This is a genomic window from Pseudonocardia sp., assembly GCF_050250275.1.
GTDB lineage: Bacteria > Actinomycetota > Actinomycetes > Mycobacteriales > Pseudonocardiaceae > Pseudonocardia.
In genome coordinates this window covers 112,639-168,500 of sequence record NZ_JBFWOY010000001.1, presented here as the reverse complement: position 1 = coordinate 168,500, position 55,862 = coordinate 112,639, and the positions used below count along the sequence as shown (strand labels likewise).

The window sequence follows — 55,862 nt, the reverse complement described above, 5'->3', positions numbered from 1 at the left end:
CGGCCGGTGCAGCAGCCGCACCCGCCGATCTGGGTGGCCGGCAAGCGCGCTGTGTCCCTGCGCCGCGCCGTCCGGCTCGGCGACGCCTGGGTGATGGCGCCGTGGGCGGTGACGCGCGACGAGGCCGCAGGGCTGCTCGCCCGGGTCCGCGACGGGACGGACTGGGCCGCGCGGACCACACCGATGCGGGTCGTGGCATCGATCGCGCCGCTCGGCGGACGCGCGCCGCGCGGCCTTGCTCCGACTCCGATCGACCGGCCGGACGACCTGGCGACCGAGCGGGCGCTCGTGGAGATCGACCGCTGGCGGGAGATCGGTGCGACCGACTTCGTCGTCGACCTGCCGGCCGGCAGCGCGGGGATGCTGCTCGACGCCGTCGAGTGGTTCGGCACGCGGGTGGCTGCGGCGCTGCGCGACCCAGTGGTCCCGAGCCGGAGTACGACGCCGGGTTGCGCCGCTGGTCCTGCCTAATAGTATAATCAATATCATCAGACAGTGCGCCCAGCGGTGGCTGCCGTGAGCGGCTGCACCGCGGCGATGGCGAACAGCCGGGACGAGAGCGGTGGCGTCGGGTTCGACAGCCGCGCGCGACATCGCGGTCCGCACCGAGGAGGATCATGCTTCGCTCCGACCAGAACGACCGGCTCACCCGGGTCGGCCCGGGGACGCCGATGGGAGACCTGCTCCGCCGCTACTGGATGCCTGTTGCCACCGGACACGACCTGGCGGAGAGCCCCGTGCGACGGGTGCGCATCCTCGGCGAGGATCTCGTCGTGTTTCGCGCCGAGGACGGCGGCCTGGGTCTGGTGGGCGAGCGGTGCCCGCACCGCGGGGCGTCGCTCGGTTACGGCTTCCCCGACGGCGACGGGCTGCGCTGCCCCTACCACGGATGGAAGTTCTCGACCGGCGGTGAGTGCCTCGACCAGCCGAACCAGATCCCGCCGTCGGACAGTCTGAAGCGGAGGTCCGGGGTCCCCGCCTACCCGGTGCAGGAGATGGGCGGCCTGCTCTGGGCCTACCTCGGACCGGGCGATGCGCCCGCGCTGCCGCGCTACGACCTGTTCACCTGGCCCGAGGGTCCCACCCGGTTCCGCGACATCGGGTACGCCGTGATCCCGTGCAACTGGCTGCAGATCATGGAGAACTCGTTCGACCCCACGCACGTGGAGTGGTTGCACGGGAGGCTGTTCAACTACCATCTGGAGCGTGCGGGCGAACCGCCGACCGTCCTGGGCGGTCATCATGTGAAGATCGCGTTCGACCTCGTCGAGTACGGCATCATCAAGCGCCGGCTACGGGAGGGGCAGAGCGAGGACAGCGAGGACTGGCGCACGGGGCACCCGGCCGTCTTCCCGAACATCCTCAAGGTCGGTGGGTCCGGTCTGAGCCAGTTCCAGATCCGGGTCCCGGTCGACGACGAGAACACCCTGCACTTCTGGTACTCGACCTTCGAGATTCCCGACGCCTACGCCGCCACGGCCGAGGGCGTTCACGAGCTGCCCGACAGCTACCAGGTCCGGCTCACCGAGCCCGACGGCTCCTTCATCATGGACACGATCGACGCCCAGGACGCCATGGCCTGGGTGACCCAGGGTGTGCGGACCGACCGGGAGGACGAGCACCTGAGCTCGTCCGACCAGGGCATCGCGCTCTATCGCAACCTGCTGCGCACCCAGCTCGCGGCTGCCGAGTCCGGAGGGCCGCTGATGAACGTTCTGGACCCTGCGACGGCACCCGACGTCGTGGAGCTGCCGCAGGAGAACAAGGCGCTGGGCGTCGGCGGCGGCGAGCGGAACCCGTTCGCGGAGTTCCTCCGCCTGCAGTCCCGCGACGGCCGGAGGATCCCCGAGATGGTCCGGCGCATCGACGCCGCGCTCCGACCTCGCGAGACGGCGTGAGCACACGGAGAGCGTCGGCATCCCCCACCCCGGCACGGCGAGCGGAGACGGCATGAGCGACCAGCGAACGGGCTTCTTCATCGACGGCGAGTTCGTCGAGTCGTCCTCGACCGGCCGGATGGTGGACGTCGTGGCCCCGGCGACCGAGGAGGTCGCCCACCGGGTGCCGGAGGCGGGCGAACCCGAGCTCGACCGGGCGGTGGCGGCCGCCCGCCGGGCGTTCGACGAGGGCCCGTGGCCGCGGCTGTCGCCGGCCGAACGGGCGGCCGTCCTGCTGCGCGCCTGCGACCTGCTCGACAAGCGGGTCGACGACGCGGCGCACCTGCAGGCCGACGAGATGGGCGCGCCCCTGAGCCTCGGCCGCTTCACCGGACGCACCTCGATCGACGTCACCCGCGAGCTGTGCGCGGCCGTCGTCGGCTGGAGCGAGGTCGACGCACGCGACGGTCAGTGGGAGTACGAGGTACGCACTGAGCCCTACGGTGTCGTCGCGGCGATCTCGCCGTGGAACGGCCCCTTCGCGGCGACCCTGATGAAGGGCACCATGGCGCTGCTGGCCGGCTGCACCGTCGTCGACAAACCGCCCATCGAGGCGCCGCTCAGCAGCCTGCTCATCGCCGAGGCTCTGGCCGACGCCGGCCTGCCCGCGGGCGCGTTCAACCTCGTGCCCGGCGACGGGCGGCTCGGCGAGCGGCTGGTCTCCAGCCCCGGGGTCGACATGGTGTCGTTCACCGGCGGCACGGTGGTCGGCAAGCAGGTCGGCCGGATCTGCGGTGAGCAGCTCAAGCGGGTCGTCCTGGAGCTGGGCGGCAAGTCGGCCGGCGTGGTGCTGCCCGACGGCGACATGGCGGCAGCCGTGCGCGGCGTCGCGTCCGGGGTGTTCTTCAACACCGGACAGGTGTGCAGCAGCCTCACCCGGCTGCTGGTGCCGCGCGACCGCGAGGAGGAGGCCGTCGCCGGCCTGGTCGAGTTCGCCTCGCGGCTTCGGCTGGGCGACCCGCACGACGGGAGCACGCAGGTCGGCCCGCTCGCGACCCGGCGGCACCGGGACCGCGTGGAGTCCTACGTCCGGCTCGGGGTCGCCGAGGGCGCGGAGCTCGTCACCGGCGGCGCTCGGCCCGCACATCTGTCCCGCGGCTGGTTCTTCGAGCCCACGGTGTTCCGGGGCGTCACGAACACCATGCGACTCGGGCGCGAGGAGGTGTTCGGGCCGGTCGCGTCCGTCCTGACCTATGGCGACGTCGACGAGGCGGTGGCCATCGCGAACGACTCGCCGTACGGGCTCAACGCATCGGTGTTCTCGGGCGACGAGGAACATGCGCTCCGCGTCGCGGCGCGGCTGCGCACAGGAGCCGTGACGATCAACGACTACGCCCAGAACTTCAGCGCCCCGCGGTACCACATCAAGGACTCGGGGATCGGGGTCCGGACCGGTCGCGAAGGATACGAGCAGCACCGGCTGGCGAAGCTGTACAACCTGCGGCCGTCCGCGCGCGCGAACCGCAACGTCACGGTCGTCGGTGAGTAGCCACCTCGCGACCGACGGCGGACGGGCGGCGACAGTGTTCCCGACCTTCGTGGACGAGCTCGAGGCGCGGACCCGGATCCAGGACGTGCTCTACCGGCACAGCCGTGGCATCGACCGCAACGACCAGCTCGGCGATCGGGCGGCGGCCTATCATCCCGACGCCTGGGTCGACAGCGGAGCCGGCCGCCAGCCCGTTGCCGACCTGCTCACGCTGCGCCGCCGCGAGCACGACCGGACACGCCACACCATGCACTCGGTGACGAACGTCCTGATCGAGTTCGCGTCACCGGACGTCGCTGCGGTCGAGAGTCACGTCACCGCCGTCGAGTGGGAGGAGGCCGGCTACGACTTCGCCTCCCGCGGGATCACCGACGCGGGACCCTGCGGGGCCCGGATCCTCTCGTGGTGCCGGTACCTGGACATCTTCGAGCGTCGCTCGGGCGAATGGCGGATCCTGGACCGCACGGTGGTGTTCGGCGACACCACGCATGAGCCGTTACCGGTCGATCCCGTTCTCCCGCAGCGCTTCCAGGTCCAGCAGCACGGTGCCGGCGACCCGGTCTACGTGCTGGCCGAACGGGCGCGCGCACTGGTCGAGCACCGATGGACCCCGGCTGACGCGCACCCGGCGGAATGACGGCGCCGGGCTGAATGCCCGGTCCGAGCAGGATGCGGCGGAGATGGGTTGACATGGTTGATCTAATGATTATCCTATAAGTGGTCGTAGCGGAGCGGAGGCTCGGTCGTGGACGACAGCCGATCCCGGAATTCGGGGGTCCCCTGTGTGGCCTGTCGGAACGGCGGGCACCGCGATGTCGGGGGAGTGTGCGCGGTCTGCGGAGAGTGGCTCCCGGTCGCCCGGTGTCGTGCCCCGGGCTGTCGGTGGAGTCTCGCCGCGGGCGAGCAGACGCTCGCCGAGGCCGTTCAGCACCAGCAGGAAGCCCGACATCGCGTCCGCGTCGTCATCGGCTGACCGTCGCATCGACCACACACCGCCAGACCGGACCCGCCGGTCGAGCACAGCGCAGAACCGAGGAGCGAAGGATGCCCCGCAAGGTCGTCGACGTCCACGGGCACATCGTTGCCCCCGCCGAGCTGTACAGCTACCGGGAGTTCCTCATCGGGACCCGTGGGCACTACGGACGTCGGCTCAAGGGCTTCTCCGAGAAGCGCGAGGGGATGAGCCACGGCCGGACCGGCGTCATCCCGCCGGAGGAGCTGAAGCACTTCGCCGACGAGCACATCGCCTGGCTCGACCGCGTCGGCACCGACGTCCAGCTGGTGTCCGCCCGGCCCTACAGCCTGATGCACTCGGAGAAGCCGGCCCGGATCGTGCACTGGTGGGCCCAGACCGTCAACGATGCGATCGCGACGCAGTCCCGGTTCTATCCGCATCGGCTGCAGGGGATCGCGAACCTGCCGATCGTGTGGGGCGAACCGGTCGAGAACGCGTTCGAGGAGCTCGATCGGTGCGTCGAGGAGCTGGGCTTCGTCGGCGTCCTGGTCAACCCTGACCCGAGCGAGGGCCGGGCCACCCTCGAGGTTCCCGGGTTGGGCGACGAGTACTGGTATCCGCTCTACGAGCGGCTGGTCGCCTACGACCTCCCGATGCTCGTCCACTCCTGCGGCTGCGTGTCGCTGCGGGAGAACCAGAGCCTGCACTTCATCACCGAGGAGAGCGTCGCGGTCATGTCGCTCGTCCAGTCGGATGTCTTCACCACGTTCCCCGACCTCAAGGTAATCGTCCCGCACGGCGGCGGCGCGATCCCCTACCAGGTCGGCCGCTTCCGCGGCACGTACTGGGAGGGCCTCGGCAAGGGCGGCACCTTCGACGAGGCGATCCGCAAGATCTACTACGACACCTGCCTCTACACGACCGAGGCGCTCGCGCTGCTCGTCGACGTCATCGGCAGTGACCGGGTCGTGCTGGGCACCGAGCGTCCCGGCGACGGCTCGCACAAGAAGACACCCACCGAGGGCTGGGCCGACGACATCGCTGCGGTCCTGCGGTCGCTGCCGCAGAACTCCGAGAAGGACCTCGACCTGATGCTCGGCGACACGGCGCTCGACCTCTTCCCGCGCCTGCGCCGCAACCTCGAGCTCGCCGAGGGCCGGGCATGACGGCCCAGCTCGACGGCACGTCCGCCGACGTCGACCGGGCCGGGCTGGTCCGGTTCGTCCGCGAGTTCGCGCGCGAACGGGTGGCGCCTCGGGTCGCGGAGTACGACGCGGCCGAACAACTTCCGCGCGACATGCTCGACGAGATGGCCGAGCTCGGCTTCTTCGGCGGCACCGTCCCGGAGGAGTGGGGCGGCCTCGGCCTCGACCACGTCACCTACGCCGAGGTCATCGAGGAGATCTCGCGCGTCGACCACTGCCTCGGCGTGCTGATGAGCATGCCGTCCGCGCTGGTCGGCGGCGGGATCCGGGCGTTCGGCACCGACGAACAGAAGGAGCGTTGGTTGCGGCCGCTGGCCGCGGGCCGCATCTTCGGCGGCGCCGGCGTGACCGAGCCCCGGTCCGGCAGCGACGTGGCGGGCACCCGGACGCGCTACCGCCGCACGCCGTCGGGGTTCGTGCTCACCGGCGCGAAGGCGTGGATCACCAATCTCGATCTCGCCTCGTTCTTCGTCACGTTCGCGACGTCGGACCCCGCGCTGGGCCGGGACGGGATCTCCGCGTTCATAGTCCCGGCCGATGCCCCTGGCGTCCAGGTCAGGCCCGAGCGCAACAAGATGGGTTTCCGCCCCCTGTGCAGCGGCGAGCTGGTGTTCGACGACGTCGAGCTCGGCCCCGACGCGCTCCTCGGCGAGGAGGGCCAGGGGTTCGCCGTTGCGATGACGGCCGTCGAGCGGGGCCGGCTGTCCGTCGCGGCCCGCGCCGTCGGGCTGGCACAGGCCTGCCTGGACGCGTCCGTCCGCTACGCCAGGGAACGGATCGTGTTCGACCAGCCCCTCGCAGACTTCCAGATGGTGCAGCAGAAGATCAGCTCGATGGTCGTCAACGTGTCGGCCGCCCGGCTGCTGACCAGGGAGTGCGCGCGGGCCATGGAGCGCGGCGAGCGGGCCCGGCACGAGGCGAGCGTCGCGAAGTTCTTCGCCAGCGAGACGGCCCAGGCGGCGGCGACCGACGCGGTACAGATCCACGGCGCCGCCGGCGTCTCGGCGGAGTACGGCGTCTCCCGCCACTACCGCGACGCGAAGGTCTTCCAGATCGTCGAGGGCGCCAACGACATCCACCGCATCCTCATCGCCAAGCATGCGCTGAAGGCGGCGTCGTGACCATCGGGCCTGCCGACGCCGGCGACGTGGACGAGCTGCGGGTGCTGCTCGCCCTGTCGTGCCGCATCCTCGCCCTGACCGGATGCGTCCGGGAGATCACCGGGCACGTCAGCGCCCGCATCCCGGGGACGGACGAGTTCCTCGTCCGGTGCCGGCCGCCGCAGGACCCGGGCGTGGAGTTCACCGTCGCCGACGACATCCACCGCGTCGGCCTCGACGCGACCAACGCCGACCTGGCGGGCGGCTACGCGCTACCGGGGGAGTGGGCGATCCACACCGAGCTCTACCGGGCCCGGCCCGAGATCGGCTCGGTCGTCCACGGCCATCCGCGCTCGTCACTGCTGTGCGGGATTCTCGGGCTCCCGATGCGGCCGATCGTCGGTGCCTACGACCCGGGAGCGATGGACATCGCGGTCGACGGGCTGCCGATCTACCCGCGCGCGGTCCTGATCAGCGACGTCGCGCTCGGCAAGGAGCTGGCGGCGACGATGGGGGAGTCGCGGGCGTGCCTGCTGCGCGGGCACGGAGTCGTCACCGTCGGCGACGACGTCCGTGACGCCACGGTGCGTGCGGTCAAGGTCGAGACCCTCGCCGACCTGACGCTGCGGCTGCACGCGGTGTCCCCGGAGCCACCTGCGCCGCTGCCCGCCGCCGACGTCGACGAGGTCGCCGGGTTCGTCAGCAGCCGCGGCGCCGCGGCGACCTACGCCCGCTGGACCTGGGACTACTACACGCACGCGCTCGGCCCCCGGGCCGACGTCGACAGGAGGTCGTGACATGGCGGTACTCGTCGGCGGCGCAGGCGTGTCGCACAGTCCACAGCTGTCGATCCCCCCGGACGGCTGGCGCGCCCACGGCGACCTCGAGCAACCCCGCCTCGCGGAGCTGGGGCTGCGGCCGTCGGCCCGGACGCCGGACGACCTGCGCTCGGAGCTGGGCGGCGACCTGATGGCGGCCCGGCACGAGGCCTGCCAGCGGGCGCTGGAGGCCACTCGCGACGAGCTGCTCGCGCTTCGGCCCGACGTGCTCGTCGTCGTCGGTGACGACCAGCACGAGCTGTTCCTCGACGACATCATGCCGGCCGTCGCGGTCTACTGGGGCACGAGCCTGGAGGATCGACCGCCCGGCGCGGCGGAGTACCCCGCGTCGATGGAGATGGCTTACCGCTACTACCACGGCGACGACACGGACACCTACGTCACCGACGCGGGACTCGGGCTGCACGTCGTCGAGCAGCTCATGGACGCCGGGATCGACGTCGGCCAGTTCTCCGTGCAACCGGAGGGCCGCTCGCTCGGTCACGCCTTCACCTTCGTGTACCGACGGCTGCTCGAGGGGCTCCCGCGACTCCCGCTCGTGCCGATCATGCTGAACACGTACTTCCCGCCCAACCAGCCGTCGCCGGCGCGCTGCGTGACGCTCGGCCGGGCCCTGCGCGCCGCGATCGAGAGCTGGCCGCAGCAGCGACGGGTCGCGCTGATCGCATCCGGCGGACTGACGCATCCGATCATCGACGAGGAGCTCGACCGCAGGCTGCTCGACGCACTCGAACGGCAGGACGACGAGGAACTCGCCCGGCTGCCGGTACCCGAGCTCGTCGAGGGGACCTCCGAGATCCGGAACTGGATCACGGTCGGGGCCGCGATGCACGGGCTCCACGGGAAGACGGTCGACTACGTGCCCGCCTACCGGTCCACGGCCGGCTCTGGCTGCGGGATGGGCTTCTTCACCTGGTCGGACGGGGTGGCCTGATGCGCTACGCAGACCGCCTCGCGGAGCTCGACAGCTGCATGCTCTCCGACGCCCTCGACAACCTGGGGCTGCCGGGCGCCGTCGCCGGGATCACCCCGATCTGGCAGGGCGCCCGGATGGCCGGCCGGGCCGTCACGATGCGCACGGTGCCGTTCGACGGGCGCCGCAGCACCCGGCACCTCGGTGCCGCGGCGCTCGAACGGGCCGTCGACGGCGAGATCATCGTCGTCGAGCAGGTCCGGCCCGAGGGCGCCCCGCCTGCGGCAGCGACCTGGGGCGGTCTGCTCGCCCGGGCCGCCGTGCACCGCGGCGTCGGTGGCGTGGTCGTCGACGGCGCCTGCCGCGACGTCGACGAGATCCGCGAGCTCAGGCTGCCCCTCTCGGCCAGAGCGGTCGTCCCTTTCACCGCCCGCGGCCGGTTCGTCGAGGCCGCGGTCGGCGAGCCCGTGACGATCGGTGGCGTCACCGTCGAGGAGGGCGACTTCGTGCTCGCCGACGGGTCCGGGGTCGTGTTCATCCCGGCCGAGAGGGTCGACGAGGTCCTCGCGGTAGCCGATCGGCTGGCCGCGAAGGAAGCAGTGATGGCCGTTGCCCTGGAGGAGGGCGCCCAGCCGTCCGAGGTCCTCGGACGGACGTACGAGGAGATGCTGCATGACCGATGACGACATCAGGGCCCTGCTCGCCACGATGACCACGGCGGGTGTGTCGGACGCGCTCGACCGGCTCGGCCGTGGGGGAGCGGTGCCCGGGCTGGTGCCCTTCGATCCCACGTTCCGCATCGTCGGGCGGGCTTTCACCGGCCGCTACGAGCCGGTCGACGAGGCCGGTGGGACGGTCGGCGACTTCATCGACGACGTCCCCGAGGGCGACGTCGTCGTGCTGGACAACCAGGGCCGCCTCGACTGCACGGTGTGGGGCGACATCCTCACCTCGGTCGCAGGCCGCCGTGGGATGGCCGGCACTGTGATCGACGGCGTGTGCCGCGACGTCGCCGCGAGCCTGCGGATCGGCTACCCCGTATTCACCCGGGGCCGCAGCATGCGGACCGGGAAGGACCGGGTGCGGCTGGCTGCCACCGGTGTCCCGGTGATGCTGGGCGACGTGCGCGTCGAGCCGGGGGACTGGTTGCTCGGCGACGCCGACGGGGTCGTGGTGATCGCGGCGGCGCAGGCCGCCGAAGTGCTGGAGACCGCGGCCGCGATCGAGGCGGCCGAAGCCCGGATCCGGGACCGTGCGGCCGCCGGCGAGCGCCTCGACGAGGTCCGCGCCGACATCGGCTACCACGCGCTGCAGGCCTCCGCCGGGGCCCCGAGATGACCTCTGTCGCCGCGCCCGCGAGCAAGCGATGACCGCGGAGGTCGGCGTAGGCGTTGCGGGCTGGGGCGCCGCCGGCCGGCTGATGGCCGCGGCCCTGGGGCGGTCTGACCGGTTCCGCCTCGCGGGTATCGCCGACCGCGACCCGGCGTCGCGGGATGCAGCCCGGCGGGACGCCGAGGTGCCGGCCTACCAGCGGGTCGAGGACCTCGTCGCGGCCCCGGGGGTCGATGTCCTCTACGTCGCGACGCCGACGGCGCACCACGCGGAGGCCATCGTCGCCGCGGCCGCAGCGGGGGTGGACGTCGTCTGCGAGAAGCCCGCTGCGCGTACGGTCGCCGAGGCGATGTTCGCCGTGCAGACCGCTGCCGATGCCGGCGTGCAGTTGCTGGTGGGTGCGTCGCACAGCTACGACGCGCCCGTCCGGGCGCTGCGCGAGGTCGTCGAGTGCGGCCGGCTCGGCGCGCTGACGTCGGTGGAGTCCAGCTGTCACACCGACTGGCACCGCCGGCCGCGCACGAGCGCCGACCTGGACGCGACGATGGGCAACGGCCTCGTGCTGCGCCAGGGCGCCCATCAGTTCGACGTCCTCCGCCTGGTCTGCGGCGGCGCGGCACGCTCGGTGAGCGGACTGACGTTCGGCGGGGCCGGTGGCGCCGAGCGCGGTTTCGCGGCACACCTGCGGTTCGCCGACGGCATCGTCGCCAGCGCCTACTACCACGGCGGCGGCGGCTTCGACTCCCGCCTCACGACCTGGGGTGTGGGCGAGCTCGGGACGGTGGAGCTCGAGCCGGCGCCGCCGCTGGCAGACTTCTTCGCACTGCCCGGCTCGGCCGCGGCACCACCGGTGACTCCGACCTTCGGCCGGACGACGGCCACGTTCGACTCCGGCGGCGCGGTGGTGACGGCGACCGGCCTGCTGGTCTTCGACGAGCGCGGCGTCGACGTCGTCGACGTGACGGACCGCCCGTCGGGCTGGGACGCGGTGCTCGTCGAGCTGGCCGACGTGCTCGACGGCGCGGCGCCCGTGCACGACGGCGCCTGGGCCGTCGCGACGCTCGAGGTCTGCATCGCCATCCACCGGTCCGCCGCAACCGGGGCCCCGGTGGAGCTCCGGCACCAGATCGCCCTGTCGCACGAGTGAGGACGAACATGATCATCGACGCGCACGCGCACCTGAACGCGCCTGCCGAGCTGTACGCGTACCAGGCGGCACTGCTGTGCTCCGGGGGCGCCCATGGCGCGGGCGGGGCCGGGGTCACCGACGCGCAGCTGAAGGACTACGGCGAGCAGACGCTGACCGTCATGGACAGCGTCGGGACCGACGTCCAGCTGATCTCGCCGCGGCCGTTCCACACCGGACACTCGGCCTCGCCGAGCCGGATCGTGCGGTGGTGGACGAGCGCGGTCAACGATGCGATCGCCCGCCAGGCCGCGCAGTTCCCGAACCGTCTGCTCGGGGTCGCCGCGATGCCGCAGTCGATGGAGCTCACCCCGGCCGAGTGGGCGGCCGACCTGGAGCGGTCGGTCACCGAGCTGGGCATGGTGGGCTGCGTGCTCAACCCGGACCCGGCCGAGGGCGCGGGCCACGTGCCGACGCTGGGCGACCCGTGGTGGTACCCGGTCTACGAGAAGCTCGTCGAGCTCGACGTGCCCGCGCTCGTCCACTCCGGAGCCTGCCGCAACGGCCGGGAGACCTACAGCGAGCACTTCGTCACCGAGGAGAGCATCGCGATCCTGTCCCTCCTCAACTCCGAGGTGTTCCTCCGCTTCCCCGATCTGAAGATCATCATCTCGCACGGCGGCGGGTCGGTCCCCTACCAGATCGGCCGGTGGCGAGCGGCGCGCGCACACCCGAAGCTGCGTCGCGGCCAGGCGTTGCAGGAGTCCTTCGACGAGAGCCTGCGGCGGCTGTGGTTCGACACGGTGCTGCACAGCCCGCTGTCGCTGGAGCTGCTCGTGCGGACGGTGGGGGCGGACCGGTGCCTGTTCGGCACCGAGAAGCCGGGCAGCGGCAGCGCGCCCGACCCGGTCACCGGCCGCGACTACGACGACATCCGCCCGGTCATCGAGGGGTTCGACTTCCTCACCGACGCGGAGAAGGCGGCGATCCTCGCGGGCAACGCGCAGTCGTTGTTCAGGGTCCCGTGACCGCGTCGGCCGCCGACTTCGGCGTGGGCGAGTCGGATGTGGATGCGGGGATCGACGACGTGCGGGCGGCATGGGTCGCCGGGCACAGCCGCGTCGGCGCGGCGGGGGAGTGGACGACACGAGCACTGCTTGCGCCGCTGGCGCTGCCGTTCGTGCCGGCGACCAGGGTGGGATCCGCCGAGCAGGCGTGCGCCGCCGCGCGGGCGTTCGGCGGTCCGGTCGTGCTCAAGGTCCTGTCCGACGCGGCGCTGCACAAGACCGAGCTCGGCCTCGTCGAGCTGGGGCTGGCGGACCCTGCCGCGGTGGCGGCCTGCTACACCCGGCTGTCGGAGCGGGTCGCGGAGCTGGGGCTGACCGAGGCGGTCGTCGTCGTCCAGCCGATGGCCCCGCCAGGGGTCGACCTGTTCCTCGGGATCGATCGCGATCCGGCGTTCGGCCCCGTGCTCGTCGTCGGGCTGGGTGGGACGACCGTGGAGCTGTTCCGCGACGTGGCGCGCCGGGTACTGCCCGCGTCGACCTCGGACGTCACGGAGATGCTGAGCTCTCTGCGCAGCGCGGCGCTCCTCACCGGGTTCCGGGGCGCGCCTGTGGTGGACACCGCGGCGTTCAGCGTGCTCGCCGCGACGGTCGCCCGGCTCGTCGAACGCTTCCCGGCGATCGGCGAGATCGACCTCAACCCGGTACGGGTCCTGCCGAACGGTGAGTGCGTGGTCCTCGACGCCGCGGCGGTCCTGCGCGTCCCCGAGCCGGCGGTATCGCCACGGGTCGGGCCGCGCGATCTCCGCCCGCTGCTGGGACCGAAGACGATCGCGGTCGTCGGCGCATCCCGTGACGCTTCCCGGCCTGGTGGCCGGGTGCTGCGGTCCCTGCTCGAGCACGGCTTCCCGGATCGGGTCCTGCCGGTCAACCCGGCCGGCGGCCGGATTGCAGGTCTCGACGCCGCCACCGGCCTGGCAGAGCTGCCCGAGGTGCCGGACCTGGTGTGCATCGCGTTGCCCGCGGCGGCCGCCGTCGAGTCGGTCCGCGAGTGTGTGGCGCTGGGGGTCCGCGCCGTGATCGTCTTCGCCTCCGGCTTCGCGGAGGCCGGGCCGGAGGGTCGCGAGCTCGACGCCCGGCTCCGCGCCGCGGTCGCCGGATCCGGGACGGTCCTGTGCGGGCCCAACACGATCGGCGTCGTCGACGCGCACGTCCCGATGGCCGCCACGTTCAGCTCGACGATCGACGGGCTGGAGCTTCGCCCGAGCCGGACCTGCCTGATCGCGCAGAGCGGTGCCGTCGCGGGAAGCCTCGTGTCGCGCGAGCTCGCCGAGGGGTACGGGATCGGCGGCTGGGTGACGGTCGGGAACCAGTCCGACGTCGACGTCGCCGACTACCTGGAGCACTACGCCGCGAGCGAGCACGTCGGCGCCGTCGCCCTGTTCCTCGAGGGCGTCCCCGACGGCGCCCGCTTCCGGGCCGCGCTGCGCACGGCGCGCCGGGCCGGGACGCCCGTGGTCGTCTTCAAGTCGGGGGTGAGCTCCGCCGGCGGCCGGGCCGTCGCCTCGCACTCGGGTGCGCTGGCCGGGAGCGGCGACGTCTACCGGGCGCTCCTCGACCAGGAGGGCGCGATCCGGGTGGACCGGATGACCGACCTGCTCCCGGTCGCCTGGACGGCCGCCACCCAGCGCCCCCCGCTCGGTCCGCGGGTCGCCGTCGTCTCCACCTCCGGGGGAGCCGGCAGCGCCGCCGTCGATCTCGTCGTCGAGCACGGCCTCGAGGTGGCGCGGCTCGAGGACGACACGCGGGCGCTGCTCGCAGCGCGGTTGCCGTCGTTCGCGCGCGCGGACAACCCGCTCGATGTGACGGCGGAGGGCGCCTTCACACCCGGCCTGGCGCGCGAGGTCGTCGAGATCGTCGGCGGGGATCCGGGCGTCGACGCGGTGTGCGTCGTCCTGACCGGGGTCACCGGGGCCGAGGCCGAGCGGATCGCCGGCGAGGTGGCCGATGCCTCCGACCGGCTGGCCGCGCCGGTGTTCGTGACGTGGCTGGTGACGAGGACCGCTGCGGCCTCGGGGATGGCCCTGCTCGCCACGCGGGGCCTGCGGGTCTTCGCGGAGCCCGCTGACATGGTCCTCACCGTCGCCCGACTGGCTGGGCACCGAGCGGTTCCGCTCGCCCGCTGAGTACGGTACTATCATTATCCTTATCCACCTGAGGGGGCGAGAGCATGGAAGTGGCCCACCCGGGTAGTGCCGATGCCCCGCGGCGACCGCGGCGCCGCGCCGAGAGCCGAAAGACCCGCAAGGCTGCGGTCGCGATCGCGCAGCGGATCGTCGACGACATCACCGAGGAGAAGCTGTCGCCGGGGGCGAAGCTGGCCGGCGAGCGGGACATGTTGCTGCGCTTCGACGCCGGCCGCGGCACGCTCCGCGAGTCACTGCGCTTCCTCGAGATGAACGGCGTGATCACGCTCAAGGCCGGTCCGTCCGGCGGGCCGATCGTCGCCGCACCCGACGGGCACGACCTTGCCGGCGTCCTCGGCCTGTTCCTCCAGATGCGTCAGCTGCCGTTCAAGGCGTTGATCTCGGCGCGAGAGATCCTCGAGCCGGAGCTCGCCGCGTCGGCGGCGGAGTCCGGCGACGGGGTCCGGCAGGCCGAGATCACCGACTCGATCGAAGGCATGCGCGCGTTCCTGGATGACGAGCAGAACTTCCTGGCCGAGAACGACCGCTTTCACGCGGCCGTCGCGGCCGCCTCGGAGAACGACCTGTTCGCCCTGCTCATCACGTCACTGCACACCATCACCGACGGCATGCCGCTCGGGGTCAGCTACCCCCCGGCGCGGCGCGACGCGGTCCTGCGCGCCCACGAGGCTGTGCACGACGCGATCGTCGGCCGAGACCCCGAGGGTGCGCGCTGGGCCATGCGCCGCCACATCCGGGAGTTCCACCGCTACGTCGAGGAGCGTTTCCCGGCCGTGTACGAGCGGCCAGTGCGCTGGCGCGACATCGCCCCCTGAGCAGCCCGTCCCCGGGCCGGCGACGACCAACCCGGGGCACCCGCCGACGCTGTCGTCGGCCGACCAGAAGGAGTTCGGATGTCGATCTTCCCGACCTTCGTCGACGAACTCGAGGCGCGGACGCGCATCTACGACGTCCTCGTCCGGTACTGCCGGGGCATCGACCGGGGTGACCACGCCTACTGCCGGGAGGTCGCCTATCACGACGGCGCCACGGACGACCACGGCGGCGGCGTCGAACGGGTCGACGACTTCCTTGCGACGAGCCGGGCGCGGCACGCGAACCTGCAGCACAACATGCACACGATCGGCAACGTCGTGATCGACTTCCTGTCGACCGAGGTCGCGTGCGTCGAGAGCTACCTGATCGCGGTCGAGTGGTACGACGGCGGCTACGACTTCGGGATCCGCAACATCCCCGACCCGGGCCCGGCCGGGGCGCGCATCCTGTCATTCTGCCGCTACGGCGACATCTTCGAGCGCCGCTCGGGGGTCTGGAAGATCGCCGAGCGGGTGACGATCTTCGGCGACATGAGCTACGAGCCGCTGGCCGCCGACCCCGTGCTGCCCGGCGGCTTCCGCGCCCAGCGGCACGGTCCCGACGACCCGATCTTCGCAATCCTCGAACGGGCCCGGCAGCGGGCCGAGGACCACGCCACGACCCGGGCCTGACGGGCCGGTCCGCCGTACGGTGGCGGACCTCTGAACTCCTATCCCTGCGCATCATTATCCATCACAGCGGCGTGAGGGGCGGTCCGCCCGCGACGCACGCGTGGACACACGAACCAATTCACGCAAAGGAGACGATCCGATGTCTTCGTGTTCGAGCGGACCCCGTACCGGGAGATCCCCACGACGCCGGACCACCCGGGTGCTCGTCGCGGCCGCGGCGGCCGCGGCCACGCTGGTTGTCTCGGCCTGCGGGTCGGGAGGCGGCAGCGGCAGCGGCGAAGCGGGCTCCGGCGGCACGGCCGCCGACGTCTCCTTCGACGCCAGGACGACCCTCGACCAGGCGTTCGCCGGCATCACGTTCCCGCAGCCGACACAGGGCCCGGCCGCCCAGTCCGGCAAGAACGTCTGGTACCTGTCCTGCCTGTCGTATCCGACGTGCCGCAACCAGGTGTCCGCCTTCGAGGACGCCGCCAAGACCCTCGGCTGGCAGGTCAACGCGCTCGACAACAAGGTCGACCCCAACACGGCGATCAACCAGATCCGCCAGGCGATCTCGGCCAAGGCCGACGCGATCGTGCTCAACGCCCTGGACTGCTCGAAGATCAAGACCGGCCTGGACGCGGCCAGAGCGGCCAACATCCCGGTTCTCGGCGTCTCGGCCGCCGACTGCGACGACCCGCTGCTGGGATCGGCCGCGGGCCCCGAGCCCGGGTTCGCCGCGGTGCAGAAGCTCGACGGCACGAACTCGGTCCTCGAGTACTTCCAGCTGCTCGGCCGCTCCAACGCCGAGGTCACCGTCGCGGCCGCGGTGCAGGACGGGATCACGTCCCCGCGGATCATGCGGCTGGCGATGACCGACGTGCTGTACCAGAAGATGAAGGCGGAGGCCTTCGACAAGCGGGTCGCCGAGATCTGCCCGAACTGCACCATCACCCCGGTCGACCTGACGCTGTCCCAGATGGCGCAGCAGGGGCAGCAGATCTTCCGCAACGCCTTCCTGCAGAACCCGACGGCCGACGTCGTCTACTTCCCGTTCGACGCCGCGCTCCCGGCCGGACTGCAGCCGGCACTGGCCGGAGCCGCCAACGTCAAGGTCGCCTGCTGCGGCGACGGCCAGTCGGGCAGCATCGACTTCGCCCGCTCGGCCGCCGCGCACGTGATCGTCAACGTCTCGCCCAACACGTTCTTCGGGTACGCCCAGGCGGACATCATCAACCGCCTGCTGGCCGGCCAGAAGCGCGCCGACCTCCCCAACGAGGGCGGTTACGTGCAGTACCTCGACAAGACCCACAACATGCCGGCACCCGGAACAGCCGGGCCGCCCCCGCCGTACGACTTCGTCGCCGGCTACCAGTCGGTCTGGCGCAACGGATGAGCTCGACCGGTGGTTCTGTCCGCACCGCGCCCGCGTCCACCGTGGCGACGACCCCGCCCGCCGACCGCGTCGTCGCGCTCCGCGTGCAGGACGTCTCGAAGACCTTCGGCGCCACCCGTGCGCTGCGCTCGGTCTCGTTCGAGATCGAGCGGGGATCCATCCACGCGCTGCTGGGGGGCAACGGCTCGGGCAAGTCCACCATGATCAAGATCATGGCGGGCTTCCACCGGGCCGACCCCGGCGGGACGATCACCGTCGGCGAGCGCACTCTGGCGGCGGACGCGACGTCCGCCGAGGCGGCGAGGGCGTCGGGCCTGCGCTTCGTGCACCAGACCCCCGCGGTGTTCGGTGCGATGACCATCGCCGAGAACATCGCGATGGACGGCGGCTTCCCCACGACGGGCCCCGGGATCAACTGGTCACGGTTGCGGAAGCGGACCCGGGCCCTGCTGGAGCGCTTCGAGATCCCCGGCGGCCCCGACACCGAGCTCGGGACGCTGCGGCCCGCCGAGCAGACCATGGTCGCCGTCGCCCGGGCGTTGCAGGACGTCGACGCGTCGAGCCACTGCGTCCTCGTGCTCGACGAGCCGACGGCGTCGTTGCCGCCGCACGAGGCGAGCCTGCTGCTGAGCGCGTTGCGCTCGCTCGCGTCGTCCGGCCAGGCGATCCTGCTGGTCAGCCACCGCATCGACGAGGTGCTGGCGATCGCGGACGCGGTCACCGTGCTGCGCGACGGCGAGCTCGTCGTCACCCGGCCCGGCGCCGGGCTGACCGAGGCGCAGCTCGTCGAGTACATCGTCGGGCGCCCTGTGGAGACCGTCTACGCGGAGCCGGCCGCGGCCGTCACCGGCGAGACGGTCCTCGAGCTGCGCGACGTGACCGGCGGACCGCTGCGCGGCGTCGACCTGCACGTGCGCAAGGGCGAGATCGTCGGGATCGCCGGCCTGCTCGGCTCGGGCCGTACCGAGCTGCTCAGGATGATCTTCGGCGCGGACCCCGTCGAGGGCGGGGTGGTCCGGCTCGGCGGCGCGGATCTCGCCGCCCGCACCCCGGCCGAGGCGATGGTTGCCGGCGTCGCCTACGTCCCGGAGGACCGCGAGCACGAGGGGATGCTCGTCGACCACACCGTGCAGGAGAACATCTCGCTGGCCTCGCTGCGCTCCTACCGGCGCCGGCTGCGGATCAGCTCGCGCCGGGAGCGGGGCGACGCCGCACGGGCGATCGAGCGGTTCTCGATCCGGACGCCCGGGCCGGACGCGCTGATGTCGTCGCTGTCGGGCGGCAACCAGCAGAAGGTCGTCGTGGCCCGCTGGCTCAAGCGCGACCCGCGGCTGCTGCTGCTCGACGAGCCGACCCAAGGCGTCGACGTCGCTGCTCGCGCCGAGATCCACCGCGCGGTGCGCGACGGCGTCGACTCCGGCCTCGCCGTGCTCCTCGTGTCGTCGGACATGGAGGAGCTCGCGCTGGCCTGCGACCGGGTGCTCGTGCTGCGCCGCGGCCGGATCGTCGGCGAGGTCGGCGCCACCGAGCTGACCAAGGACCGGCTGACAGAACTCGTCTACCTTGCAGAGGAAACGTCATGACGACCCCCGGCTCGCAGGTCCGTGAGCGCCCCCACCCCGCGGACGGGGGCACGCCCGATCCGCCGGTCCCGGGCCGACGGCGCCCGAGCATCCTCGACCTCGGCGAGCGCTTCGGCCTCGTCGTCATCCTCGTGCTCGAGATCGCGTTCTTCGTCGTGCTCGAGCCCGAGACGTTCGGGACCCTGGCCAACGCGCGGATCGTCACGACGTCGATCAGCGTGCTGGCGGTTCTGGCGATGGGCCTGATGCTCCCGCTGCTCGGCGGCCGGTTCGACGTGTCCACGGGCGCGATCCTGTGTGTCAGCTCGGTGGCGACGGCGTCGGCGATGAGCCGCTACGGGCTGCCGCTGGGGGTGGCGATCATCATCGGGCTGGTCCTGGGCTGCGCTATCGGGGCGCTCAACGGGCTGGTCATCGCCTACCTGGGCGTCAACTCGATCATCGCGACGATCGGCACGGGGACGGTGCTCGTCGGGCTGGTACAGGCCTACACCGAGGGACTCCCGGTCCAGAACGGTCTGTCGCCGTGGCTCGTCGAGCTCGGGAACCAGAACCTGCTGGGCGTACCGACACTGTTCCTCATCGCGGTCGTGGTGTGCTTCGCGTCCTGGTACCTGATCACCCAGACGCCGTGGGGCCGGTTCCTCACCGCGACGGGCTCGAACCTCAACGCGGCCCGGCTCAACGGGATCCCGGCCCGGCGCATCGTCTTCCAGAGCTTCGTCGTGTCGGGCCTGCTCGCCGGCATCGGCGGCATCATGCAGATCGCCGCCCAGGGCAGCGGCGACCCGTCGATCGGCGGGATCCCGTTCATCCTGCCGGCGCTCGCCGCGGTGTTCCTCGGGGCGACGACGCTGCGCCCCGGCCGCTACAACGTCGGCGGCACGTTGCTCGCGCTGATCTTCATCGCCACGACGATCAGTGGGCTGATCTTGGTCGGACTGAAGCCGTGGGTCACGGACGTGTTCAACGGCGGTGCGGTCGTGGTGGCCATCGCGATTTCAGCGCAGGTACGCAGGCGTCGGACCGGCTCGATGGACGTCGGCGGGTGACCGCCGCCCGGCCCGGGCCGGCTCGACTGGACCTGCACGCCAAGTGGCACCCCGGTCGGGACGAGGATGCCTACCGAGTGCAGGTCGAGGCCGTTCGTCCCACATCGCCGCCGGCCACACCTGCCACGCGAACCTGACCGTGCGAATGCACGGCCGGCTGGACGGCGACCCGTTCGAGCTCTACCGCTCGCTGGTCATGGCGCAACGAGGTGCCCACAACGCCGACCTCGACCTCGGCGGGCACGCCTCACGGTCACGGGAGCGTGCGGGGCCCCGCGCTGCTCACGGTCGAGCGCCACCCGACCGTGTTGCAACTGACTTCTGACATCACCGCTCGACTGCGGCCTGGTACCGGCCTGGCCGAGCTGTTCACCGCGCTGTTCCCCTGCGGATCGATCACTGGCGCTCCCAAGACGTCGATGATGAAGCTGATCGCCGAGCTCGAAGACACCCCGCGAGGCGGCTACTGGCGCTGCCATCGGCTGGATCGCGCCCCCACAGAGCAGGTCGGCGCCCGCTTCGGCGCCATCCGCACCGCCGTCGTCGATACTCCCCAAGGCGGCTCCATTTGCGCAGGTCATGGACCTGTGAAGCGATCTCAGATCGCCACTCTTGACGCGTGGCACGAGCGAACCGTGTTCGTGCACGTCGAGGGGGTCCGGGTCTGACCCAGATCGGGTTCGCGACGCTGCTCAGCCTGCCCGGCCCACCTACCGAACCGGGTCGACCGGGGTCCGGGCCTCTTCCGTGGCGATGCTGTGGGACGGCAGGACGCCGAACCTGCGCCGGTAGTGCTCCGCGAAGCGGCCCAGGTGGTGGAACCCCCACCGATGGGCGATCTCGCTGATCGGCACGCCCGCGCCCCGGGCGAGCAGGTCCTGACGGGCCCGATCCAGGCGGACGTTGCGAATGTACGTGGCCGGCGACACGCCCAGCTCGTCGCGGAATCCCACCTGCAGCGCGCGCATGCTCACGCACGCGACCCGGGCCAGGTCGGGTGCGGTGATCGGCTCGGCGGCGTGCTCCTCGGCGTACTCCATCGCGATGCGGACGTGGGTGCGGCCGGCCGCTCGGCCGGTGGTCGTGAGCAGGTCCTGGTGGTCGTGTGGGATCACCAGCAGCATCTGGCTGATGACGTAGGACTCCAACTGGGCCCGGACGAGCGGGAGCTCGGCGGTGCCACCCGGTCGCGCGAGCTCGGCCTGCAGGTGGCGCACCGCGGCGAGCAGGCTCTGCCCGCGCGCGGACCTCAGGCCGAAACCCAGGTCGAACCGGATGGGTGCGTCGACCGGTCGGCCGGCGAGGGCCGCGAGCTGGCTCTCCATGGCGGTCCGCGGGATCTTGATCGCGTACTGCACCGCGTCCGGGTTCCACCGCACGACGTAGGGCTCGGCGAAGCCGAACGCCGCTCCACCGCGGCCGCCGTCGGTGGCCGCCGAGCGGTTACCTTGGCGCACCTGCGTGCTGCCGGCCAGCGTGAGGTTGACGTGGTAGCAGGACAGCATGGGTGGGCAGAGGAGCTCGACGTCGGCTCCGTAGCGCAGGTGCCCGAGGGTGAGCTGCCGCGAGTGGAGGTAGGCCAGCCTGAAGTCCAGCGGCCGGTTGTCGTTCGAGGTCAGCTCGTGGGGGATGTAGACCGTGGTGATGTGGTGCCTGGCCTCGGCGAGGTCGTGTGCCTCGCGGATCGGCGCCGGGTCTGTTCCCGCGGTCGCGTCTGCGTGCTGTGTCATCGTGACCGGACTCCGTCGTCCCCGACCTGGTGGCGGTCCGGCCGACGCTAGCACCGGAGCGCTGCTGCCGGGCCGCGCGTGCGTTTCCCGGACACGACCGGTGCGTGCGGCGGACATCCCGGGTTGGCGTGCGCGCGGTGACACCGGATCGTGCGTTTCCGGGATACGCCGCCCCCGAGGGCGCGCCGCAGGCTCTCCTGCATGCCGGTCGACCCGCATCAGACGGATCGCGGGGCAGCGAGGTGATCGAGGTGGGGGACCCGGGCGGCGGTGACCCGAAGCGTCGGTGGGCAAACACGCGTCCGCAGGGAAGCTCGCCGTCGGAGCTCGGTGAGCACAACGAGGAGAGCCACGTCGGTGGGCCCGGCGTCGCCGGGGCGCGGCGCGAGCGGTGGGCCGCGCGCGGACATCATCTGAGGAGAGAGGCCCGATGGGAAAGCTCGATGGCAAGAACGTCGTCATCACCGGTGCGACCGGTGGGCAGGGACAGGCCGCGTGCCGGCTGTTCTGCGAGGAGGGCGGCCGGGTGCTGGGCACCGATCTCGATGAGCAGCTCGGTGCCCAGCTCGCGGAGGAACTGTGCGGGAAGGGGCACGACTTCGCGTTCGTGACCGCGGACCTGTCCGGGTCGGCAGGGTGCGAGCGGTTCGCGGGTGAGGTCGGCGCCAGGTTCGACCGGGTGGACGTGCTCTACAACAACCACGGGATCATCCTGGGCAAGCCGCTGTTGGAGACCAGCGAGGAGGAATGGGACCGGGTCCACGACGTGGACCTCAAGAGTGTCTTCCTGCTCACCAAGCAGATCGCCCCGCTGATGCTCGACCACGGCGGCTCGATCATCAACGTGTCGTCGGTCGGCGGGCTCGTGGCGTTCGCGAACATGGCTGCTTACGGTGCCGCCAAGGGCGGGCTCGCCATGTTCTCCAAGGCCGCGGCGGTCGACCTCGCGCCCTACCGGATCCGTGTCAACGCGATCTGTCCCGGTGTCGTCGACACCCCGATGCCCCGCAACTTCATCAGCGGGCTGGCGGAGAAGGACGCGATCTGGAAGGGCTTCGAGGACGGCCACCTCGTCGGCAGGCTCGGCCGTTCCGAGGAGATCGTCTCGCTCGCGCTCTACCTCGCGAGCGACGACTCGACGTTCATGACCGGCGCCGCGGTCCCCATCGACGGTGGCTGGTCCGTTCGATGAACCGATTCCGTTCGAGGAGCAGTGACATGACAGATGTGACCAGGACGGCCGTCGTCTCGACGATCACGGCGGAGTTCGCCCACGAGCTCGTCGCCAAGGCGGTCGAGGCGGCGACCGTGGACGGCAAACCCATGGTGATCACGGTGTGCGACCGCGAGGGCACCCTCAAGGCCTTCGTCCGGATGGACGGGGCGCCGCTGCTGTCGGTACAGATCTCGCAGGACAAGGCCTACACGGCCGTCGCGTTCGGCATCCCGACCGACCAGTGGCACGAGTTCATCAAGGACGACGAGCCGTTGCGGCTCGGGATCCCGCACACCGCCCGCTTGGTGACCTTCGGCGGCGGCTACCCCCTCGTCGTCGACGGCGAGATCGTCGGCGGCATCGGCGTCAGCGGTGGTCACTACACCGACGACATGGCCGTCGCGCAGGGCGCGCTGCGGGCCGTCGGCCTCGCGGACTGACCGCGCCGGTCCCATCTCTCTCCGCCCCGACCCGATCCGAGGAGCACCCCCGTGAGCAGCGCAGCAGAACGTCTGGGTCTCGTCCCTGCCACTCGACGGCCGGAAAGCGAGCGCACGCCGGTTGCCGACGGCCGCACCACGCACCCGATCTTCAACGACCAGCCGCTCAAGCTCGGGCTGTTCGGTACCAACTGCTCGTACGGGCTGACGATCAGCGATGCCGAGACCACCTACGAGCCGACCTGGGCGCACACGCTCGAGATCGCGCAGAAGGCCGACCGGCTCGGTTTCGAAGCCCTCGTGCCGGTGGCCCGCTGGCGCGGCTTCGGTAGTACCACCAACTTCAACGGCACCTGCTTCGAGACCTACACGTGGGCGACCGGCCTGGCGGCGCTGACCGAGAACATCGGCATCTTCGCCACGTCGCACCTGCCGACGCTGCATCCGATCGTCGCGGCCAAGATGGCGACGACGGCCGACCACATCTCCCACGGCCGCTTCGGGCTCAACCTCGTCATGGGCTGGTTCACCCCGGAGATGGAGATGTTCGGCGCCGAGCAGCGCGAGCACGACCAGCGCTACGTCTACGGCCAGCAGTGGATCGACTTCGTGAACAGGCTGTGGACGGAGGAGGGCTCCTTCGACTTCGTCACCCAGGACTTCACCAGCCTCGACGTCGAGTCGTATCCGAAGCCCTACCAGGGTCCGCGCCCGGCATTGATCAACGCGGGCAACTCCAGATCGGGCATCGACTTCTCCGCCCGCAACGTCGACGTCAACTTCGCCGCGATGGACACCGTCGAGACGATGAACGGCTACACGTCGCAGCTCAAGGCGAAGGCGCGCGACGACCACCAGCGCGAGATCCAGACCATGACCTACGGCCTGATCGTCTGCCGCGACACCGAGGACGAGGCCAAGCGCGACTTCCAGCACATCGTCGACATGGGTGACCGCGACGGCGCCGACAACGTGATGAAGGTGCTCGGGATGCAGAGCGAGTCCTTCGCCTCGCAGCTCGCGTCCTATCAGGAGCGCTTCATCGCCGGCTGGGGCGGCTACCCGATCGTCGGCACCCCGGAGCAGGTCGTCGAGGAGATGCAGCGGATCCACGACATCGGCGGAATGGACGGGATGATCATGGGGATGCTCGACTACAACCAGGAGATCGACTACTTCGGCGACAACGTCCTGCCGCTGCTGGAGCAGGCCGGCTTGCGCCGCTGAGGAGCTGGTCGTGTCCGTGACGGTGTGAGTGGGCCCGCCCGATGGGCCGCATCACGTGCTGGCGGTGCTCGCGCCCGCGGTGTGCGCCGAGCTCGGAACCGGATGGCGCGCACCGGTGTGTCCGGGCCGAGGCGCGGCGGGCAGCCTGACCGCCACCGGTGCGACGACGTCGAGTTTCGTCGAGACCGATGGCGCGGGTGACCGGGAGGTCGTCGGCCGTTCCGCACAGAACATCCGACAGCGGCCCCGGAGTGGCGTGCTCCGGGGCCGCTGTCGTCCAGCGGCCGGTCAGTGACGCAGGCCGGCCTGCTTGAGCAGCGGCATGACGTTCTCACCGAAGTACTTGAGCTCTTCGTTGTAGTCGATGAGGCCGAAGATCATGCCTTCCATGCCGGCCTCGTTGAGCTCGCCGAGCTTCTCGGTGACCTGTTCGGGGGTGCCGACGATCGGGTAGCCGCCCCAGCCGGCGATGAACCGTTCCTGCATCTTGACCGCGTGGTCGAAGGACTGTGAGGCACCGGATCCGGCGATCTTGATGACGTTGCCGGCGGCGCCCCAGTCACCCTCTTCGACGACCTGCTGGAAGGCGCGCTCGGCCTCCTTCTCGGTGTCCCGGCAGACGACGAGGCCGTAGGTCATGGCGTGGATCGTGCGCTGGTACTCGTCGCGCGCCTTCTGTTTGAGCGCGGCGGTGTAGGCCTTGATGTTGTCCAGGGTGTCGAGGGAGGCGAAGTTGAAGTCGACGTTGCGCGCCGAGAACTCGATGCCCGACGGCGAGTTGCCCGCGTTGATCAGTGCGGGGCGCGGGCCCTGGTGCGGCTTGGGATAGGCCTCGAGCAGCTCCGCGTCGAAGTACTTCGAGTGGATCGCGAAGCTGCCCTCCTCGGTCCAGAGCTTGTCGACGAAGTCGAGCCACTCCTGGCCGTAGGCGTAGCGCTCGTCGTGCTCGCGCTGTTGCGAGCCGAACATCTCCATCTCCGGCGGCACCCAGCCCATCACCATGTTGAGCGCGAAGCGGCCGCCGGAGATGCGGTCGACCGTGGTCGCCTGCTTGGCGGCGACGATCGGATGCATGGTCGGGAGGTGGCTGGTCGCGGCGACGGCGATCCGTTCGGTCGCTTCGGCGACGCCGGCAGCCCAGGTGTAGGTCTCGAAGCAGTTGCCGTTGAAGTTCGTGGAACCGCCGAAACCCTTCCAGCGGGCGACGGGGACGAGGACGTCGAACCCGAGGCGGTCGGCACGCTGGGCGATCTCCTTGGTGTGGGCCCAGGTGATCTCGAAGCTGGACGGGGCGTGGCTCATGATCAGCCCGTAGCTGGTGTTGGTGCCGAACAGGCCCAGTTTCATCTTCTGGTCGCCGAAAAGCGGGTTGGTCTCGGTGCGGTCCTGCGCGGGCCGGGTCTCGGACGCGGGGCGGGGGTCGGTGGGGTTGAGGCCGAGGCGCTCGTTGGCGGTGACGGTCATCGCGTTCTCCTGTCGCTGTGGCGGGTGGGCTCGGCTCGTCAGCCGAGCTGGAACGGGTCTCGCGTACCGCCGGTGAGTTCCACGAAGACCGACTTGTTCTCGGTGTACTCGTTGACGGCGTCGACGCCGTTCTCGCGGCCGATGCCGCTGGCGCCGAAGCCGCCGAACGGCATGTTGGGGGCGATCACGCGGTACGCGTTGATCCAGACGGTTCCCGCGCGGAGCCTGCCCGCGACCCGGTGGGCCCGGTGCACGTCCTTGGTCCAGACCGCGCCGGCCAGCCCGTACGGGGTGTCGTTGGCGAGCTTGAGCGCCTCGTCCTCGTCGGTGAAGGTGTAGGCGGCCAGGACCGGGCCGAACACCTCCTCGCGGACGATGGTGTTCTCCGGGGTCACGTCGGTGACGACGGTGGGTTTGACGAACAGGCCGCCGAGCTCGGCGTCGGGCTCGCCACCGCAGGCGAAGGTGGCGCCCTCGGCGGCCGCGCCCTGCAGGTAGCCGAGCACCTTCTCGTACTGCGGCTGGTTCGCGACCGGTCCCATCTCGGTCTCGGCGGCGGTGGGGTCGCCGAGCTTGATCTGGTTGGCGCGGGCGACGACCTTCTCGATCAGGGCATCGTGGACGTCGGCGTGGACGATCAGCCGCGAACCCGCCATGCAGGTCTGGCCGGTGGCCGCGAACACGCCGGCGACCAGTCCGTTCGCGGCGGCGTCGAGGTCCGCGTCGGGGAAGACGATCTGGGGGGACTTGCCGCCGAGTTCGAGGGTGACACGGTTGTAGTTGGCGACCGCGGCCTGGGCGACCTTGGCGCCGGTGACCGACGAGCCGGTGAACGCGACCTTGTCCACGCCCGGGTGCCCGGAGAGGGCCTCACCGGTGGAGCGGTTCCACCCGGTCACGACGTTGAGCACGCCGGCGGGCAGTCCGGCCTCGTGCAGGATCTCGGCGAAGGCCACCGTGGACGCCGGCGCGTGCTCCGAGGGCTTGACGACCATCGTGCAGCCGGCGGCGAGCGCGGGCGCGAGCTTGAAGGTGAGGAGCAGCAGCGGCGAGTTCCACGGCGTGATCGCCCCGACCACGCCGACCGGTTCGCGGGTGGTGTAGCCGAAGTAGTTCGGGTTGACCGGCGGGACCGTGCGGCCCTCGACCTTGTCGGCCAGGCCGGAGAAGTAGTAGTACCACTGGGGCAGCGCGTTGAGCTGGCCGAGCATCTCGCGCAGCAGCTTGCCGGAGTCGTTGACCTCCAGGCGGGCGAGCCGTTCGGCGTTGGCGGCGATCGCGTCGCCGCACCTGCGCATGATCGCGGCGCGCTGGAAGCCGGTCATCCGGCCCCACTCGCCGTCGAAGGCGGCGCGGGCCGATGCCACGGCCTCGTCGACGTCCTCCGGCCCGCCGTCGGCCAGACGGGCCCAGGGCTGCCCGGTGTAGGGGTTCAGCGACTCGAACGTCCGGCCCGAACGGGCATCGACGGACTTCCCGCCGATGAACAGCTTCAGCTCCTGCAGTGTTGTCATCGTCGACCCTCCTGGGACGTGCTGGACCTGGTGTCGGACGACGCTAGGACCGGCCACCGGCGCGGACTATCCGTGCGCAGCGCCTGGGGAGCCGATGTGCGCAGCCTGCGCGGAACGGCTGGAACGTCGCCGTCCGGGGACAGCCGATCCGGTGAGGTGTCACTATCGTCAGGCGATCCCGGCGACGGGACGGGCAGCAGGAGGAGCCGATGCAGTCATTCGACTCACCATCGGGTGTCTCGCGCCTGGGGCGCTACCAGGTGCTCGACACGCGCGACCTGGAACAGGCACGCGAGGCGGTGGCGGACGTGTACCTCGACCACGATCTCGCGGCGCCCACCGACCGGCTCGACATGACGCTCAACGCGACCTCGGACCGGCTCTTCACCCTGGGCTACCTGACGTACCAGTCGGCGGCACGGCTGGTGATGCCGGCGACCGAGGACAGCTACCACATCAACATCACCGTCGGTGGGAACACCATCGCGCAGCGCGGGGACGGTGCCCGGGGCGCGACCGCGGCGGGGGTGTCGGGGCTCGCCCTGCTACCCGACCGCGTCACGACCGTGCGGTGGTCACCGGACGCGGAGCAGTACATCCTCAAGATCCCGCGGCTCGTCCTGGAGACCCACCTGAGCGAGCAGCTCGGCCGGCCTGTCCGCGACGTCGTCGAGTTCGACTTCGAGATCGACTTCAGCACACCGGCCGGGCGCACGCTGGTGTCGTCGGTGGAGTTCCTGGCGCGGGAGCTCGACCGTCCCGGCGGGCTCGCCGACATGCCGATCGCCCGCGAGCAGCTCGAGGCGTTCGTGATGAGCCAGCTCCTGCACGCCGGGCGCCACCAGTACTCCGACGCCCTCGCGGCGCCGGACGATCCTGTCCGCCGTGGACGTCTGGCGCCCGTCCTGACCTACATGGAGCAGCACGCCGACGAGCCACTCACCCCTCAGGAGCTGGCCCGGATCGGCTGCATGAGCGTCCGCACCCTGCATGCGACGTTCGCCCAGGAGCTCAACGAGTCGCCGATGAGCTACCTCCGGCGGATCCGGCTCGACCATGTCCGGGCGGAGCTCATGCGCAGCGACCCCGGTGTGACCGGTGTCAACGAGATCGCGCTCCGCTGGGGCTTCTACCATCACAGCCGGTTCGCCCAGCAGTACAAGGAACGTTTCGGCGAGCTCCCCCGCGAGACCCTCCGGAGCTAGGAGCACCCCTGGGGAGCCAGGACCACGTAGCCGCCCCGGTGGAACAGCAGGGGTGCCCGCTGCGGGTCGGCTCCCAGGTCCCGCACCCGCGCGACGACGATCGTGTGGTCACCGCCCGGGTGTTCCTCCTCCAGCGTGCAGTCGATCCACGCGGCGGTGTCCGCCAGCACCGGCGCGCCGGAGGGAGCCCGGTCCCAGGTGACGCCGGCGAACTTGTCGGTTCCGGAGCGCGCGAAGGCGGAGCTGAGCTCGCGGTGCGCGTCGGCCAGCACGTTCACGCAGAAGGAACCCGTCTCGCGGATCCGCGGCCAGGTGGTCGAGGTCCGGGCGGGACAGAAGCTGACCAGCGGCGGGTCCAGGGACAGCGAGCTGAAGGACTGGCAGGTGAATCCGGCGGGTCCGGCCGGCGTGACGGCGGTGATCACCACGATCCCGGACGCGAAATGGCCCAGCACGGAACGCATGCGGGAGGGGTCGATCGAGGGCACCTCGGTGTGCGGCGTCTCGTCCATGGCGGGAACGGTATGGCTGTGCGGGCGGCGCCGGATATCCGTGGATCGCCGTGGTTCAGCCGTCGAACGCGGGCGGCGGCGCGGAGCGGCTGTTCGCCGTCGGCCAGCGGATATCGCCTGGTCGGCGAACCCGCATACCGTCCTCGGGGCCCGACGACGTGCCCGATGTGAGGAGTCGACGTGAACGCGAACCCCAGTTCCCTGCCGGGCGCCGGAGCCGTCCAACGTGCCGTCGCAGCGCTCGCGGCCGGTGGCATGGTGATCGTCACCGACGACGCCGACCGCGAGGACGAGGGTGATCTCGTGCTGGCGGCCGCGACGGCGACTGCCGAGCAGCTCGCCTTCGTGGTCCGGCACACGACCGGGATCGTGTGCGCCCCGATGGCCGCGGAGCGCGCCGACGTCCTCGGGCTGCCGCCGATGGTGCAGGACAACGCGGACGCCCACGGCACGGCGTTCACGGTGACGGTGGACCACGCGGCCGCCGGGACCGGGGTGTCCGCGGCCGACCGTGCGCGGACTCTCCGCGCGCTCGCCGACCCCGGGACCCGGCCGGAGGAGCTGCGCCGGCCCGGGCACGTGTTCCCGCTGCGTGCGAGGGCGGGCGGGGTGCTGGTCCGGGCCGGCCACACCGAGGCCGCCGTCGACCTGTTGCGGCTGGCCGGGCGGGAGCCGGTCGGGGTGATCGGCGAGATCGTCGCGTCGGACGGGTCGATGGCGCGCGGTGGGGTGCTGCGCGCGTTCGCCGCCGAGCACGACCTGCCCGTGCTCGCGATCGCCGACCTCGTGCGGTACCGGAGCGCGACGGAGCGGCTGGTCGAGCACGTCGCCTCCGCCGCCATGCCGACGGTGTTCGGCGACTTCCGGGCCGTGGCGTACCGCTCGGTGCTCGACGGCACCGAGCACCTCGCCCTGGTGCACGGCGACGTGGCGGAGGCGAGCCGCCGACCCGAGGGGACACTCGTGCGCGTGCACAGCGAGTGTCTGACCGGTGACATCATCGGCTCGCTGCGCTGCGACTGTGGCGACCAGCTCGAGCGGGCGCTGCGTGCGATCGCCGCGGAGGGCGCGGGCGTCGTGGTGTACCTGCGTGGGCACGAGGGTCGGGGGATCGGCCTCGCTCACAAGATCCGCGCCTACGCCCTCCAGGAGTCCGGGCTGGACACCGTCGACGCGAACACCGCCCAGGGCCTGCCCGTCGACTCGCGCTCGTACGGGACGGGTGCTCAGATCATCGCCGACCTGGGCATCTCCCGGCTGCGGCTGATCACGAACAACCCGGCGAAGTACGGTGGCCTCGACGGTCACGGGCTGGAGATCGTCGCGCGGGTCGGCTTCCCGTCGGAGCCCACGTCGCACAACCTGCGCTACCTCCGCACGAAGCAGCAGCGGATGGGGCACACCCTCGACCTCGACGCGCAGAGCGGCTGAGCCCGCGATCCGTCGGTGGCCCGCCGGTCACCGGGGATCGGTGCTCGTTCCCCCGACGATGTCGATGATTGTCTTGCCGGGCATGCGTGTGCGGCGGCTGAACGCCTCCCGGGTCTCGGCGAGGGGGCGGACGCTGCCGACCAGGGGGCGCAGGTGTCCGTCCCGGACCAGCTGGGCGAGGTCGGTGAGCCGGGCGCGGTCGGGTTCGACGACGAAGAAGACGGCGCGGCCGTCCGCGGGCTGCACGGTGGGCGGCTCGGCGATGGTCACGAGCGTGCCACCGGGTCGTACGAGCGCGGTGGAGCGCTCGAGGACGTCGCCGCCGATCACGTCGAGGACGACGTCGACCTGGCCGAGGTCGTCGAGTGTCTCCGTGTCCAGGTCCAGGAAGGCGTGTGCGCCGAGGCCCAGCACCACGTCGCGGTCGGCGGCCCGTCCGGTGCCGATCACCTGGGCGCCCGCCCGCTGTGCGAGTTGGACGGCGACGGATCCGACACCGCCGGCGGCACCGTGGATCAGCACTGTCTGGCCGGTGGTGAGCCGGGCGTGGTCGAACAGCGCCTGCCAGGCGGTGAGGCCCGAGATCGGCAGGGCCGCGGCGACCGTGTGGTCGATGTCGGCGGGGAGGGGGGCGAGGTTGCGCGCCTCGACGGCGCAGTACTCGGCCAGCGAGCCGTTGCGGGCCCAGTCGGTGAGGCCGAAGACGCGTTGGCCGACGGTGAGGCCGGTGGTGCCGAAGCCGAGCTCGACGACGACGCCGGACAGCTCGTGGCCGGGGATGCTGGGGGTGCGGTCGCGCCCGGCCCTGTCGGTCCAGGTGGCGGGCCAGGCGAGTTCGCCGGGGGTGAAGCCGGCGGCGTGTACCGCGACGATGACGTCGTTCTCCGCGGCGTGGGGGTAGGGGAGCTCGGTCGTCTCGAGGCCGGCTGTTCCGGTTTCTCGGTCTCGAACGATGATGGCGCGCACGGTGGGGTCCTTCCGGGGTCGGGTGTCTCGGTGGTGGTGCTGCGGTGGTGCGGTGGTCGGGCGGGCGGTGTCAGCTGGGCCAGGGGGAGCCGAGCATGCGTTCGACGGTGGTCGTCCGCCGCAGGTCGGGGATGAAGTGTTCGAGGACGTCCGAGTTCACCGTGCCGTTGGTGGTGTCCGGCCGGTCCTTGTTGCCCTCGAAGTACGCGGTCAGGAACTCGTTCTTGAAGTCGCCCCGGGGGTGGGCGGCGACGATCTCGTCGATCTGGTCGGGGTCGATGTCGTCGAGTCCCAGACCGATGACGTCAGTCATGACGCCGAGGTGTGTCGCGGCGATCTCGGGGCCCATGCGGGTGGGGATACCGGGCGTCGTGTGCAGGGCGATGGCGGCCCACACGGTGTCGGCGGCGGCGGGGGAGAACCCGTGCTTGAGGAGGAACGCGCGCCCGTGGTCGGCGCCGTCGACCTCGAAGCGCTGCACCTCGTGCGAGTAGGGCGTCGTCAGCCCGGTGTCGTGGAACATCGCTGCGAGGTACAGCAGTTCGGGGTCGGGGGTCAGGGCGAGCCGGCGGGCATGGAGCCTGCCGAAGAGGTAGACCCGCTGGGAGTGGTGGTGGATCAGTGGGCTCGTCGTTTCCCGGACGAGGCGGGTCGCTTCGGCGACCGGCGCCGACTCGGGAATCTCGATACCCGCCACGGTGTGTGACATGAGTTCTGCATCGCCTTCCATGGTGTCGATGGGTGTGTCCATCGAATGGTGCCGAACGTGGGGTGTCCTGCGCTGCTCTCGTCCGGCCGGAAACCCCTCGGATCAGGACGCGGGGCTGTTCCGGGTCGTGGCCGTGTGTGGTGCGGTCGGTGTGCTACCAATGCGCGGTGTCCCCGTCCGGAGCTGCCGGAGCCGGCCGGCTGCCGCCGCCCGGAGGATCGTCCGGTGGGTCGACGACCGGCCGGGTGGGTCCGGGTCGTCACTGTGTCGCGTTCCTGGTCTATGACGGCGTGACCCTGCTCGACGTGGCGGGCCCGGCCGAGGTGTTCGTGGAGGCCAACCGGTTCGGCGCCGACTACGGCGTCCGGTTGATGTCGCCGACGGGTGACGACGTCGTCTCCAACCTGGGTTTCCGGGTGGCGGTCGACGGCGCCGTCTCGTCGGAACCGGCGGTGGGCACGTACCTGGTGGCGGGCTCGGGCCTGTTCCCCCGCACGTCTGTGCCGCGCGACCTGGCGAGTGCGGCGCGGGTGCCGGCGGCCGGGGCGGGCCGGGTCGGCTCGATCTGCACGGGGGCGTTCGTGCTGGCGGCTGCCGGTCTGCTCGACGGGAAGCGTGCGACCACCCACTGGCAGGTCGCTCACGAGCTCGCGTCGCGCTGTCCGACGTGCACGGTCGAGCCGGACGCGATCTACGTCCGTGACGGCACCACGTACACGTCGGCGGGGGTGACGGCCGGCATCGATCTCGCGCTCGCGCTGGTCGAGGAGGACCACGGCGCGGACGTCGCCCGTGACGTCGCGCGGGCGCTGGTGGTCTACATGCAGCGTGCGGGTGGGCAGTCGCAGTTCTCCGCACCGCTGCAGGGACCGCCGCCCAGGACTCCGGCGCTGCGGAAGGTGACCGACCTGGTGACGGCGGATCCTGGGGGGAGCCATTCGCTCGGCGACCTGGCGAGGCATCTCGGGGTCAGCACCCGACATCTGACGCGGCTGTTCCACGACGAGCTGGCGATCACTCCGGCCCGGTACGTGGAGAGCATCCGCTTCGATGTGGCGCGGGCGGCGCTCGACCAGGGGCACACGGCGACCGAGGCCGCCGCCCGTGCCGGGTTCCCGAGCTACGAGAGCATGCGACGGGTCTTCGCGAGGCGTCTGTGCATGAGCCCGACCGCCTACCAGCGCCGCTTCGGTACGACCCGCCGCACGCCGACGTCGTAGGTCAGATGCCGGATGCGGTGGCGCGTTCGCGGATCTCCAACGCGGTCTCGAGCATCTGATCGGTACCGGCGAACCAGTCCTGCAGGTTGAGATCGATGATGAGCTCGTCGGCGCCCGCATCGGCTGCGGTGTGGACGTCCTCCAGGATCTGGTCGAGGGTGCCGATGAACGCGGATCGGTCGGGACCTGTCGGGCGGTCGGTGAAGGTGACGTTGCCGACCACGATCATCTCCATCCGGTCGGCGTCCCGGCCGAGGTCGGATGCCATCTGGCGGAGCCGGTTCCAGCTCGCGCGGAGCTCGGCTGCTCCTGCCGGCCCTGGCGTGGTGAGGAGCGGTAGCCAGCCGTCGGCCCGCCGGGCGATCCGCTGGACGGCCCTGGAGCCGGCGTCGCGGCCCAGGTCGCTGCCGCCTCCACCCAGCATGACCGGGATCGTCGTCACGGGTTTGGGGAGGACGGAGGCGTTGTCGATGACGACGCGGGGGCTGTGGAAGGTCACCGGGTCGGGGGCCCAGGCGGTGGCGAAGACGTCAAGCGTCTCGTCGAGGAAACGCCCGCGGTCCGCGCGGGTGGCGCCGGTGGCGCGGAGCTCGTCGCTGGACCAGCCGCCGCTCATGCCGGCGATGACGCGGCCGCCGCTGATCTGGTCGACCGTGGCCAGGGTCTTCGCGAGCTGGATCGGGGTGTGCAGGGCCGCGACGAGGACGGCGGTGCCGAGCCGGACCTTCTCGGTCGCGACCGCGGCGGCGGTGAGGACGGCCAGGGGGTCGGCGGCCTGCCGCTGGGTCTCGGGCCACGGCACGTTCGGCGGCGCGTAGGGCTCGGCGGGCGTTGCCGGGAACAGCAGGCGTTCGTAGGTCCAGAGGCTGTCGTAGCCCGCGGTCTCGGCTGTTCTCGCCGCATGGACGAGGTCGCGTCGCAGGTCGACGCCGAGTCGCTGGGGCAGGCGAAGTCCGAGTTTCACGTGGTGCTCCGATGTGGTGGTGGTCGTGGTTGCGCACCACCGAGTCTGAACACTCACATCGATGTGAAGGTCAAGCGTAGGCTCGGCCACATGAGGATCGGGGAGCTCGCCGAACGCACCGGCGTCTCCCGCCGCCTGCTGCGCTACTACGAGGAGCAGGGCCTGGTCGTCCCCGGCCGTGGGTCCAACGGCTACCGGGAGTACCAGGACGCCCACGTCGACGTCGTGCTGCAGATCAAGGGACTGCTCGACGCGGGCCTGCCCACCCGCATCATCCAGCAGCTCCTGCCGTGCCTGGACACGCCGCAGAGCATCTACGTGCCGGACGTGACCCCGGAGATGATCCTCACGCTGCGGCGGGAGCGCGACCGGCTGTCCGAACGTATCGAGTGCCTGACCCGTAACCGGGACGCCGTCGCCGACTACCTGGGGAAGGTCCTCGGAGTGAGGGCGGCGAACGCCGGGGCGAGCGGCCGGGCGTCATCCGACGGCGACGGCCGGCCGCGTCCGGTTCGCCGCGATCTCGTCGAGGAAGGCACGCGCCGCGGGTGACGCGCTCGCGCTGACGGCCACGGCGAGCGTGCGGACGGTCCTCGGCAGGAGCGGCCGCACGACCGTCTCGGCGGGGACCGCGCGCAGGGCGACCGCGGGCACGATGCTCACACCGAGCCCGGCACCGACCATCTCCAGCACCGCGGCCAGCTCGCGGGCCTCGAACGCGATGTCGAGGCGGACCCCCACCTGGCGGGCGACACTCTCGAACACCTGCGCGCACCCGCAGTTGGACCGGATGAACGGCTCGGCGGCCAGCGCCGCGTAGTCGACCGCCTCGGCTGCACCCAGCGGATGGCCTGCGGGCAGGACCGCGACCATCTCGTGGCTGTCCAGCAGTTCGAGCCGCAGCCCGGGAGCCGGCACCGTCACCACGCCGGCGTCGACGACGCCCTGGTCCAGCCAGTCGCGGATCTCGTCGTCGCTGCCCTCGAGCAGCCGCACCTTCACCAACGGGCACCGCTCCGCGAAGCCGCGCAGCAGCGGCGCGATGAGGGTGCCGGTGGCCGACGGCAGGCTGGCCAGCCGCAACGTGCCGGTCACCTGCCCCGACACGGCGGCGACCTCGGTGCGCAGCAGGTCCGACTGCCGCACCACTTCGCGGGCGTGTGCGACCGCCCGGACGCCGGCCTCGGTGAGCGTCGCCCCGGCGCGGTTGCGGGCCAGCAGGGGAGCGCCCAGTTCCGCCTCGAGGGCGGCCACCGAGCGGCTCACGGCGGGTTGTGACATGCCCAGGGCGGCTCCGGCTGCGGTGAACCCGCCGTGCTCGATCACCGCGATGAGCACCTTGAGCTGCAGCAACGTCATGAGCCGGGAACTCCTCATGCGCCTGTGGTTATGGCGGCATGTCGGCAGAGGTATTTCTCCTCGGGGCGCCACAACTTTAGCGTCATGTCCGTACGGGGCCGGGCGAGAGGAAGAGCACGCGTGACGAGCAGGCGGGTACTGATCACCGGTGCGTCGAGGGGAATCGGTCGTTCGGTCGCGGAGCGGCTGGCCATGACGGGGCATCGCCCGGTGGGGATCGCGCGCACCGCTCCGGAGAGCTTCCCCGGCGCGTTCCATGTCGCCGACCTCGCCGACCGGGCGGACACCGCGGCGGTGCTGGAGGCCGTCGTCGCGGACGGCACCGTCGACGCCGTGGTCAACAACGTCGGCTCGGTCCGGCTCGCCCCGCTGGGCTCGATCGACCTCGACGACCTCGCCGCCCTGTACGACGTCAACGTGCGGGTCGCCGTGCAGGTCGCGCAGGCCGCCCTGCCCGGCATGCGGGCCGCCGGCTGGGGGCGGATCGTCAACGTCACCAGCATGGTCACGCTCGGCACGGCCGGGCGCACCGCGTACGGCGCCGCGAAGGCCGCGCTCGAGGCGTGCACCCGGACCTGGGCCAGGGAGCTCGGCCCGACCGGCATCACGGTCAACGCGGTCGCACCCGGCCCGACGGAGACGGAGATGTTCCGCGCCAACACCTCGGCGGGCTCCGCGGCCGAGGCGCGCTTCCTCGCGGGCATCCCCGTCGACCGCATCGGCACGCCGGCCGAGCTCGCGGCCGCGATCTGTTTCCTGTTGTCGGAGGACGCGGGCTTCATCACGGGCCAGACGCTGCGCGTCGACGGTGGCGGGAGCCTGGCCGCGGCATGAGCCGCATCGGGTCGCGGCGTGGGTCGCGGCACCCAGAGGAGAGCGAGGCGACATGAGGTTCGGGTTCATGCTCCTTCCGCGCGACGTCGACGAGACGCGCGACGTCGCGCGGGTCGGCGACGCCGCCGGGTTCGACTGGATGGGCGTCGCGGACTCGCCGACCGTCTACCAGGAGAGCTATCTGCACCAGCTCGAGGCCGCGCGGGTGTCGGAGCGCATCCGGATCGGGCCGATGGTCACCCATCTCGTCGCACGGCATCCGGTGATCGTCGGAAACCTGCTGGCGACGTTCAACGAGTTCACGGGCGGGCGTGGCATGGCCGCCGTCGGCACCGGGAACAGCGCGGCGCGCGGTCTGGGGCTGAAGCCCGCGACGATGGCCGAGCTCGAGGACGGGGTCGAGGCGCTCGAGTCGTACTGGCGTGGCGAGGGCGCGGCCTTCTCCTCCACCACCTACCCACGCAGCCACATCCCCGGCACCGGGTTCGCGCGCCGGCGCCCGGAGCTGCTCGTCGCCGCCGACGGCCCGCGGGGGACCGCGCTCGCCGCGCGGATCGGCGACGGGCTCCTCTACGGGGGGACGCTGGATCCGGAGGTGCTGACGCGGCGCCTGCAGGTCGTCCGGGCGACGGATGCGACGCGGTCGGTCTGGCTCGCGCCCAGCGCGTCGGTGTGCGCGACCAAGGACGAGGTGCGCGACGACCTCGGTGCGATGATCGTGGCGATGGCCAACCGGGCCTTCCGCGGCGATCTCTCGGACCGCAACCTGCCGCCCGAGATCGAGCGCGACGTGCACGAGATGTGGCGCCGCTACGACTACGCCTTCCACGCCGACAACACCCGTCCGGCCAACCTGGATGTCGTGACCCCGGCGCTGTCGGACCACCTCATCGACCACATGTGCGTGTGGGGCGACGAGGACCGCTGGCGGGCCCGGCTGGACCTGCTCGAGTCCCAGGGCTGCGACGGTGTCATGTTCATCATGGGCCAGGCCGACCAGGCCGCCGCCCTGCGTGGGATCGCCGAGCGCCTCGTCGCGCTGGGCCGCCTCCCCACGTCGGCCACCGCCTGACCCCGGCCACGGGTTCGGCGGCCCCGGCGCCGTGCCGTCGGCCGCACCCGACGACGGCGACCGAGTCACCGCGGGGGTCAGATCATGGTGAGCAGCATGCTCGACATGCCGATGCCCATGAGGACCTGACAGGTGGTGTCGACGCGGCCGATCGCCGGGCTCGGCGTCCCCGGCGGTCCCGGGATCGGCGGTCCCGGGACGGGCGGTACCGCGCACCGGTAGGTCGACGCCGCGACGCAGCCGACCGCGAGGAGCGTCACCGCATCGGCCACGAGTCCGCCGAGGGGGCCGGCGCCGGAGTGGTCTCCGTGTCCGGCGGCCGGGACCACCATCGCGGCGGTCATCCACGCCATCGCCGCGTTCATGACGAGATGGGTCGTGGCGCTGCGATCGCCCCGCGCGCGGAGCCGGTAGGCGAACCCGGCGGCGGCGAGGCTGAAGGGGACGGCCGGGGCGATCCCCAGCAGGACCGACGAGCCGCCCGTCCACCCGTGCACCATCGCGATCATGCCGAGGCTCATGACCAGGTGGGAGAGGCTGTTCAGCCGGCCGCACCCGGGCGCGCCGGCGACGAGCCGGACGACGGGCTGCGCCCCGGTGACGGCGAAGACGGTGGTGAACACCCATGCGCCGGTCGGCAACCCGTCACCGCTCCCGCGGCCGCGCGGGTCGACCGCCGGCTACAGCGCGGACGGGTGCGGGCACAGCGGCGTCACCGCGATCGTCATGAACGGGAACAGGGGCAGGTTCCAGAGGATGTCGTGGAGCTCGTCGGTGGAGCCCACGTCGAAGACGCTGACGTTGGAGTACCTGCCGACGACCCGCCAGATGTGCACCCACCGGCCCTGCTCCTGCAGGTCCTGGCAGTACGCCTTCTCCCGCGCGACCAGGTCGGCCCTGACGCCCGGGTCGAGGTCACGGGGAACCTCGACGTCCATGGTGACGTGGAAGAGCATCGAAGGGGAGTCCTCTCGGGAAGTGCGTGGACGGTCGGGCCCGCAGCGGCGGGCCGGGTCCGGCTCCGGGTGCGGAGCCGGACCCGGAGGTCAGGCGCGTTCGAGGACGAAGTCGTACTCGACGGCCCAGCCGTCGGCGGTGCGCGCGGGGTCGAGGACCAGCTCCTCCTTCGTCGCGGAGGCGACGTCGTCGTCGAGCCATTCGCCGCCGGAGAAGTACAGCTGCGTCGTGATCTGGCGGTGTCCGTCGGCGCGCACCATCAGGTGCAGGTGGGCGGGGCGCCAGGGGTGCCAGCCGGCGGCCGAGATCAGCGCACCGGTCGGCCCGTCCGTCGGGATCCGGTACGGGGCGGGCTTGATCGAGGTGATCGCGAACCGGCCCTGGTCGTCGGTGACCACCACGGCGCGCAGGTTGTCGGCCGGCAGGTGGGGTGCGAATCCGGAGTAGTAGCCGTCGGCGTCGGCCTGCCAGAAGTCGACCTCGGCACCGGGGAGGGGGTTGCCGTCGAGGTCGCGGACCTGCCCGGTGAACAGCAGCTTCTCCCCCTTCTCGTCCTCCCGCATCGGCAGGGTCGCCACCGAGGGCAGCCGGGTCTGTGCGGGCAGGTAGTACGGGCCCTCGATGGTGCCGACGGTGCCTTCCTGCGTCCTGGCGGCGACCTTCTCGACCTCGTGTTCGACGAAGACGTCGAGGAACAGCGGCCATTCGCCGCCCTCGCCGACGTCCATCAGCCAACGCTTCGCGGCCTGGAACTCCGGATAGGTCACCTCTTCCTCGCGCACGACCTGGTGGATGGCATCGAGGACGCGTCCGACGACCCGGGCCGTGCGCTCCTGGCTCGTCGCGGCGGGCCCGCGACGCTCGGAGCTGGCGCGGAACACCTCGGAGGCGCTGGCGCCGGAGCCGGCGGCGGTGGGTGACGGGGTGGTGGTGGTGGTCATGCTGGTCCCTTCGTCGAGAAGTGGTGGTTCGTCCCGGTCAGCGGGCGTCGGTCCGGTAGTGGCGGAGCTTGTCCTCGTCGATCTCGATGCCGAGCCCGGGCGCCTGCCGCACCCGGACGGTCCCGTTGCGGATCTCCAGCGGTTCGGTGAGCAGGTCGTCGCTCATGTCCAGGAAGTTCGACAGCTCGCCCGCCCGACGCGAGGTGCCCTCGAAGGCGGCACCGAACGCGAGCGAGCAGAGCGACCCGATCTGCCCGTCGATCTGGTTGCCGAGCACCACCTCGACCCCGAGGCCCTCGCACTGGGCGAGGATGCGGTGCGACCCGGTGAACCCGGTGCGCGCGGTCTTGATGCTGATGCCGGTGGCGGATCCGCCGAGCAGCTCGCGGGTGACGTCGCCGGGGGTCGGTGCGCTCTCGTCGGCGAAGATCGGGACGGGGCTCTGCGTCACCAGCCAGCGGCGCCCCAGTACGTCGTCGGCGGGGCACAGCTCCTCGGCGAACTGGAGGTCGATGTCGGCCAGTGCCCGCAGCGCCCGTGCCGACTCGATCGGCGTCCAGCCCCGGTTCCCGTCGATGTAGATCTCGGCGTCCGGCATGGCCTCGCGGAGTGCGCGGCAGGCGGCGACGTCGAGTCCGACGGGCCGCCGGCCGACCTTCACCTTGAAGGTGGTGATGCCGTGGTGCTCCTGCATCCGGCCCGCCTCGGCGACCATCTCGGCCGGCTCGGCGAACCCGACCATGTGCGAGACGCGCATCCGGTCGCCGAACCCGCCGAGCAGGTCGGTCACCGGGACGCCGAGAGCCTGTCCGACGATGTCCCACAACGCCATGTCGATGGCGGCCTTGGCGGTGGGGTTGCCGACGGTCCGGTCCAGGCGGACGCGGACCTGTTCCCGGTCGAGGGGGGACAGGCCGACGACCTGGGGGGCGAAGACGGTCGTCACGATCGCGACGATCGATTCCTGAGTCTCGCCGTAGGTGAACGGGCGTGGCGGCGCTTCCGCGGTTCCGACCAGGCCGTCGTCGGTGTGGACCCGGACCAGGACGTGCTCGGCGTCGGAGACGGACCCGGACGCGAACCGCAGCGGCTTGCGGTAGGGGATCGCGAAGGGGATCGCCTCGATCTTGCTGATCTTCATGACGTGCCTTCCTGACCGCGGCGGGTCAGCGTCGGATGAGCGGGCTCCGGACGACGTTCGACCCCGCCGCGCGGTCGGCGGAGTCGAAGAAGTCCTCGCGGTAGATGTTGCGGGGGAAGAGCCTCGCCTTCATGAGCGCCTTCATCGTGTCGCCCACGAAGGCCGGGCTGCCGCAGATGTAGGCGACGTTGCCCGACGCCCGTGGGTAGTCCTGCGCGAGCAGCGCCGGCACCCGTCCCGTCCGGCCGTCGAACTCCTCCTGGGACAGCGCGGGGCGGTAGGTGAACCACTCGTGGGTGTCGGCGAACTCCTGCAGCCAGGTGTGCTCGTAGAGATCGGCGGCGGCGGGGACCCCGTGGTAGAGGACGACCTCGTGGCCGCTGTCGATGTTCTCGATGTGCCGGAGCATCGCCTTCATCGGGGCCAGGCCGGTGCCGCCGGCCAGCATGAGGATCGGCTCGTCGCGCGCGGCGCGCAGGAAGAACTGGCCGTAGGGCCCGGACACGGGCACGACGTCGCCGACCGCGAGGTCCTTGAAGATCCAGCCCTCGGTCGCGGCGCCGTCGGGCGAGCGCTTGACGTGCAGCTCGATCGTCGTCGTGTCCGCCGGGGCGACGGCGAGCGAGTACGGCCGGGTCTCACCGGCCGGGGTGGTGAGCTGCACGTACTGCCCGGGGTTGAACGGGATCGGCCGGTCGAGCCGAAGCCGCAGCCGCCGCACCGTGGGTGCGACGTCCGTCAGCTCGACGACGGTGCCGGTGTAGTCCCGCACCGGGTGGACGTCGATCCCGTCCTCGACGTCCACCTCACCCTCGATCGTCACGTCGCTGCGTGGTCTGGCGACGCACAGCAGCGCCGCGCCCTCCTCCCGCTCGCTGTCGAGCAGGGCGTAGGGGGAGGCGTCGCCGAGATCGAGCTCGCCGTCGAGGACCTGGGCCTTGCAGGTGCCGCAGGTCCCGTGGGTGCAGGCGTGCGGCAGCCAGATGCCGTCCCGCAGGCAGGCGTCCAGGACCGTCTGGTCCTCGCGGCACTCGATCTCGGCACCGATCGGTTCGACGGTGATGGTGTAGGTGTTCATGGCGGATCCTCAGGCCGAGAAGTGCAGCATCGCCTTGTGCCCGACGCCGAGGTCGGCGAGCGACTTGTCGTCGGCCACCTGCAACGGCTCGTCGAACAGCCGCCATCCGGTGATGGCGGAGGCGTCGAAGTCGGGGTCGGAGCCGGCCCACGGCACGACGATCCCGGCGACGAACTCGCCGAACGGGATGGTCTTCGGCGCGCGGAAGCACGCGGCCGAGCTGAACAGCGGGTTCCCGTCCCAGTGCACGTACACGAGCTGGTCGTCGCCGAAGTTCTCGGCGCGGTCGGCGGACGGGAACTCGTAGTCGTAGAGCGCCTTGACGGTCATGGTCAGCCCCCCTGCTTCGGTGCGCCGGCGTGCCACTCGGCCCACGAGCGCTGGTCCGGCGAGCCCTTGTACTCGCCGTTGTCGCCCTCCTGGATCCCGTACCAGTCGAGCACCTCCGGCACGCTCGGCCCACCGCAGTTGCCCTGGTAGATCTGGTGGACGGGCAGCCACGCCTGGACGAACTTCTCCGGCTCGCGGTCGAAGATCCACTTGCAGCCGTTCGAGCAGGTGTGGAAGGTCTCGCCCCTGAACTCCGACGTGCGGAACGAGATCGCCGTCGGGTCGTCCGGCTCGGTGAAGGCCATCGGGATCTGGCAGACCTGGCACAGCTGGGGCAGACCCTGGAAGAAGATGCGGCCACCCGCGGCCTCGGTGCGCGCGTGCTTGTCCCACACCGGCTTGTAAAGCGCGTCGTAGCTGGTCGGGTACTGCTCGGACAGCCACGCCGAGTGCTCCTCGGTCGGGGTCTGGGTCGTGAACGCCGCCGCGAAGCTGAAGTTGTGCAGGATCTTGTACACCTGGTGCGACAGGTGGTCCTTCTCCGCGATCGCGTCCTCGACGTGGCGGGGCGGGGTGATGCCGTAGAACTCCAGGTCGGGGAACAACCCGCCCAGCATCTGGTCCTCGAAGTAGAGCTCGAACGCTTCCTTCCAGCTCATGACCGGCTTGGGGAGCATGTAGTCCATCATTCCGGCGACCAGCGCCGACATCCGGTACGCCCGCCAGAACCACTTGTCGATCCAGGCCTGGATGATCGGGACGTTGCCCTCGTCCTGCTCGAGCAGGAACTTGATCGCCTCGAGGCCGAGGGTCATGTGCCTGCTCTCGTCGGACTGCGCGGAGAAGCCGAAGGACATCGTCGGCATGTCGCCGTTGAAGCTCGCGCCGCTCATGAACGGCACGAACAGCAGGTTCGTCAGCAGGTACTCGAAGCTGAACGAGATCGAGATCAGGAACTCGAACGGCCCGGCGGTCATCGCGTCGTCGAACAGCGACTTCGGCACCGACAGGTACCAGACCCGGTCGTGCATCTTCGACCAGCTGTGGAAGCCGCCGTAGTACTTGTTGTAGTTGCTGATCGTGTGGATCTGGGTCTGGCAGTGGCGCAGCTCGTCGATGCTCTGGCACAGCGCGGCGAAGCGCGGGGCCGGGCCCTCGAGGTGGCGCGCGAGGTACGCGAAGTGCCGGTGTGCGGCGTACTCGAGCGGCGTGACGCCCTGGATGAACAGTTTGATCGCGTTCAGGTAGGAGGCGTCGGCGAGGCCGAGGTGGCCCTGGCTCTGGGCGAAGCTGTCCAGGACCGCGTAGAGGCGCTTGTCCTTCTCCGCCTGGTACTTGTAGTACGCGTCGACGGTCAGCCGGAACGGGTCCTGCCAGCCGTCCCAGTCGTGGATCTTGATCCCCTCGTACGAGGTGTGCGGGAACAGCTTCTCGCGCTCGACGTAGGTCGGGTCCCAGTCGAGGTCGCGGGTGAGCAGGGCGTAGCGCTCCTTGAGGGGGAGCCTTTTCGCGCGGGGCTTGGCCTGGGTCATCTCAGTGCTCCCAACTCACGATGATCTGGTCGTCGTCCCACTCGGAGAAGTTGCCGGCGTACGACACGATCGCCAGCTGGAACTCGCCGGTGTCCCATTCGCGGCCGAGCTTGGACTCGACGGTCTCCCGGTTGATCACGATGCGGCCGGCGGCCTGCAGCTTGAGCAGGCCGGGCAGGTGGCGGATGGTCAGCTCGGGGTTGTCGGCCCTGATGGCGTCGACGATCGGCCGGTTCTCCTCGGCGTCCTGGAGGTCGACGCCGACCTGGCGCAGGGTGGCGGTCATGCCGGAACTCCGTTCAGGCGGTCGGTGACGACGGCGGACAGCGCGCCCACCGCCTCCTCCGCGCGGGGTTTCCACGTGGTGGCGATTCGGTCGAGGTGTTCGGTGTTCGACGGTCCGTGCTCGGGGTCGCCGGACCACGCCGAGACGAGCGCGTCGAGCCATCGGCGCTGGTCGGTGAACCAGGTCGTGAGGTACTGGGCGAACAGGCTGTACGCGCCGGCGCCGCCGAGGAGTGCCTTCTCGTCGAGACCCGAGTACATGGCCGGGTACAGCAGCGAGTCGATGTGGTCGATGGCGAGCAGGCCCTCCGCCCAGTCCTCGACGACCATGATCTCCTCGACGAGGCGCCGCAGCGGCTGCAGGTGGGCGCCGTCGAGCCATTCCTGCTTGGCGGTGGTCAGCAGGTCACCGGTGCCGCCGGCGACGGCGATGCCGACGCGGGAGAGCATCTGCGCGTTGCCGATCCGGTCGAACGCCGCGAAGGTGCAGCACTGTTCCAGCGACGTGCCGTAGGCGAACCGGGCGCCGGCGACGGACACGAGCTGGCAGCCGGACTCGTAGTGGCGCAGCGGGAGCACGACCGAGCCCAGGACGCTGCGCCACGCCTCGGGCAGCGTCACCAGCAGGTCGCGGTCCTCGAGGTAGCCGAGGGTCTTGCCGAACTCGTCGTGCAGCGCGGCCCGGTTGGTCACGTACGGGGTGTAGTAGAAGTTGCGGGGGTCGGCGTAGGCGTACGGGTCGGCCAGGCGCAGTGCCGAGTACCGCGGGTCGTACAGCTCGCGGTCCTGCGCCCAGGTCGGGCGGTAGTGGAAGTTCTCGCGAGGCTCGATGTCGAGCGTCGCCTCCTGGTAGCGGGTCGCCGGCTGGTCGCCGAAGCGGTCGACGACGTTCTGGTAGCTCTGGCGCTTGGCTTCGATGACCTGGTAGCGCAACTCGTACTGCACGGGTGGCTCCTGTCGGTTCGGATGGGTCCGGGCGATCCGCGGTGGCGCGGCGTCAGACCGGTGCGATCAGGTTGAGGAGGAGCGCCTCGAGCTCGCCGTCGCCGGCCAGCCTGCGCGGCGCCTCTTCCGGTCGGCCCGTCACGACGAGGCTGACGAGGGCCGAGCGGCCGGACATGACCGTCTGCACGCGGGCGGCCCGGTCCCGGTATCCGAGGGTGAACGCGAGCTCACCAGGGCCCACCTCGTCGTCGAGACGGATGACCTCTCCGTGCTCGCGCAGCACGACGTTCGCCTCCGACACGAGCTGTTCGGCGAGGGAACGGACGATGACCTGGGTGTCGGTCGCCACCGGCACCGGGCCGGGCCTGCTCTGCTCGGTGCCGGTGACCGGGGCGGGCTCGCCGTCGAGAAGTGCCTGGACGGTGTGCATGAACGGCGTCATGTCGGCTCACCGTCGATCGGGGCGGGGAGATGGGGGACAGGCATGTCGGTGATCCTTCGAGACGATGCCGGTCCTCGACGAGGAGGACCGTGACCTGAGTCTCGCGGACGGACTCGGTCGTGGGAAATACAGAAATCGTCCCCACTGAGACCGCTGCCATCTCAATAGCGCGCGGTCCGCACCTTCCGGCCGCCCCCGATGAAGGCCTCCGCACGTGCCCGGACGCGAGCCACGAGCGGCGACTGCTCGTTCACGCGCGTCGCGAGGGCCAGCTCGACCTCCCGCGTCGTGCCCGCGAGCGGTACGTAGCAGGCCCCGGTGATCTGCAGGTGCCGCACCGAGGCCGGGACGAGGGCGACACCGAGCCCGGCCGCGACGAACGAGACCAGCGTCGAGGTCTCGCCGACCTCGTGCATCGCCGCCGGGACGAACCCGGCGTGCTGACAGGCATCCAGCACCGCCTCGTACACGACCGAACGGTTGTGTGACGGATAGGTGATGAAGGCGTCGTCGACCAGATCGGCGAGCCGCACGGGGCCCTTGTCGGCCAACGGATGCTGCGCGGGAAGGACGGCGATGAGTGGTTCCCGGCGCAGGATCCGCACGTCGATGGCGGCGCTGCGGACGGGAGGACGCAGCAGCGCGAGATCCAGCGTGCCGTCCTCCAGCGCGAGCACCTGCCGCGGGGTCAGCATCTCCCCGTAGACGTCCAGCTCGATGCCCGGCAGGTCCGCCCGCAGGACCCGGACCAGCGAGGGCAGCAGGTCGTAGGTCGCCGACCCGGTGAACCCGATGGAGATCCGGCCGAGCAGGCCGCGGGCGACCTGCTCGGCCTCGGTCACCGCGGCGTCGACCGCGGCGAGGATCTCGCGGGCCCGCTGCAGGAACCGCTCCCCGGCCGGCGTGATCTCGACCTTGCGGGTGGTGCGCCGGAACAGCGTCACACCCATCTCGGCCTCGAGCGCCTTGATCTGCTGGGACAGCGGCGGCTGCGCCATCTGCAGCCGCTCCGCGGCGCGCCCGAAGTGCGCCTCCTCCGCGACGGCGACGAAGTACTGGATGCGCCGCAGCTCCACGGCGGCAGAATAGCCTGGTCACGAGGGTGCCGGGCGGCTCGTGCAGCCGCCGCGGCACCCGGCCCGACCGAGCACGGTCCCGGTCAGCCCGCGACCCGGTAGCGGCTGGTGACCGCCACCCGGTTGAAGGCGTTCATCACCGTCGCGAGCCAGGCGACGGCCGACACCTGGTCCGGGGTGAGCACGGCCGCGGCGGCGTCGTAGTCCTCGTCGCCGACATGTCCGTCGGAGATGCGGGTGATCGCCTCGGTCAGGCGGAGCGCGGCACGCTCGGTCTCGGAGAAGTAGCCGGTCTCCTCCCAGCCGGGCAGCACCGCGATCCGGTCGGTGCTCTCACCCTTCGCGAGGGCGTCGCGCATGTGCATGCGCAGGCAGAACGCGCAGCCGTTGAGCTGCGAGCTGCGAATCTTCAGGAGCTCGACGAGCAGCGGGTCGAGGCCCGCCGCGGCGGTGATCTGCTCCACCTCTTCCGACAGGGCGACGAGGGTCTTGTACGGGGCCGGGTGCTGCTTGCCGATGTTGACGCGCTGGCTGGTGGTCATGGTTCCTTCGTCTCCGTCACGTGCGATGTCAGCAGGGAGACGAGATGGCCCGGTCGAACGTGACAACTAGACGTGGCCCAGTTTCTCCGGGTTGATGACCCTCCGGTACGCGGTGATCACGCCGTCCGTGATCTCGACCGTGTCGACGGAGAAGACCCGGCCCTCACGGCGGAACACGAGGGCGAGCTCACCGCCGACCTCGACGAGGTCGATGCGGTCGGGACGCCAGCGGCGCCCCACCCGCACCATCACCTCGGCGACACGCTCACCACCACGGATGAGCTTGCGGGCGGCGAAGGTCTTGCTGCCGCCGTCGGTGACGTAGACGGCCCCCGGGTGCAGCAGCGCGACGAGGCCGGCCAGGTCCCCCGCCTCGTAGGCGGCGCGGAAGGTCGTCAGCACCCGTTCCCGTTCGGCCCTCGACGCCCGCGGCGCGGGCCGGCGGGCCTTCGCCACCCGGCGTCGGCCCCGTGAGCCGAGCTGGCGGGCGTTCGCCTCGGAGACGTCGAGCACCTCGGCGACGCGGCTGAACTCGAACCCGAACACGTCGTGCAGGACGAAAGCCACCCGCTCCGGCGGGCTGAGCTCCTCCATGACCAGCAGCAGCGCCGCACTGACGGACTCGTCGACGAGGACCGGCCCCGACGCGTCCGGCCCGGTCAGCAGCGGCTCCGGCAGCCACGGCCCCACATAGGTCTCCCGACGCGAGCGGGCGCTCCGGAGGATGTCGTACGACCGGCGCGCGGCGACCGTGATCAACCAGGCCCGGAGGTCGTCGACCTCGTGCAGATCCGCGCCCGCCGCCCGCAGCCACACGTCCTGGGTCACGTCCTCGGCATCGGCCACACTGCCCAGCAGCCGGTAGGCGACGCCGAACACCGCGGGCCGATGCGTCTCCCACTCGGTGCCGAGCAGGTCCCGTTGCCCGGACGTTCCCGGCGCAGCGCCGTCTCCCATGCAGATCCCGACCTCCTCCGACGACGTCCGGACAGCCAACATGGACGACAGCCGCCACCGCAACGAGAGCCTCTGCACCGTCCGGGCCGCCCGCAGGCGGCGCGGACCGGGCGCGGTGCCGACAGGTTGACCGCCGTGGCGCACGAACTCATCATGGGCGGGCCGCCGGCCGGACAGTGCGCGAATCCGCCCCCGACCGTTGCGCAGGCCCGTGGAGGTGTCGTGGCGAAGGCTCGAACGCGAAGTGGGAACATCCCCTTCGCCGCAACGAGTTTCATCGGCCGCCGCCGACAGCGACGAGAAGTCCGTGACCGCCTCGCGAGCGGTCGGCTGGTCAGCCTGATCGGACCGGGAGGCGTGGGCAAGAGCCGGCTCGCGTTGCAGGTCGCCGACGAGATCAACCACCTGTTCGAGAACGGCGTCCACCTGGTGGAGCTGGCGTCCGTCGCCGCCGCCGACGACGTTCCCGCCGCAGTCATCGACGCACTCGGGATCGTCGACCGGTCGAACCGTCCGGCCACCGCCATGCTGCTCGAGTTCGTCCGTGACCGCGAGATGCTGCTCGTCCTCGACAACTGCGAGCACGTCCTCGACGGCGCCACCGCCCTGGTCGACGACATCCTCCGGCACGCACCCTCGACCCGCATCCTGGTCACCACGCGGGCGTCGTTGACGGTGACGGAGGAGTTCCTCTATCCGGTCCCACCGCTCACCGTTCCCGGCGACGCGGAGCCTGCCACCGTCGAATCGCTGCTGCAGTTCGAGTCGGTCCGGCTGCTCCAGGAACGCGCGGAGGCCGCCTCACCCGGATTCGTGCTCGACGAGCGCAACGCCGCCGCGGCGGCGAGGCTGTGCGTCCAGCTCGAGGGAATCCCGCTGGCGATCGAGCTCGCGGCCGCCCGGACGCGCATCCTCTCGCTCGAGCAGATCCTCGAACGCCTCGCCGACCGCTTCGGGCTGCTCACGACCGGTAGCCGATCGGCCGCCCCGCGCCAACAGACCCTTCGATCGCTCGTCGACTGGAGCTTCGACCTCTGCACGGAGCCGGAACGCCGGCTGTGGGCGCGACTGTCCGTGTTCGCCGGCGGGTTCGACCTGGCCGCCGCCGAAGCCGTCTGCGGGGAGGGCGGCGACGCGGCGGGTCGCGGTGGGACGGCGTCCACACTCGACCTGCTGAGCTCCCTCGTCAACCAGTCCGTGCTCGACGTCGAGGGCCGGGAGTCCACGATCCGCTTCCGGATGCTGGAGACCATCCGGGCCTACGGTGCGGAGAAGCTCGCCCTGGCGGGGCAGGCCGACGCGATCCGCGAGCGTCACCGGCGCTACTTCCTCGACGTCGTCCGCGGCCTCGAACGGTCCTGGTGCGGGCCGGGGCAGGCCTCGGCGGCGAGATGGATGCGCGTCGAGCGGGAGAACCTGCGCGCCGCATTCGACTCCGCCCCACCCGGCGGCACCTACCAGCTGGAGCTGGTCGCGGGACTGCGCTACCGCTGGTACGCGGACGGCCACATCGCCGAAGGGCGCCGGTGGGCCGACGAGGCGCTCGATGCGCCCGGTGCCGCCCCGGAGCCCACGCCGTCCCGGACGACAGCGCTCTGGGTCGCGGCCAGGGTGTGCCTCCTGCAGGGCGACCACGAGGCGGCGACCCGCCGGCTCGACGAGTGCGAGGCGGCGGCGGCGCGGCTGCAGCTCGACGACGCCGCGGCCCACTGCATCGGACTGCGGGGGCTCGCCGCGCAGCTCCGTGGCGACCTCGCCGAGGCGGAGCGCCACTTCGCGGTCGCGGTCGGCGCCCTGGCCGGTGTCGGTGAGGTCGCGGAGTGGTTGATGGCGTCGTTCGAGTACGCCGTCGTCCTGTCGTTGGGCGGCCGCAGCGAGGACGCCGCGGCCGTGAGCACGCCGGCGCTCGCCGTCAGCCGCGACCGCGACGAGCGCTGGGCCCGCTCCTACCTGACGTGGAGCCGTGGCCTCGACCAGTGGCTGCACGGCGAGGTCGCCGCCGCCGACGCCACCGCACTCGACGCGCTCCGGGAGCACCGCACGTTCGATCCCTCGCTGGGCACCGCGTTGATGACCGAACTCCTGGCCTGGACGGCCGGATCGACCGGGCAGCTCGACCGCGCGGCCCAGCTGATCGGGGCGTCGCACAGCCTGTGGCGACGCACGGGTACGGAGCTGGCGGCGTTCGGGCCGCAACTCACCGGCTTCCACGCGGCCTGCTGCGACCGGCTCGAGAAGACCATGTCCGCACGAGCGCTCACGGCGGCGCTGCGGGCGGGGGCGAAGCGATCCCCGACCGGCATCATCGCCCATGCGCTGGCTGAACGCAGCGCTGGTGGGACCGGCGAGGACGTCGCGCCCGCATTGACGAACCGGCAGCACGAGATCGCGGAGCTGATCTCGAAGGGAATGACGAGCCCGCAGATCGCCGACGCCCTGGTGATCTCCGCACGCACCGTGGAGAGCCACGTCGAGGCCATCATGACGCGCCTCGGCTTCGCCTCCCGCAGCCAGATCGCCGCGTGGTACGTCGGACAGTCCTCCTGACCGGGCCACGAAACCGCAGGTAGGAGCCGCTCCGTCACGCGTCGGACCGGCGACGCCGGGTACGGACGTCCGCGACTTCCGTACCCCCCACCGTGATCTCACCCATGTGCGTGGCCCCACGGTGACGAGGATTACAGGGGCCGAGCCGCTACGCCGCGTGTCCGACGACAGGCGACGAGCGCCCTCGCGGAACAGTCCACGTCGGGGCATCCGGCGAAATCCGAAGGAGTCCCCATGGCATCGCTCTCCGGGGCCGAGGAACTCGAGATGGAAGTCGAGGCGAAGACACCGGTCACCGACGCGGTCACGCAGCTGACCCTCGTCCGCGCCGACGGGCGCGACGTCCCCGAATGGACGCCGGGTTCGCACATCGACCTCGTGCTCGCGCCGGACCTCGTCCGGCAGTACTCGTTGTGCGGTGATCCGGGCGACCTCCGTTCGTGGCAGGTGAGCGTGCTGTTCGAACCGGACGGCCGTGGTGGCTCCGCACGGATCCATCGTGAGCTCCGTGAAGGCGACCGCCTGGTCGTCCGGGGGCCGCGCAACAACTTCCGCCTCGTCGAGGCGTGCGACTACCTCTTCGTGGCCGGGGGGATCGGGATCACCCCGCTCCTTCCCATGATCGGCTCCGTCGACCGACGCGGCGCCGAGTGGTCCCTGGTGTACGGCGGGCGCAGCCGGGACACCATGGCGTTCGCCGACGATCTGGCGTGGATGCACGGACCTCGGGTGAACCTGGTCCCGGAGGACACGCACGGCCGCATCGACCTCGCCGCCGCCCTGGGTGCTGCCACGTCGGGCACCGCGGTGTACGTGTGCGGTCCGGAAGGTCTGCTGGGTGCGGTGGAGACGATGGCGGCCGAGCTCGACATCGCCGACCGGGTCCACGTCGAGCGGTTCACCCCGCGGACCCTGGTCGACGCACCCGCACCCGCCACCTTCGACGTCGAGTTCGTCCGCAGCGCGATCACCGTCTCGGTCGGTCCGGACCAGTCCATCCTCGACGCCGCGCGGGCCGTCGGCGTGCTCGCACCGTTCTCCTGCTCGGAGGGCACCTGCGGGACGTGCGAGACGACCATCGTGTCGGGCCGGGCCGACCACCGCGACTCCGTCCTCAGCGCTGCCGAGCGGGAGGAGAACAGCACTCTGATGATCTGCATCAGCCGGGCCGCGTGCCCGACGATCCGACTCGACCTCTGAAACCCCGCCGACGAGAGGGTGGAGACCGGTGGACAACGCCGCCACGACCAGCGCCGCCACGGCCAGCAACGACGCGACCAGCAACGACGCGACGACCGGATGCCCGGCCGCGCACACCCCCGCGGGATTCTCGTTCTTCGACCGCGAGTACCTGGACAACCCGGGGGCCGCGCTCGCCTGGGCCCGCGAGAGCCGGCCGGTGTTCTACAACGACGACTCCGACTACTGGGTCGTCACGCGCCACGACGACGTGAAGGCCGTCTTCAGCCAGTTCAACCTGTTCTCCGCGGCCATCACGCTGACCCCGGTCACCCCGCCGTCGGAGGAGGCGGCCGCCCAGCTCGGCGCGTACGGCTTCGCGCCCTGCCCCGTCCTGGCCGACTCCGACCCGCCCATGCACCGGCAGTACCGCCGGCTCAACGCTCCCGCGTTCATGCCCGACCGCATCGACCCCCTCGCTCCCTACATCCGGGAGACGACCAACGCCTACATCGACCGCTTCGTCGACCGGGGCCACGCCGACCTCGTCGCCGACATGCTCTGGGACATCCCGTGCCTGGTCGCCCTGCAGTTCCTGGGGATCCCCGAGGAGGACGTCGACACCGTCCGCGCGCTCGCCACCTCCATGACCGAGTTCGTCTGGGGACGTCCGAGCCCGGAGGAGCAGGTGCGCGCCGCCGACGGGCTGGGCCGGTTCTGGGCGATGGGGGACCGCGTCATCACCAAGCTCAAGGAGCTCGACGACCCGCCCGGATGGCTGGGCCACGCGATCACGATGCAGCGCATGCACCCCGACGTCATCTCCGACACCTGGCTGCAGACCAACGTCATGGGCGGCGCCATGGCGGCCCACGAGACGACGACGAACGCCACCGCGAACGCCGTCGTCACGCTGCTGCGCAACCGCGACCAGTGGGACCGGCTGTGCGCCGACCCGTCGCTGATCCCCGGCGCCGTCGAGGAGTGCCTGCGGCTCAACCCCTCCATCGCCGCGTGGCGGCGGATCGCGAAGGAGGACGTCGAGGTCGGCGGGGTCACGATCCCCGCAGGCGGGAAGATCCTGATGGTGATCGCGTCGGCGAACCAGGACGACGCCGTCTTCGACGACCCCGAGCGGTTCGACATCGACCGTGACGCGAAGGCCCACATCGCATTCGGTGCCGGTACGCACATGTGCCTCGGCAACCACCTGGCCCGGCTCGAGATGGTCATCTACCTGGAGGAGCTGACGCGACGCCTGCCCCACATGACGCTGGACCAGCAGGAGTTCCATTTCGTCCCGAACACCTCGTTCCGTGGTCCCGACGCACTGCACGTCAGCTGGGACGTCGAGAAGAACCCGATCCCCGCCGGACCGGAGGCAGCAGCATGACCACGGAGTCCGTCGACCACTCCGACACCACGACACGGCCGTCGTTGAACCTGCTCCTGCCCGGGTTCGACGGCCACAAGGCAACCCCGGCCGACAGTGTGGCCGGCAGCGAGATCGTGTTCACGAACTCCTACGGGAGCCGGGTGTCGCACCGGTTCGAGGCGACCGCCGTCGAATGGCGCTACGACCCCGGTGCCGGCGACCCGCATCCGGTTGCGTCGGGGCGCAGCGACTACGAGGCCTTCGACGTCGCACCCGGGCTGGTGTACGCGCAGTTCCACCATCGCCGGGACGTACCGAACACGGCGGTCAGCCTCGTTGTCGACCACGACAGCGGCCACACCCTCGCGATCGTGAGCACGATCGGAGAGCCGTCCGCGGGCCGGACGCGGGTCCGGCACAACGTCCTGCCGGGCGTCATCGAGGGCCGGGAGCCGGACCGTCCCGGACCCGCACCCACGACCGCGCTCGTCGGCCGCCGACTGCGGTGGAGCTTCAGCGACGTGCACCGCTACGAGCACATCCACCTCGAACCGCACTCGTACACCTGGCACTGCGTGGCCGGACCCGAGGCGGGCCTCGCCGACACCGTCGAGTGCACCACCTACCGGCTCCGCCCCGGGATCCACGTCCTCGCCTCGCGCGAGAAGGTGAACCCGTGGGCCTCGGTGACCGTCACCGATCTCCGCGACCACACGTCGCTGCGGGCCCACGGCGCCGTGTTCGGGCTGGACGAGACCGGTGAGCTGCCGACGCACCTCACGTTCGGCGCGGTCGGCGAGTACATCGGCCCGCCGGCGCGAACCGGCTCCGCCTCCGCCTGACGCTCGCGACGGCAGCCCGTCGCGGGCCCGGACCACCACCCACGCATCACCTCCACGAAAGGACACAACTCATGCTGGCCAAGGGCAACGTCCAGGTCACCGACCTCCTCAGCGCCACCCCGCCCCCGATCCCGGAGGGCTCGCACGCGATGACGCAGCTCGTCGAGCTCCCCCCGGCAGACCCGGGGCTCGCCCCGCACCGCCACTCCGGGCCCGTGTTCGGCTACGTCACCGAGGGCACGATCTTCTTCGAGCTCGAGGGCGACGAGCCCCGGGAGATCACCGCGGGCGAGGCGTTCTGGGAGCCCGGTGGCGACGTCGTGCACTACCAGGTCTCGAACCCGGACCCGGACAGGTGGGCCCGCTTCGTCGCGGTGTGCATCTGCGCCCCCGGCGTCGAGATGATCACGATGCTCGAGCCCGACGAGATCGTGGCCCGTGACCACCTGCGCCACCCCAGCGCGCGACAGCACCAGAGCTGATCCCGCCGCCCGGGCGTGCCCCCCGACGCAGCGTCGGGGGACACGCCCGGGCCGCGGCGCAGACCCCACCGACGAAGACCCGGAAACGAGGACCCGTGTCCGTACTGTCCCGACGGCCCGTGGCCGACGCCGTCGCCCGCAGGTTCGCCGCCAGGATCAACGCGGCGATCCACCCCGCCGTCACACCGCGGTTCCCCGAGATCACCGTCCCGACCACCGACGTCACCATCGGGACCCGCCACGGCCCGGTCGCCGCGACGGTCTACCGTCCGCCGACCCCGGCCGGCGCACCCGGGGTCTACGTGAACGCCCACGGGGGCGGGTTCGTCGTGGGCCACCGCGCACAGGACGACGCCTGGTGCCGTTTCCTCGCCGCCCACGCCGGCGTCGTGGTGGTCAACACCGACTACGCGCTGGCTCCGTCGACACGGTTCCCGACCCCCGTCGAACAGTTCTACGACGTCGTGCGGTGGGCATCGGAGCCGGGGCGCGAGTGGGACGGCACCCGGCTGTGCGTCGGCGGTCAGAGCGCAGGCGGCAACTTCTCCGCCGCCGTGTCGCGGATGGCGCTGGAGAACGGCGGTCCGGCCATCTCGCTGCAGGTCCTGCACTATCCGCCGCTCGACATCGCGACGCCACCCTCCCGCAAGGCGTCACCGCTGGGCGCGAAAGCCGTCCTGAAGCCGTGGCTGTGCGAGGTGTTCGACACCGCCTACGTCCCCGAACGAGCGGGGCGCCGCCACCGTCTCGTCTCGCCGGCCTGGGGGGCCAACGCTGACGGGATCGCGGGTATCGCACCGGCGCTGGTCATCGCCGCGGAGCTCGACCGGCTGCGCGGCGAGGCCAGGTGCTACGCGGACAAGCTCGACGCCGCCGGCGCCCTCGCCGAGTACGTCGAGGTGGGTGGTGTCGACCACGGTTACGACATCATGACCGAGGACTTCGAGCTGATCCGGCGGATGTACGAGCTGATCGTCGCGCACGTCCGTGGAGCGATCGGCTGACGAGCCGCCGCACCGGCTACCGGCCGTTCGAGGGCGGCCGCGTCCGCTGCCCGTGGTGGTCGCGCAGGAGTGCCGCGACCGCGTCGGGGGCCTCGGCCGGTGCGAGATGTGCGACGCCGTCGAGGACCTCCAGGCGGCCGTTCACGACACCGTCCGCGATCTCCCGCAGCGACGCGACGGGCGTCGGCTGGTCGTGGCTGCCCGCGACAGCGAGGACGGGGGCGCCGATCCCCGGGAGGCGGTCGCGGACGTCGAACGACGCCAGTGCGCGGCACGCGCGTGCGTAGTCGGCAGGGTCCGCGGCGCGCAGCGAGGCGATGAGGGCGTCGGCACGGTCGGGGTGACGGTCGGGGAATCCGGGACCGAACCACCGCTGCCGGGACCCGTCGACGACCGAGCCGACACCCGACCGCTCCACCATGCCCGCCCGGTCCAGCCAGCTGCGCGGCTCGCCGATGCGCGCGCCGGTGCAGAGGAGCGACGCGGCGACGAGCCGCCCGGGATGGTCGAGCAGGAGGTGGAGGCCGACCGCACCGCCGATCGAGTCGCCGGCGTAGTGGAGCGCCACCGGTTCCCCGCCGGCCTCCAGCGCCGCGTCCACGGCGTCGAGAACACCGTCGGCGAGCTGGGCCATCGTGAAGTCCGCCGCCGCCGACGGACTGCGTCCGTGGCCCGGCAGGTCCCACGCGAGGACGTCGAACGCCTCGATCAGGAGGGGCAGGCACGGGCCCCACAACGCC

General features: G+C 71.4%; 55 protein-coding genes and 1 pseudogene (2 of these 56 only partly in view). 34 read left to right on the top strand and 22 right to left on the bottom strand.

Annotated elements, in window-relative coordinates; genetic code table 11:
- From AB7F12_RS00865 to AB7F12_RS00775, 19 genes are all read left to right on the top strand, one after another.
- On the top strand, positions 1-471 hold the 3' portion of the coding sequence (locus AB7F12_RS00865) for a TIGR03619 family F420-dependent LLM class oxidoreductase (RefSeq protein WP_428496844.1). It extends 540 nt beyond the left edge of the window; 471 of the gene's 1,011 nt are visible here — the last part of the coding sequence; its start codon lies beyond the left edge, outside the window; its stop codon occupies positions 469-471.
- A 146-nt stretch (positions 472-617) separates the two neighbouring features.
- The gene (locus AB7F12_RS00860; RefSeq protein ID WP_428496845.1) at positions 618-1,898 is read left to right on the top strand and encodes a Rieske 2Fe-2S domain-containing protein; all 1,281 of its coding nucleotides are present in this window, start codon (positions 618-620) and stop codon (positions 1,896-1,898) included.
- A 52-nt stretch (positions 1,899-1,950) separates the two neighbouring features.
- A complete protein-coding gene (locus AB7F12_RS00855) occupies positions 1,951-3,426 on the top strand; it encodes an aldehyde dehydrogenase family protein (RefSeq protein WP_428496846.1) in 1,476 nt (491 codons plus the stop codon).
- A complete protein-coding gene (locus tag AB7F12_RS00850) occupies positions 3,419-4,063 on the top strand; it encodes a nuclear transport factor 2 family protein (protein ID WP_428496847.1) in 645 nt (214 codons plus the stop codon). The genes AB7F12_RS00855 and AB7F12_RS00850 overlap by 8 nt, the downstream gene beginning before the upstream one ends.
- Positions 4,064-4,470: 407 nt before the next feature.
- Complete coding sequence (locus AB7F12_RS00845; protein ID WP_428496848.1) at positions 4,471-5,547, top strand: amidohydrolase family protein; 1,077 nt, start codon at positions 4,471-4,473, stop codon at positions 5,545-5,547.
- On the top strand, positions 5,544-6,707 hold the full coding sequence (locus AB7F12_RS00840; RefSeq protein WP_428496849.1) for an acyl-CoA dehydrogenase family protein: 1,164 nt from the start codon (positions 5,544-5,546) through the stop codon (positions 6,705-6,707). The genes AB7F12_RS00845 and AB7F12_RS00840 overlap by 4 nt, the downstream gene beginning before the upstream one ends.
- A complete protein-coding gene (locus tag AB7F12_RS00835; RefSeq protein ID WP_428496850.1) occupies positions 6,704-7,483 on the top strand; it encodes a class II aldolase/adducin family protein in 780 nt (259 codons plus the stop codon). Before AB7F12_RS00840 ends, AB7F12_RS00835 begins: the two co-directional genes overlap by 4 nt.
- 1 nt (position 7,484) lies before the next feature.
- Positions 7,485-8,459, top strand: coding sequence for a hypothetical protein (locus AB7F12_RS00830; protein ID WP_428496851.1), 975 nt, complete (start codon positions 7,485-7,487; stop codon positions 8,457-8,459).
- Positions 8,459-9,121, top strand: a complete 663-nt coding sequence (locus AB7F12_RS00825; RefSeq protein ID WP_428496852.1) for an RraA family protein — start codon at positions 8,459-8,461, stop codon at positions 9,119-9,121. The genes AB7F12_RS00830 and AB7F12_RS00825 overlap by 1 nt, the downstream gene beginning before the upstream one ends.
- Positions 9,111-9,776 (top strand): RraA family protein, encoded by a 666-nt coding sequence (locus tag AB7F12_RS00820; protein ID WP_428496853.1) that lies wholly within the window; start codon positions 9,111-9,113, stop codon positions 9,774-9,776. The genes AB7F12_RS00825 and AB7F12_RS00820 overlap by 11 nt, the downstream gene beginning before the upstream one ends.
- 28 nt (positions 9,777-9,804) lie before the next feature.
- Positions 9,805-10,917, top strand: a complete 1,113-nt coding sequence (locus tag AB7F12_RS00815) for a Gfo/Idh/MocA family protein (protein ID WP_428496854.1) — start codon at positions 9,805-9,807, stop codon at positions 10,915-10,917.
- Positions 10,918-10,925: 8 nt separating this feature from the next.
- Complete coding sequence (locus AB7F12_RS00810; protein ID WP_428496855.1) at positions 10,926-11,924, top strand: amidohydrolase family protein; 999 nt, start codon at positions 10,926-10,928, stop codon at positions 11,922-11,924.
- Complete coding sequence (locus AB7F12_RS00805; RefSeq protein ID WP_428496856.1) at positions 11,921-14,086, top strand: acetate--CoA ligase family protein; 2,166 nt, start codon at positions 11,921-11,923, stop codon at positions 14,084-14,086. The genes AB7F12_RS00810 and AB7F12_RS00805 overlap by 4 nt, the downstream gene beginning before the upstream one ends.
- A gap of 44 nt (positions 14,087-14,130) precedes the next feature.
- Complete coding sequence (locus tag AB7F12_RS00800; protein ID WP_428496857.1) at positions 14,131-14,922, top strand: FadR/GntR family transcriptional regulator; 792 nt, start codon at positions 14,131-14,133, stop codon at positions 14,920-14,922.
- Positions 14,923-15,000: 78 nt separating this feature from the next.
- Entirely contained in the window at positions 15,001-15,594 is a 594-nt protein-coding gene (locus tag AB7F12_RS00795; protein WP_428496858.1) for a nuclear transport factor 2 family protein, read from the top strand.
- Between the two features lie 199 nt (positions 15,595-15,793).
- The gene (locus AB7F12_RS00790) at positions 15,794-16,969 is read left to right on the top strand and encodes a substrate-binding domain-containing protein (protein WP_428496859.1); all 1,176 of its coding nucleotides are present in this window, start codon (positions 15,794-15,796) and stop codon (positions 16,967-16,969) included.
- A complete protein-coding gene (locus tag AB7F12_RS00785; protein ID WP_428496860.1) occupies positions 16,966-18,552 on the top strand; it encodes a sugar ABC transporter ATP-binding protein in 1,587 nt (528 codons plus the stop codon). Before AB7F12_RS00790 ends, AB7F12_RS00785 begins: the two co-directional genes overlap by 4 nt.
- Positions 18,549-19,604 carry an ABC transporter permease gene (locus AB7F12_RS00780; protein ID WP_428496861.1) on the top strand — a complete coding sequence of 352 codons (1,056 nt, stop codon included), beginning with the start codon at positions 18,549-18,551 and terminating at the stop codon, positions 19,602-19,604. The genes AB7F12_RS00785 and AB7F12_RS00780 overlap by 4 nt, the downstream gene beginning before the upstream one ends.
- Before the next feature lie 263 nt (positions 19,605-19,867).
- Positions 19,868-20,272 (top strand): chorismate-binding protein, encoded by a 405-nt coding sequence (locus AB7F12_RS00775; protein WP_428496862.1) that lies wholly within the window; start codon positions 19,868-19,870, stop codon positions 20,270-20,272.
- A 42-nt stretch (positions 20,273-20,314) separates the two neighbouring features.
- Here AB7F12_RS00775 and AB7F12_RS00770 read toward each other — a convergent pair whose 3' ends face one another.
- A complete protein-coding gene (locus AB7F12_RS00770; RefSeq protein ID WP_428496863.1) occupies positions 20,315-21,334 on the bottom strand; it encodes an AraC family transcriptional regulator in 1,020 nt (339 codons plus the stop codon).
- 430 nt (positions 21,335-21,764) lie between these two features.
- Here AB7F12_RS00770 and AB7F12_RS00765 point away from each other — a divergent pair, with 430 nt between their 5' ends.
- Genes AB7F12_RS00765 through AB7F12_RS00755 form a run of 3 tightly spaced genes read left to right on the top strand, consistent with a single transcriptional unit; the run spans position 21,765 to position 24,217 of the window.
- On the top strand, positions 21,765-22,526 hold the full coding sequence (locus tag AB7F12_RS00765; RefSeq protein ID WP_428496864.1) for an SDR family NAD(P)-dependent oxidoreductase: 762 nt from the start codon (positions 21,765-21,767) through the stop codon (positions 22,524-22,526).
- 26 nt (positions 22,527-22,552) lie between these two features.
- Positions 22,553-22,990, top strand: a complete 438-nt coding sequence (locus tag AB7F12_RS00760) for a GlcG/HbpS family heme-binding protein (RefSeq protein ID WP_428496865.1) — start codon at positions 22,553-22,555, stop codon at positions 22,988-22,990.
- 51 nt (positions 22,991-23,041) lie between these two features.
- Positions 23,042-24,217 (top strand): LLM class flavin-dependent oxidoreductase, encoded by a 1,176-nt coding sequence (locus tag AB7F12_RS00755; RefSeq protein ID WP_428496866.1) that lies wholly within the window; start codon positions 23,042-23,044, stop codon positions 24,215-24,217.
- A gap of 288 nt (positions 24,218-24,505) precedes the next feature.
- Here the strand turns inward: AB7F12_RS00755 and AB7F12_RS00750 are convergent, their stop codons facing one another.
- Together AB7F12_RS00750 and AB7F12_RS00745 are read right to left on the bottom strand one after the other, a co-directional pair.
- Complete coding sequence (locus tag AB7F12_RS00750) at positions 24,506-25,681, bottom strand: LLM class flavin-dependent oxidoreductase (protein ID WP_428496867.1); 1,176 nt, start codon at positions 25,679-25,681, stop codon at positions 24,506-24,508.
- Between the two features lie 38 nt (positions 25,682-25,719).
- On the bottom strand, positions 25,720-27,195 hold the full coding sequence (locus tag AB7F12_RS00745; protein WP_428496868.1) for an aldehyde dehydrogenase: 1,476 nt from the start codon (positions 27,193-27,195) through the stop codon (positions 25,720-25,722).
- A 209-nt stretch (positions 27,196-27,404) separates the two neighbouring features.
- On the opposite strand from AB7F12_RS00745, the gene AB7F12_RS00740 reads away from it, so the two are divergent.
- A complete protein-coding gene (locus AB7F12_RS00740) occupies positions 27,405-28,400 on the top strand; it encodes an AraC family transcriptional regulator (protein ID WP_428496869.1) in 996 nt (331 codons plus the stop codon).
- On the opposite strand, the gene AB7F12_RS00735 is transcribed toward AB7F12_RS00740, so the two are convergent.
- Entirely contained in the window at positions 28,397-28,912 is a 516-nt protein-coding gene (locus AB7F12_RS00735; protein WP_428496870.1) for a flavin reductase family protein, read from the bottom strand. The two genes, AB7F12_RS00740 and AB7F12_RS00735, sit on opposite strands and share 4 nt — an antisense overlap.
- Before the next feature lie 180 nt (positions 28,913-29,092).
- On the opposite strand from AB7F12_RS00735, the gene AB7F12_RS00730 reads away from it, so the two are divergent.
- Positions 29,093-30,343 (top strand): bifunctional 3,4-dihydroxy-2-butanone-4-phosphate synthase/GTP cyclohydrolase II, encoded by a 1,251-nt coding sequence (locus AB7F12_RS00730; protein WP_428496871.1) that lies wholly within the window; start codon positions 29,093-29,095, stop codon positions 30,341-30,343.
- A gap of 27 nt (positions 30,344-30,370) precedes the next feature.
- Here the strand turns inward: AB7F12_RS00730 and AB7F12_RS00725 are convergent, their stop codons facing one another.
- Both AB7F12_RS00725 and AB7F12_RS00720 read right to left on the bottom strand, forming a co-directional pair.
- Complete coding sequence (locus AB7F12_RS00725) at positions 30,371-31,309, bottom strand: NADP-dependent oxidoreductase (RefSeq protein ID WP_428496872.1); 939 nt, start codon at positions 31,307-31,309, stop codon at positions 30,371-30,373.
- A gap of 70 nt (positions 31,310-31,379) precedes the next feature.
- Positions 31,380-32,018 carry an HD domain-containing protein gene (locus tag AB7F12_RS00720; protein ID WP_428496873.1) on the bottom strand — a complete coding sequence of 213 codons (639 nt, stop codon included), beginning with the start codon at positions 32,016-32,018 and terminating at the stop codon, positions 31,380-31,382.
- A 167-nt stretch (positions 32,019-32,185) separates the two neighbouring features.
- Between AB7F12_RS00720 and AB7F12_RS00715 the strand changes: the two genes are divergently transcribed.
- Entirely contained in the window at positions 32,186-33,238 is a 1,053-nt protein-coding gene (locus AB7F12_RS00715; RefSeq protein ID WP_428517832.1) for a GlxA family transcriptional regulator, read from the top strand.
- A 1-nt stretch (position 33,239) separates the two neighbouring features.
- Here AB7F12_RS00715 and AB7F12_RS00710 read toward each other — a convergent pair whose 3' ends face one another.
- The gene (locus AB7F12_RS00710) at positions 33,240-34,202 is read right to left on the bottom strand and encodes a TIGR03619 family F420-dependent LLM class oxidoreductase (RefSeq protein ID WP_428496875.1); all 963 of its coding nucleotides are present in this window, start codon (positions 34,200-34,202) and stop codon (positions 33,240-33,242) included.
- A gap of 90 nt (positions 34,203-34,292) precedes the next feature.
- Between AB7F12_RS00710 and AB7F12_RS00705 the strand changes: the two are divergent.
- Positions 34,293-34,640 (top strand): annotated as a pseudogene (locus AB7F12_RS00705) (MerR family transcriptional regulator); the annotation flags it as partial.
- A gap of 42 nt (positions 34,641-34,682) precedes the next feature.
- Here the strand turns inward: AB7F12_RS00705 and AB7F12_RS00700 are convergent.
- Entirely contained in the window at positions 34,683-35,561 is an 879-nt protein-coding gene (locus AB7F12_RS00700) for a LysR family transcriptional regulator (protein WP_428496876.1), read from the bottom strand.
- Between the two features lie 30 nt (positions 35,562-35,591).
- On the opposite strand from AB7F12_RS00700, the gene AB7F12_RS00695 reads away from it, so the two are divergent.
- On the top strand, positions 35,592-36,395 hold the full coding sequence (locus AB7F12_RS00695; RefSeq protein ID WP_428517830.1) for an SDR family oxidoreductase: 804 nt from the start codon (positions 35,592-35,594) through the stop codon (positions 36,393-36,395).
- 52 nt (positions 36,396-36,447) lie between these two features.
- Positions 36,448-37,467 carry an LLM class flavin-dependent oxidoreductase gene (locus AB7F12_RS00690; RefSeq protein WP_428496878.1) on the top strand — a complete coding sequence of 340 codons (1,020 nt, stop codon included), beginning with the start codon at positions 36,448-36,450 and terminating at the stop codon, positions 37,465-37,467.
- 77 nt (positions 37,468-37,544) lie between these two features.
- Here AB7F12_RS00690 and AB7F12_RS00685 read toward each other — a convergent pair whose 3' ends face one another.
- The 13 genes from AB7F12_RS00685 to sigJ all read right to left on the bottom strand — a co-directional run bounded on the left by AB7F12_RS00685 (position 37,545) and on the right by sigJ (position 47,693).
- Complete coding sequence (locus AB7F12_RS00685) at positions 37,545-38,090, bottom strand: DUF5134 domain-containing protein (protein WP_428516408.1); 546 nt, start codon at positions 38,088-38,090, stop codon at positions 37,545-37,547.
- A gap of 57 nt (positions 38,091-38,147) precedes the next feature.
- On the bottom strand, positions 38,148-38,423 hold the full coding sequence (catC, locus tag AB7F12_RS00680; protein WP_428496880.1) for a muconolactone Delta-isomerase: 276 nt from the start codon (positions 38,421-38,423) through the stop codon (positions 38,148-38,150).
- A 90-nt stretch (positions 38,424-38,513) separates the two neighbouring features.
- Positions 38,514-39,365 carry a catechol 1,2-dioxygenase gene (gene catA / locus AB7F12_RS00675; protein WP_428496881.1) on the bottom strand — a complete coding sequence of 284 codons (852 nt, stop codon included), beginning with the start codon at positions 39,363-39,365 and terminating at the stop codon, positions 38,514-38,516.
- 37 nt (positions 39,366-39,402) lie between these two features.
- Positions 39,403-40,506 carry a mandelate racemase/muconate lactonizing enzyme family protein gene (locus AB7F12_RS00670; RefSeq protein WP_428496882.1) on the bottom strand — a complete coding sequence of 368 codons (1,104 nt, stop codon included), beginning with the start codon at positions 40,504-40,506 and terminating at the stop codon, positions 39,403-39,405.
- Positions 40,507-40,531: 25 nt separating this feature from the next.
- On the bottom strand, positions 40,532-41,584 hold the full coding sequence (locus tag AB7F12_RS00665) for an NADH:ubiquinone reductase (Na(+)-transporting) subunit F (RefSeq protein WP_428496883.1): 1,053 nt from the start codon (positions 41,582-41,584) through the stop codon (positions 40,532-40,534).
- Between the two features lie 9 nt (positions 41,585-41,593).
- Positions 41,594-41,914 (bottom strand): phenol hydroxylase subunit P4, encoded by a 321-nt coding sequence (locus AB7F12_RS00660; RefSeq protein WP_428496884.1) that lies wholly within the window; start codon positions 41,912-41,914, stop codon positions 41,594-41,596.
- A 2-nt stretch (positions 41,915-41,916) separates the two neighbouring features.
- Entirely contained in the window at positions 41,917-43,446 is a 1,530-nt protein-coding gene (locus AB7F12_RS00655; RefSeq protein WP_428496885.1) for a YHS domain-containing protein, read from the bottom strand.
- A gap of 1 nt (position 43,447) precedes the next feature.
- Positions 43,448-43,732, bottom strand: coding sequence for an MmoB/DmpM family protein (locus tag AB7F12_RS00650; RefSeq protein ID WP_428496886.1), 285 nt, complete (start codon positions 43,730-43,732; stop codon positions 43,448-43,450).
- The gene (locus AB7F12_RS00645; protein WP_428496887.1) at positions 43,729-44,676 is read right to left on the bottom strand and encodes a phenol 2-monooxygenase; all 948 of its coding nucleotides are present in this window, start codon (positions 44,674-44,676) and stop codon (positions 43,729-43,731) included. Before AB7F12_RS00645 ends, AB7F12_RS00650 begins: the two co-directional genes overlap by 4 nt.
- Before the next feature lie 52 nt (positions 44,677-44,728).
- Positions 44,729-45,118, bottom strand: coding sequence for a hypothetical protein (locus AB7F12_RS00640; protein ID WP_428496888.1), 390 nt, complete (start codon positions 45,116-45,118; stop codon positions 44,729-44,731).
- Positions 45,119-45,279: 161 nt separating this feature from the next.
- A complete protein-coding gene (locus AB7F12_RS00635; RefSeq protein WP_428496889.1) occupies positions 45,280-46,194 on the bottom strand; it encodes a LysR family transcriptional regulator in 915 nt (304 codons plus the stop codon).
- Between the two features lie 83 nt (positions 46,195-46,277).
- Entirely contained in the window at positions 46,278-46,736 is a 459-nt protein-coding gene (locus tag AB7F12_RS00630; RefSeq protein ID WP_428496890.1) for a carboxymuconolactone decarboxylase family protein, read from the bottom strand.
- Between the two features lie 66 nt (positions 46,737-46,802).
- The gene (gene sigJ / locus AB7F12_RS00625; RefSeq protein ID WP_428496891.1) at positions 46,803-47,693 is read right to left on the bottom strand and encodes an RNA polymerase sigma factor SigJ; all 891 of its coding nucleotides are present in this window, start codon (positions 47,691-47,693) and stop codon (positions 46,803-46,805) included.
- Between sigJ and AB7F12_RS00620 the strand changes: the two genes are divergently transcribed.
- The 6 genes from AB7F12_RS00620 to AB7F12_RS00595 all read left to right on the top strand — a co-directional run bounded on the left by AB7F12_RS00620 (position 47,625) and on the right by AB7F12_RS00595 (position 55,122).
- Positions 47,625-50,240 carry an ATP-binding protein gene (locus tag AB7F12_RS00620; RefSeq protein ID WP_428517828.1) on the top strand — a complete coding sequence of 872 codons (2,616 nt, stop codon included), beginning with the start codon at positions 47,625-47,627 and terminating at the stop codon, positions 50,238-50,240. The two genes, sigJ and AB7F12_RS00620, sit on opposite strands and share 69 nt — an antisense overlap.
- A 234-nt stretch (positions 50,241-50,474) precedes the next feature.
- Positions 50,475-51,440 (top strand): PDR/VanB family oxidoreductase, encoded by a 966-nt coding sequence (locus AB7F12_RS00615; protein WP_428496892.1) that lies wholly within the window; start codon positions 50,475-50,477, stop codon positions 51,438-51,440.
- 28 nt (positions 51,441-51,468) lie between these two features.
- A complete protein-coding gene (locus AB7F12_RS00610; RefSeq protein ID WP_428496893.1) occupies positions 51,469-52,812 on the top strand; it encodes a cytochrome P450 in 1,344 nt (447 codons plus the stop codon).
- Entirely contained in the window at positions 52,809-53,636 is an 828-nt protein-coding gene (locus tag AB7F12_RS00605) for a MoaF C-terminal domain-containing protein (RefSeq protein WP_428496894.1), read from the top strand. Before AB7F12_RS00610 ends, AB7F12_RS00605 begins: the two co-directional genes overlap by 4 nt.
- A 71-nt stretch (positions 53,637-53,707) precedes the next feature.
- Entirely contained in the window at positions 53,708-54,118 is a 411-nt protein-coding gene (locus AB7F12_RS00600; protein ID WP_428496895.1) for a cupin domain-containing protein, read from the top strand.
- Between the two features lie 95 nt (positions 54,119-54,213).
- The gene (locus AB7F12_RS00595; RefSeq protein WP_428496896.1) at positions 54,214-55,122 is read left to right on the top strand and encodes an alpha/beta hydrolase; all 909 of its coding nucleotides are present in this window, start codon (positions 54,214-54,216) and stop codon (positions 55,120-55,122) included.
- Positions 55,123-55,138: 16 nt separating this feature from the next.
- Here AB7F12_RS00595 and AB7F12_RS00590 read toward each other — a convergent pair whose 3' ends face one another.
- Positions 55,139-55,862 carry the 3' portion of an alpha/beta fold hydrolase gene (locus AB7F12_RS00590; protein ID WP_428496897.1) on the bottom strand. Its footprint extends 104 nt past the window's final position, so the window shows 724 of its 828 coding nt (coding positions 105-828); the start codon falls outside the window, past its right edge; it ends in the stop codon at positions 55,139-55,141.

Bases quoted from the DNA above. Each gene is read 5' to 3' on its own strand.
- AB7F12_RS00860 (WP_428496845.1), top strand. From the start codon at position 618: ATGCTTCGCTCCGACCAGAACGACCGGCTCACCCGGGTCGGCCCGGGG.
- AB7F12_RS00855 (WP_428496846.1), top strand. From the start codon at position 1,951: ATGAGCGACCAGCGAACGGGCTTCTTCATCGACGGCGAGTTCGTCGAG.
- AB7F12_RS00845 (WP_428496848.1), top strand. From the start codon at position 4,471: ATGCCCCGCAAGGTCGTCGACGTCCACGGGCACATCGTTGCCCCCGCC.
- AB7F12_RS00840 (WP_428496849.1), top strand. From the start codon at position 5,544: ATGACGGCCCAGCTCGACGGCACGTCCGCCGACGTCGACCGGGCCGGG.
- AB7F12_RS00830 (WP_428496851.1), top strand. From the start codon at position 7,485: ATGGCGGTACTCGTCGGCGGCGCAGGCGTGTCGCACAGTCCACAGCTG.
- AB7F12_RS00825 (WP_428496852.1), top strand. From the start codon at position 8,459: ATGCGCTACGCAGACCGCCTCGCGGAGCTCGACAGCTGCATGCTCTCC.
- AB7F12_RS00820 (WP_428496853.1), top strand. From the start codon at position 9,111: ATGACCGATGACGACATCAGGGCCCTGCTCGCCACGATGACCACGGCG.
- AB7F12_RS00815 (WP_428496854.1), top strand. From the start codon at position 9,805: ATGACCGCGGAGGTCGGCGTAGGCGTTGCGGGCTGGGGCGCCGCCGGC.
- AB7F12_RS00810 (WP_428496855.1), top strand. From the start codon at position 10,926: ATGATCATCGACGCGCACGCGCACCTGAACGCGCCTGCCGAGCTGTAC.
- AB7F12_RS00800 (WP_428496857.1), top strand. From the start codon at position 14,131: ATGGAAGTGGCCCACCCGGGTAGTGCCGATGCCCCGCGGCGACCGCGG.
- AB7F12_RS00795 (WP_428496858.1), top strand. From the start codon at position 15,001: ATGTCGATCTTCCCGACCTTCGTCGACGAACTCGAGGCGCGGACGCGC.
- AB7F12_RS00785 (WP_428496860.1), top strand. From the start codon at position 16,966: ATGAGCTCGACCGGTGGTTCTGTCCGCACCGCGCCCGCGTCCACCGTG.
- AB7F12_RS00780 (WP_428496861.1), top strand. From the start codon at position 18,549: ATGACGACCCCCGGCTCGCAGGTCCGTGAGCGCCCCCACCCCGCGGAC.
- AB7F12_RS00770 (WP_428496863.1), bottom strand. From the start codon at position 21,334: ATGACACAGCACGCAGACGCGACCGCGGGAACAGACCCGGCGCCGATC.
- AB7F12_RS00765 (WP_428496864.1), top strand. From the start codon at position 21,765: ATGGGAAAGCTCGATGGCAAGAACGTCGTCATCACCGGTGCGACCGGT.
- AB7F12_RS00760 (WP_428496865.1), top strand. From the start codon at position 22,553: ATGACAGATGTGACCAGGACGGCCGTCGTCTCGACGATCACGGCGGAG.
- AB7F12_RS00750 (WP_428496867.1), bottom strand. From the start codon at position 25,681: ATGACCGTCACCGCCAACGAGCGCCTCGGCCTCAACCCCACCGACCCC.
- AB7F12_RS00745 (WP_428496868.1), bottom strand. From the start codon at position 27,195: ATGACAACACTGCAGGAGCTGAAGCTGTTCATCGGCGGGAAGTCCGTC.
- AB7F12_RS00740 (WP_428496869.1), top strand. From the start codon at position 27,405: ATGCAGTCATTCGACTCACCATCGGGTGTCTCGCGCCTGGGGCGCTAC.
- AB7F12_RS00735 (WP_428496870.1), bottom strand. From the start codon at position 28,912: ATGGACGAGACGCCGCACACCGAGGTGCCCTCGATCGACCCCTCCCGC.
- AB7F12_RS00720 (WP_428496873.1), bottom strand. From the start codon at position 32,018: ATGTCACACACCGTGGCGGGTATCGAGATTCCCGAGTCGGCGCCGGTC.
- AB7F12_RS00700 (WP_428496876.1), bottom strand. From the start codon at position 35,561: ATGACGTTGCTGCAGCTCAAGGTGCTCATCGCGGTGATCGAGCACGGC.
- AB7F12_RS00695 (WP_428517830.1), top strand. From the start codon at position 35,592: ATGGCGGCATGTCGGCAGAGGTATTTCTCCTCGGGGCGCCACAACTTT.
- AB7F12_RS00690 (WP_428496878.1), top strand. From the start codon at position 36,448: ATGAGGTTCGGGTTCATGCTCCTTCCGCGCGACGTCGACGAGACGCGC.
- catC (WP_428496880.1), bottom strand. From the start codon at position 38,423: ATGCTCTTCCACGTCACCATGGACGTCGAGGTTCCCCGTGACCTCGAC.
- catA (WP_428496881.1), bottom strand. From the start codon at position 39,365: ATGACCACCACCACCACCCCGTCACCCACCGCCGCCGGCTCCGGCGCC.
- AB7F12_RS00670 (WP_428496882.1), bottom strand. From the start codon at position 40,506: ATGAAGATCAGCAAGATCGAGGCGATCCCCTTCGCGATCCCCTACCGC.
- AB7F12_RS00665 (WP_428496883.1), bottom strand. From the start codon at position 41,584: ATGAACACCTACACCATCACCGTCGAACCGATCGGTGCCGAGATCGAG.
- AB7F12_RS00660 (WP_428496884.1), bottom strand. From the start codon at position 41,914: ATGACCGTCAAGGCGCTCTACGACTACGAGTTCCCGTCCGCCGACCGC.
- AB7F12_RS00655 (WP_428496885.1), bottom strand. From the start codon at position 43,446: ATGACCCAGGCCAAGCCCCGCGCGAAAAGGCTCCCCCTCAAGGAGCGC.
- AB7F12_RS00650 (WP_428496886.1), bottom strand. From the start codon at position 43,732: ATGACCGCCACCCTGCGCCAGGTCGGCGTCGACCTCCAGGACGCCGAG.
- AB7F12_RS00640 (WP_428496888.1), bottom strand. From the start codon at position 45,118: ATGACGCCGTTCATGCACACCGTCCAGGCACTTCTCGACGGCGAGCCC.
- AB7F12_RS00630 (WP_428496890.1), bottom strand. From the start codon at position 46,736: ATGACCACCAGCCAGCGCGTCAACATCGGCAAGCAGCACCCGGCCCCG.
- AB7F12_RS00620 (WP_428517828.1), top strand. From the start codon at position 47,625: ATGCGTCTCCCACTCGGTGCCGAGCAGGTCCCGTTGCCCGGACGTTCC.
- sigJ (WP_428496891.1), bottom strand. From the start codon at position 47,693: ATGGGAGACGGCGCTGCGCCGGGAACGTCCGGGCAACGGGACCTGCTC.
- AB7F12_RS00615 (WP_428496892.1), top strand. From the start codon at position 50,475: ATGGCATCGCTCTCCGGGGCCGAGGAACTCGAGATGGAAGTCGAGGCG.
- AB7F12_RS00605 (WP_428496894.1), top strand. From the start codon at position 52,809: ATGACCACGGAGTCCGTCGACCACTCCGACACCACGACACGGCCGTCG.
- AB7F12_RS00600 (WP_428496895.1), top strand. From the start codon at position 53,708: ATGCTGGCCAAGGGCAACGTCCAGGTCACCGACCTCCTCAGCGCCACC.